At 60.0% G+C, this 56,413-nt stretch carries 58 protein-coding genes and 1 other annotated feature (1 of these 59 cut by a window edge); of the genes, 29 read left to right on the plus strand and 29 right to left on the minus strand.

The annotated features are described in order from the left end of the window. Positions 1–823: IS21 family transposase (istA, locus tag NB311A_RS05275; protein ID WP_009797425.1), on the minus strand; the 823-nt coding region annotated here is incomplete at its 3' end. A 138-nt stretch (positions 824–961) separates the two neighbouring features. Between istA and NB311A_RS05280 the strand changes: the two genes are divergently transcribed. Together NB311A_RS05280 and NB311A_RS05285 are read left to right on the plus strand one after the other, a co-directional pair. Then, positions 962–1,192, plus strand: coding sequence for a hypothetical protein (locus NB311A_RS05280; RefSeq protein ID WP_009797426.1), 231 nt, complete (start codon positions 962–964; stop codon positions 1,190–1,192). Next, positions 1,189–1,419 (plus strand): hypothetical protein, encoded by a 231-nt coding sequence (locus tag NB311A_RS05285; RefSeq protein ID WP_009797427.1) that lies wholly within the window; start codon positions 1,189–1,191, stop codon positions 1,417–1,419. Before NB311A_RS05280 ends, NB311A_RS05285 begins: the two co-directional genes overlap by 4 nt. 540 nt (positions 1,420–1,959) lie before the next feature. Here the strand turns inward: NB311A_RS05285 and NB311A_RS20035 are convergent. After that, on the minus strand, positions 1,960–2,259 hold the full coding sequence (locus NB311A_RS20035; RefSeq protein WP_081431719.1) for a hypothetical protein: 300 nt from the start codon (positions 2,257–2,259) through the stop codon (positions 1,960–1,962). A gap of 145 nt (positions 2,260–2,404) precedes the next feature. Next, positions 2,405–3,636 (minus strand): IS3 family transposase gene (locus tag NB311A_RS05295; RefSeq protein WP_086008680.1). Its coding sequence is split into 2 segments (ribosomal slippage): positions 2,405–3,345 and positions 3,345–3,636, totalling 1,233 coding nucleotides; the frame shifts between segments, so codons are not numbered across the junction. After that, positions 3,236–3,352 (minus strand) — a sequence feature (AL1L pseudoknot). It overlaps the preceding gene by 117 nt. 369 nt (positions 3,637–4,005) lie before the next feature. Here NB311A_RS05295 and NB311A_RS22875 point away from each other — a divergent pair. Both NB311A_RS22875 and NB311A_RS05310 read left to right on the plus strand, forming a co-directional pair. After that, on the plus strand, positions 4,006–4,242 hold the full coding sequence (locus tag NB311A_RS22875) for a Bro-N domain-containing protein (protein ID WP_009797431.1): 237 nt from the start codon (positions 4,006–4,008) through the stop codon (positions 4,240–4,242). Continuing rightward, positions 4,239–4,802 carry a hypothetical protein gene (locus NB311A_RS05310; RefSeq protein ID WP_009797432.1) on the plus strand — a complete coding sequence of 188 codons (564 nt, stop codon included), beginning with the start codon at positions 4,239–4,241 and terminating at the stop codon, positions 4,800–4,802. Before NB311A_RS22875 ends, NB311A_RS05310 begins: the two co-directional genes overlap by 4 nt. A gap of 32 nt (positions 4,803–4,834) precedes the next feature. Here the strand turns inward: NB311A_RS05310 and NB311A_RS21775 are convergent, their stop codons facing one another. The 4 genes from NB311A_RS21775 to NB311A_RS05330 are packed head-to-tail and all read right to left on the minus strand — an operon-like array spanning position 4,835 to position 6,015. Beyond that, positions 4,835–4,993: a hypothetical protein gene (locus tag NB311A_RS21775; RefSeq protein WP_165475222.1), complete on the minus strand. Its 159-nt coding sequence runs from the start codon at positions 4,991–4,993 to the stop codon at positions 4,835–4,837. Between the two features lie 17 nt (positions 4,994–5,010). Beyond that, complete coding sequence (locus NB311A_RS05320) at positions 5,011–5,310, minus strand: hypothetical protein (RefSeq protein WP_009797434.1); 300 nt, start codon at positions 5,308–5,310, stop codon at positions 5,011–5,013. A gap of 22 nt (positions 5,311–5,332) precedes the next feature. Continuing rightward, a complete protein-coding gene (locus tag NB311A_RS05325; protein WP_009797435.1) occupies positions 5,333–5,707 on the minus strand; it encodes a hypothetical protein in 375 nt (124 codons plus the stop codon). After that, positions 5,695–6,015 carry a hypothetical protein gene (locus tag NB311A_RS05330; RefSeq protein WP_009797436.1) on the minus strand — a complete coding sequence of 107 codons (321 nt, stop codon included), beginning with the start codon at positions 6,013–6,015 and terminating at the stop codon, positions 5,695–5,697. The genes NB311A_RS05325 and NB311A_RS05330 overlap by 13 nt, the downstream gene beginning before the upstream one ends. Before the next feature lie 210 nt (positions 6,016–6,225). Here NB311A_RS05330 and NB311A_RS05335 point away from each other — a divergent pair, with 210 nt between their 5' ends. Together NB311A_RS05335 and dmeF are read left to right on the plus strand one after the other, a co-directional pair. Next, positions 6,226–6,501, plus strand: a complete 276-nt coding sequence (locus NB311A_RS05335; RefSeq protein ID WP_009797437.1) for a metal/formaldehyde-sensitive transcriptional repressor — start codon at positions 6,226–6,228, stop codon at positions 6,499–6,501. 13 nt (positions 6,502–6,514) lie between these two features. Then, entirely contained in the window at positions 6,515–7,435 is a 921-nt protein-coding gene (dmeF, locus tag NB311A_RS05340) for a CDF family Co(II)/Ni(II) efflux transporter DmeF (protein ID WP_009797438.1), read from the plus strand. Positions 7,436–7,667: 232 nt separating this feature from the next. Here the strand turns inward: dmeF and NB311A_RS05345 are convergent, their stop codons facing one another. Beyond that, complete coding sequence (locus NB311A_RS05345) at positions 7,668–8,666, minus strand: DUF4062 domain-containing protein (protein WP_009797439.1); 999 nt, start codon at positions 8,664–8,666, stop codon at positions 7,668–7,670. A 166-nt stretch (positions 8,667–8,832) separates the two neighbouring features. On the opposite strand from NB311A_RS05345, the gene NB311A_RS05350 reads away from it, so the two are divergent. The 9 genes from NB311A_RS05350 to thiL all read left to right on the plus strand — a co-directional run bounded on the left by NB311A_RS05350 (position 8,833) and on the right by thiL (position 15,592). Then, positions 8,833–9,066 (plus strand): hypothetical protein, encoded by a 234-nt coding sequence (locus NB311A_RS05350; protein ID WP_009797440.1) that lies wholly within the window; start codon positions 8,833–8,835, stop codon positions 9,064–9,066. A 152-nt stretch (positions 9,067–9,218) separates the two neighbouring features. Then, positions 9,219–9,410, plus strand: a complete 192-nt coding sequence (locus NB311A_RS05355) for a DUF3606 domain-containing protein (RefSeq protein ID WP_009797441.1) — start codon at positions 9,219–9,221, stop codon at positions 9,408–9,410. 180 nt (positions 9,411–9,590) lie between these two features. Beyond that, positions 9,591–10,895: a serine hydroxymethyltransferase gene (glyA, locus tag NB311A_RS05360; RefSeq protein ID WP_009797442.1), complete on the plus strand. Its 1,305-nt coding sequence runs from the start codon at positions 9,591–9,593 to the stop codon at positions 10,893–10,895. A 160-nt stretch (positions 10,896–11,055) separates the two neighbouring features. Continuing rightward, positions 11,056–11,538: a transcriptional regulator NrdR gene (gene nrdR / locus NB311A_RS05365; protein ID WP_009797443.1), complete on the plus strand. Its 483-nt coding sequence runs from the start codon at positions 11,056–11,058 to the stop codon at positions 11,536–11,538. Further along, the gene (gene ribD, locus NB311A_RS05370) at positions 11,535–12,686 is read left to right on the plus strand and encodes a bifunctional diaminohydroxyphosphoribosylaminopyrimidine deaminase/5-amino-6-(5-phosphoribosylamino)uracil reductase RibD (RefSeq protein ID WP_009797444.1); all 1,152 of its coding nucleotides are present in this window, start codon (positions 11,535–11,537) and stop codon (positions 12,684–12,686) included. Before nrdR ends, ribD begins: the two co-directional genes overlap by 4 nt. Positions 12,687–12,789: 103 nt before the next feature. Next, on the plus strand, positions 12,790–13,419 hold the full coding sequence (locus NB311A_RS05375; protein ID WP_040674037.1) for a riboflavin synthase: 630 nt from the start codon (positions 12,790–12,792) through the stop codon (positions 13,417–13,419). A 69-nt stretch (positions 13,420–13,488) separates the two neighbouring features. Next, positions 13,489–13,980: a 6,7-dimethyl-8-ribityllumazine synthase gene (gene ribH / locus NB311A_RS05380; protein ID WP_040674039.1), complete on the plus strand. Its 492-nt coding sequence runs from the start codon at positions 13,489–13,491 to the stop codon at positions 13,978–13,980. Between the two features lie 8 nt (positions 13,981–13,988). Then, positions 13,989–14,471 (plus strand): transcription antitermination factor NusB, encoded by a 483-nt coding sequence (nusB, locus tag NB311A_RS05385; RefSeq protein WP_009797447.1) that lies wholly within the window; start codon positions 13,989–13,991, stop codon positions 14,469–14,471. A 152-nt stretch (positions 14,472–14,623) separates the two neighbouring features. Further along, positions 14,624–15,592 carry a thiamine-phosphate kinase gene (gene thiL, locus NB311A_RS05390; RefSeq protein ID WP_009797448.1) on the plus strand — a complete coding sequence of 323 codons (969 nt, stop codon included), beginning with the start codon at positions 14,624–14,626 and terminating at the stop codon, positions 15,590–15,592. A 281-nt stretch (positions 15,593–15,873) separates the two neighbouring features. Here the strand turns inward: thiL and NB311A_RS05395 are convergent, their stop codons facing one another. Then, a complete protein-coding gene (locus NB311A_RS05395; protein WP_040674071.1) occupies positions 15,874–19,020 on the minus strand; it encodes an Rne/Rng family ribonuclease in 3,147 nt (1,048 codons plus the stop codon). A 698-nt stretch (positions 19,021–19,718) separates the two neighbouring features. On the opposite strand from NB311A_RS05395, the gene NB311A_RS05400 reads away from it, so the two are divergent. From NB311A_RS05400 to prfB, 3 genes are all read left to right on the plus strand, one after another. Then, a complete protein-coding gene (locus NB311A_RS05400) occupies positions 19,719–20,996 on the plus strand; it encodes an N-acetylmuramoyl-L-alanine amidase (RefSeq protein ID WP_009797450.1) in 1,278 nt (425 codons plus the stop codon). 198 nt (positions 20,997–21,194) lie between these two features. Beyond that, a complete protein-coding gene (locus NB311A_RS05405) occupies positions 21,195–23,684 on the plus strand; it encodes a penicillin-binding protein 1A (protein WP_009797451.1) in 2,490 nt (829 codons plus the stop codon). Positions 23,685–24,003: 319 nt separating this feature from the next. After that, positions 24,004–25,135 (plus strand): peptide chain release factor 2 gene (gene prfB / locus NB311A_RS05410; protein WP_116394714.1). Its coding sequence is split into 2 segments (ribosomal slippage): positions 24,004–24,072 and positions 24,074–25,135, totalling 1,131 coding nucleotides; the frame shifts between segments, so codons are not numbered across the junction. On the opposite strand, the gene NB311A_RS05415 is transcribed toward prfB, so the two are convergent. The 3 genes from NB311A_RS05415 to topA are packed head-to-tail and all read right to left on the minus strand — an operon-like array spanning position 25,136 to position 30,655. Next, complete coding sequence (locus NB311A_RS05415) at positions 25,136–25,576, minus strand: DUF983 domain-containing protein (RefSeq protein ID WP_009797453.1); 441 nt, start codon at positions 25,574–25,576, stop codon at positions 25,136–25,138. It abuts the gene before it with no gap. Further along, entirely contained in the window at positions 25,573–27,921 is a 2,349-nt protein-coding gene (rnr, locus tag NB311A_RS05420; protein ID WP_009797454.1) for a ribonuclease R, read from the minus strand. The genes NB311A_RS05415 and rnr overlap by 4 nt, the downstream gene beginning before the upstream one ends. A 1-nt stretch (position 27,922) precedes the next feature. Next, complete coding sequence (gene topA, locus NB311A_RS05425) at positions 27,923–30,655, minus strand: type I DNA topoisomerase (protein WP_009797455.1); 2,733 nt, start codon at positions 30,653–30,655, stop codon at positions 27,923–27,925. A 292-nt stretch (positions 30,656–30,947) separates the two neighbouring features. On the opposite strand from topA, the gene NB311A_RS20040 reads away from it, so the two are divergent. After that, a complete protein-coding gene (locus NB311A_RS20040) occupies positions 30,948–31,130 on the plus strand; it encodes a hypothetical protein (protein WP_371256459.1) in 183 nt (60 codons plus the stop codon). A 279-nt stretch (positions 31,131–31,409) separates the two neighbouring features. Here NB311A_RS20040 and NB311A_RS05435 read toward each other — a convergent pair whose 3' ends face one another. Beyond that, positions 31,410–32,699, minus strand: coding sequence for a polysaccharide deacetylase family protein (locus tag NB311A_RS05435; RefSeq protein WP_009797457.1), 1,290 nt, complete (start codon positions 32,697–32,699; stop codon positions 31,410–31,412). A gap of 280 nt (positions 32,700–32,979) precedes the next feature. Between NB311A_RS05435 and NB311A_RS05440 the strand changes: the two genes are divergently transcribed. Together NB311A_RS05440 and NB311A_RS05445 are read left to right on the plus strand one after the other, a co-directional pair. After that, positions 32,980–33,297, plus strand: coding sequence for a DNA-binding transcriptional regulator (locus NB311A_RS05440; protein ID WP_009797458.1), 318 nt, complete (start codon positions 32,980–32,982; stop codon positions 33,295–33,297). Between the two features lie 271 nt (positions 33,298–33,568). After that, entirely contained in the window at positions 33,569–34,369 is an 801-nt protein-coding gene (locus tag NB311A_RS05445; protein ID WP_009797460.1) for a YdcF family protein, read from the plus strand. Between the two features lie 12 nt (positions 34,370–34,381). Here NB311A_RS05445 and NB311A_RS05450 read toward each other — a convergent pair whose 3' ends face one another. Further along, complete coding sequence (locus NB311A_RS05450) at positions 34,382–34,651, minus strand: DUF3253 domain-containing protein (protein WP_009797461.1); 270 nt, start codon at positions 34,649–34,651, stop codon at positions 34,382–34,384. Between the two features lie 114 nt (positions 34,652–34,765). On the opposite strand from NB311A_RS05450, the gene NB311A_RS05455 reads away from it, so the two are divergent. From NB311A_RS05455 to NB311A_RS05475, 5 genes are all read left to right on the plus strand, one after another. Continuing rightward, the gene (locus NB311A_RS05455; RefSeq protein ID WP_245256931.1) at positions 34,766–35,473 is read left to right on the plus strand and encodes a hypothetical protein; all 708 of its coding nucleotides are present in this window, start codon (positions 34,766–34,768) and stop codon (positions 35,471–35,473) included. Positions 35,474–35,543: 70 nt separating this feature from the next. Beyond that, positions 35,544–36,200, plus strand: coding sequence for a glutathione S-transferase family protein (locus tag NB311A_RS05460; protein ID WP_009797463.1), 657 nt, complete (start codon positions 35,544–35,546; stop codon positions 36,198–36,200). Between the two features lie 259 nt (positions 36,201–36,459). Then, the gene (locus NB311A_RS22420; protein ID WP_009797464.1) at positions 36,460–36,663 is read left to right on the plus strand and encodes a hypothetical protein; all 204 of its coding nucleotides are present in this window, start codon (positions 36,460–36,462) and stop codon (positions 36,661–36,663) included. A 157-nt stretch (positions 36,664–36,820) separates the two neighbouring features. Then, positions 36,821–37,720, plus strand: a complete 900-nt coding sequence (locus tag NB311A_RS05470) for a hypothetical protein (protein ID WP_009797465.1) — start codon at positions 36,821–36,823, stop codon at positions 37,718–37,720. A 21-nt stretch (positions 37,721–37,741) separates the two neighbouring features. Next, a complete protein-coding gene (locus NB311A_RS05475) occupies positions 37,742–38,179 on the plus strand; it encodes a DUF1489 family protein (RefSeq protein ID WP_009797466.1) in 438 nt (145 codons plus the stop codon). 144 nt (positions 38,180–38,323) lie between these two features. Here NB311A_RS05475 and panC read toward each other — a convergent pair whose 3' ends face one another. From panC to NB311A_RS05495, 4 genes are all read right to left on the minus strand, one after another. Then, positions 38,324–39,175, minus strand: a complete 852-nt coding sequence (panC, locus tag NB311A_RS05480; protein ID WP_040674043.1) for a pantoate--beta-alanine ligase — start codon at positions 39,173–39,175, stop codon at positions 38,324–38,326. A gap of 132 nt (positions 39,176–39,307) precedes the next feature. Beyond that, positions 39,308–39,862, minus strand: a complete 555-nt coding sequence (locus NB311A_RS05485) for a dihydrofolate reductase (RefSeq protein ID WP_009797469.1) — start codon at positions 39,860–39,862, stop codon at positions 39,308–39,310. Between the two features lie 23 nt (positions 39,863–39,885). Beyond that, complete coding sequence (locus NB311A_RS05490) at positions 39,886–40,824, minus strand: polysaccharide deacetylase family protein (protein WP_009797470.1); 939 nt, start codon at positions 40,822–40,824, stop codon at positions 39,886–39,888. Positions 40,825–40,983: 159 nt separating this feature from the next. Next, entirely contained in the window at positions 40,984–42,444 is a 1,461-nt protein-coding gene (locus NB311A_RS05495) for a L,D-transpeptidase (protein WP_040674046.1), read from the minus strand. Positions 42,445–42,667: 223 nt separating this feature from the next. On the opposite strand from NB311A_RS05495, the gene NB311A_RS05500 reads away from it, so the two are divergent. After that, positions 42,668–43,189, plus strand: a complete 522-nt coding sequence (locus tag NB311A_RS05500) for a CreA family protein (protein WP_009797472.1) — start codon at positions 42,668–42,670, stop codon at positions 43,187–43,189. A 111-nt stretch (positions 43,190–43,300) separates the two neighbouring features. Here NB311A_RS05500 and NB311A_RS22425 read toward each other — a convergent pair whose 3' ends face one another. The 6 genes from NB311A_RS22425 to yghU form a co-directional block, all read right to left on the minus strand. Beyond that, entirely contained in the window at positions 43,301–43,546 is a 246-nt protein-coding gene (locus NB311A_RS22425) for a DUF6719 family protein (RefSeq protein ID WP_009797473.1), read from the minus strand. Positions 43,547–43,824: 278 nt separating this feature from the next. Then, positions 43,825–44,124: a hypothetical protein gene (locus NB311A_RS05510; RefSeq protein ID WP_009797474.1), complete on the minus strand. Its 300-nt coding sequence runs from the start codon at positions 44,122–44,124 to the stop codon at positions 43,825–43,827. 254 nt (positions 44,125–44,378) lie between these two features. Continuing rightward, on the minus strand, positions 44,379–45,056 hold the full coding sequence (locus tag NB311A_RS05515) for a DUF2161 domain-containing phosphodiesterase (RefSeq protein ID WP_009797475.1): 678 nt from the start codon (positions 45,054–45,056) through the stop codon (positions 44,379–44,381). Between the two features lie 36 nt (positions 45,057–45,092). Next, on the minus strand, positions 45,093–45,635 hold the full coding sequence (fabA, locus tag NB311A_RS05520; protein ID WP_009797476.1) for a bifunctional 3-hydroxydecanoyl-ACP dehydratase/trans-2-decenoyl-ACP isomerase: 543 nt from the start codon (positions 45,633–45,635) through the stop codon (positions 45,093–45,095). Between the two features lie 292 nt (positions 45,636–45,927). Further along, positions 45,928–46,608, minus strand: coding sequence for a 3-oxoacyl-ACP reductase FabG (gene fabG, locus NB311A_RS05525; protein WP_009797477.1), 681 nt, complete (start codon positions 46,606–46,608; stop codon positions 45,928–45,930). A gap of 46 nt (positions 46,609–46,654) precedes the next feature. After that, on the minus strand, positions 46,655–47,527 hold the full coding sequence (gene yghU, locus NB311A_RS05530; protein ID WP_009797478.1) for a glutathione-dependent disulfide-bond oxidoreductase: 873 nt from the start codon (positions 47,525–47,527) through the stop codon (positions 46,655–46,657). Between the two features lie 269 nt (positions 47,528–47,796). Here yghU and NB311A_RS05535 point away from each other — a divergent pair, with 269 nt between their 5' ends. Both NB311A_RS05535 and NB311A_RS21780 read left to right on the plus strand, forming a co-directional pair. After that, positions 47,797–48,507, plus strand: coding sequence for an ROK family protein (locus NB311A_RS05535; protein WP_040674047.1), 711 nt, complete (start codon positions 47,797–47,799; stop codon positions 48,505–48,507). A gap of 49 nt (positions 48,508–48,556) precedes the next feature. Beyond that, positions 48,557–48,712, plus strand: coding sequence for a hypothetical protein (locus tag NB311A_RS21780; RefSeq protein WP_009797480.1), 156 nt, complete (start codon positions 48,557–48,559; stop codon positions 48,710–48,712). A gap of 82 nt (positions 48,713–48,794) precedes the next feature. Here NB311A_RS21780 and NB311A_RS05540 read toward each other — a convergent pair whose 3' ends face one another. The 5 genes from NB311A_RS05540 to uvrA all read right to left on the minus strand — a co-directional run. After that, positions 48,795–49,043: a DUF2442 domain-containing protein gene (locus NB311A_RS05540; protein ID WP_040674048.1), complete on the minus strand. Its 249-nt coding sequence runs from the start codon at positions 49,041–49,043 to the stop codon at positions 48,795–48,797. Continuing rightward, positions 49,024–49,338 carry a DUF4160 domain-containing protein gene (locus tag NB311A_RS22880; protein ID WP_371256460.1) on the minus strand — a complete coding sequence of 105 codons (315 nt, stop codon included), beginning with the start codon at positions 49,336–49,338 and terminating at the stop codon, positions 49,024–49,026. The genes NB311A_RS05540 and NB311A_RS22880 overlap by 20 nt, the downstream gene beginning before the upstream one ends. Further along, positions 49,304–53,050 (minus strand): vitamin B12-dependent ribonucleotide reductase, encoded by a 3,747-nt coding sequence (locus tag NB311A_RS05550; protein ID WP_009797484.1) that lies wholly within the window; start codon positions 53,048–53,050, stop codon positions 49,304–49,306. The genes NB311A_RS22880 and NB311A_RS05550 overlap by 35 nt, the downstream gene beginning before the upstream one ends. A gap of 855 nt (positions 53,051–53,905) precedes the next feature. Next, on the minus strand, positions 53,906–54,436 hold the full coding sequence (locus NB311A_RS05555; protein WP_083780384.1) for a BA14K family protein: 531 nt from the start codon (positions 54,434–54,436) through the stop codon (positions 53,906–53,908). A 219-nt stretch (positions 54,437–54,655) separates the two neighbouring features. Continuing rightward, positions 54,656–56,413, minus strand: partial view of an excinuclease ABC subunit UvrA gene (uvrA, locus tag NB311A_RS05560; protein WP_040674073.1) — the 3' portion only. 1,341 nt of this gene lie beyond the right edge of the window; 1,758 of the gene's 3,099 nt are visible here — the last part of the coding sequence; its start codon lies off the right edge, out of view; its stop codon occupies positions 54,656–54,658.

Raw genomic sequence — 56,413 nt, forward strand, 5'->3', positions numbered from 1 at the left:
ACTTATCCAGAAGCCACGCGTTCAACTCGTCCAGGGTTTTGAACCGCAGCCGTGGCGTGAAGAACCGTTCCCGGACCAGCCCGACCTGGTTCTCGACCTGACCCTTCTCCCAGCCCGACGCCGGCGTGCAGGCGACCGGATCGATCAGATAGTGGCTGCACATCTGCAGGAAGCGGCGATTGTAGCGGCGATCCTTGCCGACGAAGATCGTCTCTACCGCCGTCTTCATGTTGTCGTAGATGCCGCGGCTGCAGGTACCCTTGAACAGTGCGAACGCCCGGTCGTGGGCGTCGAATACCATCTCCTGCGTCTCCCGCGGATAGGCCCGCACGAACAGCATGCGGCTGTGGCACAGCCGGACATGAGCGACCTTCACGATCGCCGTCACGCCGTTGAGGAGAACGATCTCATGGCTCCAGTCGAACTGGTAGGCTTCGCCCGCCGCAAAGCTCAACGGAACATAGGCCGCCGCGGTCGATTGCCCGCGCTCCTTGCTCCAACGCCTGGCGTAACGCCGTACGGCATCGTAGCCGCCGTCATAGCCGCGTCCGCGCAACTCTTCGAAGATCCGGATCAGCGTCAGCTGTTCGCGAGCCGATTTGGCCGCGTTCGCCGCCAGCAGTTCATCAAGCTCCGCCGCCCAACGCCCGAGTTTGGGGCGCGGCTGGATCGAACGCTCATACTCGAACAAGGTCTTGCCCGACCTCAGCACCTTCCGGACCGTGTTCCGCGACACCTTCAGGTCACGGGCGATCTCCTTGATCGTCTTGCCCTTGATGAAGTGTTCGCGCCGTATCCGCGCAATCGTCTCCACGATCAGCATCCCCGACCACCTGCTTCATGACAAAGCAGGCAGCGCAACAGCCAACCTGTAGGGGGTCAATTTTGGACGCCGATCCCCCGGCTTACGGGGTCAATTTTGCATGCCGAATGACAGTCGTATCTTGCGGCCCAGGTCTCGGTGCTGACGGGCAGGGGCTGGTGGTTTCCGCTGTTCTTCCTGATCCCGGCGGGACTGCATTTCGGGGCCGTGTGCATCTACAGCATGTTGTGGTGCAAGGGCTGCGCCTATCCGCAACCGTGGACCATTGCCGCGCTCCCGTCGCCGCTGGATCAATGGGAGGGTGCTATCGTCGGTTCGCTGTTCGTTGGGAAGGCGGGCGCGTGGATCATCGGAGGGCTGAGGAAGTGAGCGAAGCGAAGCGGTTCGACGATCTCCCGCCTCGAACGAAGGATTTTCTCTCCAATCTCCGCGACGAGGAGATCGATACCTTGAGCGACGGAATCCGGCTGGTCAATGCGATCAGGACGGTCGGCACGTTCATGAAGTGGGTTATCGTCGGGCTGATCGGCATCCTGGCCGGCTTCGTCATGGTCGGGGAGTCGATCGCCAAGATCGCCGCCTGGCTGCGGGGTTGATCGTCGTGCTGGATCATCGCAGCGAATCCGGCTTGCGCTGAATTGGGACTGCCGACCTTCGATCGGGAATTGGGGGCCGTTGACCGGCAGTCCCTTGCCGGAAGTGACGCAACCGGCACCTTGATCATATCCGCAAATATCATCGGAGACACCATGCGACCAAACGTCATTCTGGCGGCGCTGTGCGCTGCCCTGGTGCTGGCCGGCTGCGGTCCGTCCGGCCCGAGCGAGGCTGACATGGCCGGATGTGCCGTGCGCAGCGGAGGTCCGGCGATCTCAGCTCGAGAGGTTGCTGACTGCGCTCTCGACCGGGTTGAAATCAGGCAAAGGCGAGAGCGCTGAGATTACCCAAAAAGGCCCGCTGCTTGGAGGCACAGCGGGCCTTTCGGGAACGGGATCGGATCTGCCGGGCAATCAACCGTTCCGGCCATATAATGCAGTCAAGGGGATGTGGTTTCAAAGAAAGCCCGCGGGGATATGGCGGGACAGGTCTGGCCCGCGCTCACAGAAAAAGGCCCGGTCAATCCGGGCCTTTGACGTTTACCAGTACCCATAAGGGCCGAAGTACGGTCTGTAGTATGGTCGGTAGTACGGGCGATAATATCGCGGTCCATAGTACACCGGGCGCGGGCCATAATACCCATAAGGCCCGCCATAATAACCGGGACCGTAGTAGGGCGACCCCGCGGCCGCTGCAAACGCTAAAGCACCGGCAGCCAAACCTAAGCCGATGCCTGGACCGCCCCACCCTCTATGACCACGCCAGTGGGCCTCGGTAGGTGCGATTGAGGCAGCCATAATGGCGCCGACCGCCACGGCCGCAAGAATGAGTCTACGCATTGAAACATCCTCCAGTTCTACTGACGGGCTATTAACCCCCGCCCCCAAGGGGGACTTGAGTCTCGTCCGGTTCCGGGGGTCAATTCATGCAATTGCCGGGTGGTTCTGAACCGCCCCGGGTTTGCCGGAGGCCGTTTGGTTTAAGTTATGCCGCCATGGCCGATTGTTCCAGCATGGCGTAGTAGCGTTGCTCGGCTTCGGCGGGCGGGATGTTTCCGATGGGCTCCAAGAGCCGTCGGTTGTTGAACCAATCGACCCATTCCAGCGTTGCGAACTCGACGGCCTCGAAGCTACGCCACGGTCCGCGTCGGTGGATCACCTCAGCTTTGTAGAGGCCGTTGATGGTTTCGGCGAGAGCATTATCGTAGGAATCGCCGACACTGCCGACAGACGGCTCGATGCCAGCTTCAGCCAGGCGCTCGGTGTACTTGATGGATACGTACTGACTTCCTCTGTCGCTGTGGTGTACGAGCCCGCCGCGATGGACCGGCCGTCGATCGTGCAGGGCTTGCTCCAGCGCATCGAGCACGAAGCCGGCGTGCGCCGAACGTGATGCCCGCCAGCCGACGATCCTGCGGGCATAGGCGTCGATGACGAAGGCGACATAGATGAAGCCGGTCCAGGTGGCAACATAGGTGAAGTCGGAGAGCCAAAGCGCATTCGGCCTCGACGCCTTGAACTGGCGGTTGACGTGATCCAGCGGGCATGGCGCCGCCTTGTCGCCGATCGTGGTCCTGACCGACTTGCCGCGGATAACACCGTGCAAGCCCATGGTCCGCATCAATCGTGACACCGTACAACGGGCGATATCGAAGCCTTCGCGCTTGAGTTGCCGCCAGATCTTGCGCACGCCATAGACGCGGAAGTTCTCATCGAAGACGCGCCGGACCTCGATCTTCAGGATGACATCCTGCCTGGCGCGCGCCGACAGCTTGGCGGGATCACGCCGTTTGGCGACATGGGCATGATAGGTCGAGGGGGCGATCGACAGAACCTTGCAGATCGGCTCGACCCCATGCGCCGCGCGATGATCGTCGATGAAGGCGATCATGGCTTGGACCGGCGGTCGAGCTCCGCCGTCGCAAAATAAGCGCTTGCCTTGCGCAGAATCTCATTGGCTTGCCGAAGCTCGCGGTTCTCACGCTCAAGCGCCTTCAGCTTCTCCGCCACGTCCGTTGGGACGCCTGCTCGCTTGCCGCTGTCGATCTCCGCCTTCTTCACCCATTCCAGCAGGGTATGGCCGGAACAGCCAATCTTGGGGGCTATCGCCTCAATCGCAGCCCAGCGGGACGGATACTCGCTGCCGTGATCCAAAACCATTCGAACCGCTCGGGCCCGAACCTCCGGTGAAAACTTGTTCGTCGTCTTGCTTGTCATGGCTCCATCCTCTCAGGAGTTGGAGCCTCCGGCAAACCCGGGGCGGTTCATTCCGAAAAAAGCGCCGCGAGATCGAGTTCACGATGAAGCGGCTGCGCAGTGCCGATTGAGCGCTGCGTTACCCGAGGCCCCAACCAGTAGTTAAGGCCTGGTTAAGTTGCACTTGAAATTGTGATTTGGAGTTCCCATTTCGGAACGATATTCGGCTTTATGGGCCGGATATGCAGCGGCCCGGAGGTGGTGAGACACCGTCCGGGCCAAAACCCACCTTGCAGCGGGGTTGTGATCACATGCAGTTTAAATGGGAGTTTGCCCCCACCTGTCAAGTGGTCACTTGGTCCTGCTGCATACGTCGAAAGTACGTAGCGAATGCAGTACGCGCTTAAGGTCTTTGAATATGAGCAACAAGAGAAGTTTCGGGTCATCGACCGTGACGGTGAACCCTGGTTCGTTCTGAACGAGGTTTGTAAGCAGCTAGGTATTGCGAATGTCTCCGATGCCGCACGCCGACTAGATGGCGACGAAAAGGACGACATCGATATTGTCGATGTCGCTGGACGAAAGCAAAAGTTCATCGTATCAACGAGTCAGGCCTTTATTCCGTGATCCTCACGTCGCGGAAGCCGGAGGCCAAGCGCTTCAAGAAGTGGATTACCTCAGAAGTCCTGCCGTCGATCCGCAAAACGGGTGGTTATGGCGGTAAGGTCCCGGCCTTTATTCGGCGTTACAACGACAATTGGAACCGGGTTACAGACGGGTATTTTTCCGTAATCGGAGAACTCGCGATCAGGCTGTGGGGACGTCTAGAAATGGCCGGCCACACCATGGCAGACCGGGCACCGGACGGGAAACAGCTCCGACCGGACAATAGTGTGGGTCGGTTGTTCGCTGATTGGCTCAAAAAGAACCATCCAACGCTGGTTGGCAATATCTCGTATTACATCCACAAGACACCGGAGTGGGAAGGGGAGGCGCGCCAATATCCGCGATCCATGTTGCCGCTATATCTCGATTTTGTGGACAAGGTTTGGATTCCGGCACATGCGGAACGCTACTTTAGCGAACGCGATCCTGCCGCGCTGCCGTACCTGCCGGCGCTACTGCCGCCTACACCATCGATGCCGACTATTCCAAGACCATCGCGGCGGTTCAAGAAAGCAAGCTGATCAAAACTCAAACCCCGCTCCGGCGGGGTTTTCTATTTACGGCGGGCCGGCAGCGTCGTCTCCACGATTGCCAGGATCATTTCTAAGTCGCGCTTCATGACGGCCGCATCGTCGCTCTCTAAGGCGACGCGGGCTAGCGTCCGGATATCGACCAAGGCTTCCTCTGGACCGAGGGGCGGTTGGTCACTCATCAAATCCCCCTGTGCCATCAACTCTCTGGCGGTTTAGGCTCGTCTGGTGTTTGTCCCAAAAGCTTTGCGATCTCGGTGATGCTCTCGGCAGGGTTATCATCTTTGCCGAGTAGCCCGAGAAGCCGCTTGTCGCGTTCTTCATCCAAGATGGCGTTCGTCGCAATGACTGCTTCGAGGTCGGCGGCAAGCTTTTGATAGGTCGCCGCAAGCATCTCGAAGACTTCGCGCTTCTTGTCGTTGAGAGCGGTCTGGCTGATCGTGACGCAATGCTCGGAATCGGCGCGAAGCTTGTCCAGATAAAGCTTCAGATCCTTCATGGCTCCCGTTTTCCTGTCGCGGTTAAGAGTGTACGGAACTTACCCCGCTTCGTGCGCGCTTGAAAGTTCCCTTGCGCGGCAGCTTCACCGATTTCTCGCCAACTTCCGCTTTCGCCTCTTTGGCTCTTCCTGCCGTCCGGGTTGGCGATCGGCGGCGGGGCTTCTCTCCGAATAATACGGCCTTTGCGAAGCACACCCGCGCCATGAAGACGAACGGCCCGCCGTGCTCCGCTGCCTCCTGCAGCACCCTCGCGGCAAGCTGCCAGGGCTCGGTGTTTCCGACCTTTCGCGGCAGGCTGACCGCGTATTCCGCGGCCTCGCCGATGGTGCGGATGATCCGGCCGTCCGGCATCGTGATCGGATCCTGGAAGCGGCGGAACCAGCTTACTTTAGCCACGAGGCGTTTGCCTTCACGAGGTCTTCGGTTTGATGCCAGCGGGCGATCTGCTCTCGCGTCAGCGACGCATAGAACTTCTCCCACGCGGCCCTGAACCTGTTCTTGGCGGTCTCCAGGCTGTCAGCCGTGCCGTTGCACCATGGCGGGATCGGCAAAGGCGGGTTGACGTGCCACTCCCACATTTCGCCGCGCCCGGATCGTTCGCTGGCTAGTCTGATCCGTCCGACGCTACGAGCGTCATGAATGACGCAATAGTCGTCTTTCAGCTTGTCGCCAGCGATAACTGTGGGGTGGAGCAGGAGGTCCATAGCCCGAATCTAGGAGGGCCAGCGCGGAATCCTAGTGCCCTCAGGCATCTGAGGTACCGCTCAGGCCACCCGGAATGCAAACTCCAGACCGGGGGGGGAGATTGACGGAAACCCTCCCTCGCTTCGAACCCTCGATAGGGCTTACAACCCTTTAGCAAACGGCTCTGAGGGACTTTCCAGCGCACCGTTTATGGTATAGGGGAGTACCCTATGGCGCACATCAAGTCCAGCAAGGATAAGCTCCTCGGTCGCGTCCGCCGCATTTCTGGACAGCTCGCCGCGATCGAAAAAGCAATCGATGGCGAGGCTGGCTGCTCGGCAATCCTGCACCAGGTCGCGGGTGTGCGAGGCGCGGTGAACGGACTCATGGACGGACTGATCGAGGACCATATCCGAGAGCACGTCGCCCGCCCTGACCTGTCGGATGAAGCGCGCTCCTCCGGAGCCGAGGAGCTGATAGAGGCATTGCGGTTTTACGCGAAGTAGGGACCCGAGGATATTGAGCGCCCATTCGAAGATCGACGCCTTGAGCCACGAGCATGTGTTCTTGGGTGTCCAGCATGACGAGAATGCGCGCCGCACCCTTTGGGTGGTGGCGCTGACCGCCGTGATGATGGTCGGCGAGATCATTGCCGGCAGCATTTTCAACTCGATGGCGCTACTTGCGGATGGCTTCCACATGGCTACCCATGCAGGAGCGCTCGGCGTAGCTGCTGTCGCCTATGCCTTCGCGCGCCGCCACGCTCATAACCGCCGCTTCTCCTTCGGCACGGGGAAGGTCGGAGACCTTGCCGGCTTCGCCTCGGCACTTGTGCTTGCGCTAATTGCGCTCGGCATCGGAGTGGAGTCGGTTGGCCGGCTTTTTGATCCTCGACCGGTCGCGTTCGGCGAGGCGACGCTAGTTGCTGTCGTCGGCCTTGCAGTCAACGTCGCTAGCGCTTTCTTACTTTCGGGTGGACAAGGGCACCACGGGCACGGTCACCACCATCACGACCATGAACGTCAGGCGCGCCACCACGATAACAACCTGCGCTCCGCTTTCGTCCACGTTATGGCCGATGCGCTGACCTCGGTTCTAGCAATCGTTGCCCTGTTAGCCGGTCGCTATCTCGAATGGGTCTGGCTCGACTCAGCCATGGGAATCGTTGGTGCGATCGTGATCGCGGTCTGGTCATGGGGACTTCTGCGCGACACCGCAGCCGTACTCCTCGACACTTCCGACCCGCACATCGAGGCTGAAGTTCGCGAAGAGGTCGAACGCGAGGGCGACGCTCGAATCACCGACCTACATGTCTGGCGGGTCGGGCCAGGCGCTCACGCGGCGATTGTTAGCGTGACGGGAGTTGTCGACGGCGAAACGGTTCGACGTCGTCTGCGGCCCGTGCACGAGCTTGTTCACCTTACGATCGAGACGCGTTAGACCGTCGAGAGATCCTGCCAGCCGCTCATGCGCTCACTCTTTCCTGTACCGTGGGAAGGTGCGGGAGACGCCCAAAATTCCCTTTCCGTATCAATGGATCAAAACCTCCATTGTGCGGGCGATACGTGTTGATTTTACTGCGGTATTCCACTTCTTTCGAGCGCACCATCAGATAAATGCGGATCGAAAACATTGGCCCTGCGCCTTGCGGTCAAAACGGCATGTGCAATCATTACGTTGCGGCGGAGCCTGAGTGACCGATCCTGGGCAGGCGTCCCGACTCGGGAAACCGTCGTCCTTCCTCGGTCAGGGACCAGGCGATGCTTTTGGAAAAACCCGCCATGATCGACCGGGGCTTGATCAACCCGAGAGCTTCCAATTTATCCCGGATGACGATCGCGCTGTTGTCGCTAAGTTCACAATAATCGGACGTGTGAAGTTTCTGTCGATACCAGTATCCGACAAGTTCGCGAACGTATGCTTCCGATGGGCTCTTGAGGAGATAGTCATAGAGCCCGGCGAAAAGATCACCCAATAAAACTAGCTGCGATATCTTGTCCGGCGCGCCTTCTTCCGTTCGATAGATCAGCAGTTCCACGGTAACTGAATCGGCCAAACCTGGAATCGGATGAGATGATGACTTGTCGCTATCGAGATCGGCAAGCTTCTGACGCAGATCCGCATTCTCGATTCGCAGCTTTTCCAATTCCTGGAGAAGCTTCGGATTGATGGCCTGGTCCCCACGTATCCAGCCCACGCCGGGTTTCAGATTCACGGCAGTCGCGACGGCCATTACAACCTTCATGCAAAGGTCGTTTTCGTCGCTCCAGAATTCGACGATGCGACCGGTCTTCAAACGGGCTTTGAAGGCATCCAGCTTTGCTTTTAGCGGTGCTTCCGGTTCGACCGTGCCGATCGTTATGTCGTCCGGCTTTTGCGAAAGGAACGCAAGTATCGGGATGCCTTTTGATTGCGCATATTCAAACGCATCTTCCGTGAAAGTCAGTTCATCGCCGGACAGCGAGCCGTAACGGCGGCCAACGAGCATGATATAATAGTCGCTGCGATCAATGATCCGCTTGATATAGTCCAGTTGCTGTCGATCGGTTATTGGAAACGATTCCATGCCCGCGGGCATATATCCCGCTTTTGCAAGCGTATTGCTGACGGCCTGACGCTCCTTCAGATCGGCGTCCGCCGAAGCAATGAAAATCTGAAAAACCCGGTCCACCAGAACGTTTCCTCATCGCGGATTTGACCCTGCGCTGCCGACACCCAGGATTTGTCAATCATGTGTCATGTGGCTGGGATAAGTGGAAGGCGTTTCGGGTATCTCGCGGGCCAGCCCGATACGGGTGTTAATCTTTTGTTTACCATGCGGCTCATAGGCTTCGTTCATGATGATCTCGCGCAGCAACACTCGTAACGATATCATGTCGCTCGAAACCGCTGCGGCGGTTGCTCGCGGCGGCTTCGCCTGCATCTTTTCATCTTCCGACGAGTACGAGCGAGCACTCATTAAGGAGCGTCGCGCCCGAGGCCGATATATCTTCTCACGAGGCGGCTGGTCGACGACGATTTTGATTGCTCTGCTGATCACGATCGTCGGCATGGTTGTCTATTGGACGTAGGAAGAGCAGGGCCCGTGGACCCAGAGGGAGATCGCTGGTCAGGTCATTCGCGTCCACGGTCGACCGCCGTTTTTCTGCGAACAAAACACCCGATCTTAACCGTTATCGGCTCGGCAGGTGGCGGGACGATGCTCGAGTGCTAGAATTGGAGGATGATCCGGCTTGTCACAGTCGCCTCCGTGATGTCCACCTACCAGAAACCGGCGGTCGTGGTGGATCCTAATAACAACGCTCAAACCGACCTTTGGGCGAGCCGGCTGAACGTATCCCGCGAGAGGCTGCTGGAAGCTGTCCTGGAAGTAGGACCCTCGCTGGCGGCCGTGCGGCGGCACCTCGAAAAGTAATAAGGTTTTCGCGGCGACTACGCGCCGTGTATGCACCATATATTGCCTGAAGCGTCGGGCCGAGGCGCAACACCTTGGCCGCTTTGATTCGATGTGCTATCTGGCGGGAGTTCGCTTCGACCACCTGCTATTGCTGTTGCGTCCGTGCATCACGGGCTGCTCTGCCGAGGGTATTTTTGCATGGATTCGTCCGCCAGAACCGCGTCCGCGCCCGATCCTTTCTTTGCGGCCACCCTGGCCGAGGCCGATCCGGAGATCACCGCCGCGATCAACGGCGAGTTGGGCCGTCAGCGTCACGAGATTGAACTGATTGCGTCGGAAAACATCGTCAGCCGTGCGGTTCTGGAGGCGCAGGGTTCGGTGATGACCAACAAATATGCCGAGGGTTATCCGGGCGCGCGTTATTATGGCGGATGTGAATGGGTCGATGTCGCCGAAACGCTGGCGATCGAGCGGGCCAAAAAGCTGTTCGGCGCCCGGTTTGCCAACGTCCAGCCGAATTCGGGCAGCCAGATGAACCAGGCGGTCTTTCTGGCGCTGCTTCAGCCAGGCGACACCTTCATGGGGCTCGACCTCGCTGCTGGAGGCCACCTGACGCATGGCGCGCCGGTCAATATGTCCGGCAAGTGGTTCAAGGCGGCACACTACACCGTACGGCGTGACGATCATTTGATCGATATGGATGAGGTGGCCCGCCGCGCCGAGGAGGTCAAGCCGAAGCTGATTATCGCCGGGGGCTCGGCCTATTCGCGGCCGTGGGATTTCAAGCGCTTTCGCGAGATCGCCGACAGCGTCGGCGCGTATCTGATGGTGGACATGGCGCACTTCGCGGGCCTGGTTGCGGGAGGCGTTCATGCCTCGCCGGTACCACACGCGCATGTGACGACGACCACGACCCACAAGTCGCTGCGCGGACCGCGCGGCGGTCTGATCCTGTGCAATGATGAAGCGCTGGCCAAGAAGTTCAATTCGGCCATCTTTCCCGGATTGCAGGGCGGTCCGCTGATGCACGTCATCGCCGCCAAGGCTGTAGCGTTCGGCGAGGCGTTGCGGCCGGACTTCAAGCTTTACGCGAAGAACGTCGTCGAAAATGCCAAGGCGCTGGCTGAAAGTCTTCGTGGCCACGGTTTCGAGATCGTCTCTGGCGGCACAGACAACCACCTGATGCTGGTGGACCTGCGGCCCAAGGGACTGAAGGGCAACGTTTCGGAAAAGGCGCTCGTTCGCGCTGGACTGACCTGCAATAAGAATGGCATTCCCTTCGATCCCGAAAAGCCGTTCGTGACCTCAGGCCTGCGCCTCGGCACGCCCGCCACCACCACGCGCGGCTTTGGGGTGAGCGAGTTCAAGCAGGTCGGCGGCCTGATAGCGGAAGTGCTTACGGCCATTGCACAATCCGAGGACGGCAAGGCCCCACTGGTCGAGGCGGCGGTGAAGGAGAAGGTCAAGGCGCTGACGGATCGCTTTCCGATCTATCAGGATTAGATGAAGTCGCGTCTGAAGTTCGGTGACGCTTCGAAGCGTCATACGTGGGATTAACTCACGCGCTCATCTCCTTGAAAACAATAAATTAACGGGATGTAGAGAGCCCAGTAATCCCGGGTTCCGAACGACCATCCCGGCGATGGTCAAGGTGAGTTGAGAGATGCGCTGCCCGAGCTGCAACAGTTTGGATACGCAGGTCAAGGATTCCCGGCCGACCGAGGATTCAGCCGTCATCCGGCGCAGGCGGGTCTGCATGGCTTGCAATTTCCGATTCACGACGTTTGAGCGGGTGCAACTGCGCGAACTCACGGTCATCAAGCGCAACGGTCGGCGGGTGCCGTTCGACCGCGACAAGCTGGTACGCTCGTTGCAGATCAGCTTGCGCAAGCGGCCGGTTGAACCCGAGCAGATCGAAACCATGGTCTCGGCCATCGTCCGCGAACTCGAAAGTGGCGGTGAGGCCGAAATTTCGTCCGAAACCATCGGCGAGATCGTCATGGACCACCTGCGAAGCCTTGATGATGTGGCCTATGTGCGCTTTGCCTCGGTCTACCGCAATTTCCGCGAGGCCAAAGACTTCGAGGCGGTACTGGGCGAACTCTCCAGCGAGGACGATGCGCGGCGGGTACCGCTGCGCAAATGATCTTCCGCATTCTGGAAGAGCAGAACGACGCCTGCCTCCGGACGGAGAAAGCAGCCGACCTGCATTTCATGCAACTGGCGCTTGCGCTGGGCCGTCGCAGCCTGGGCGCGAGCGCGCCTAACCCGGCTGTGGGCGCCGTCATCGTGAAAAACGGTGTGATCGTCGGTCGCGGCTGGACTCAGCCTGGAGGACGCCCGCACGCCGAGGCCGAGGCGCTGCGGCGGGCGGGAGAGGCGGCGCGCGGTGCGACACTATATGTCACGCTGGAACCGTGCTCTCACGTTGGGAAAACCCCGCCATGCGCCGATGCCGTGATCGCAGCCGGCATTACCCGCGTTGTGTCCGCGATCGAGGATCCCACCCCCGAAGTCGCAGGGAAAGGTCATGCCCGGTTGCGGGCTGCCGGCATATCCGTGGAGGTCGGACTTTGCGCGGATGAGGCGGCTCACCATCACGCCGGGCATTTACGGCGGGTCCGGGACGGACGCCCGCACATCATTCTCAAACTCGCGATGTCCAGCGACGGAATGATCGCTGCCGCTGGCGGCATTCCGGTCGCCATTACGGGCGAGGCGGCGAAGGCGCGGGTGCATCTGCTGCGCGCGCAATGCAGCGCGATTCTGGTCGGTATAGGCACCGTACTGGCTGACGACCCCATGCTGACCTGCCGGCTTCCCGGGATGGAAACGCGTTCGCCGCCGCGTGTGGTCCTGGATCATGCGCTACGCATCCCGGAAAGCAGCCGCCTTGTTCAATCCGCGCATGAGACTCCGCTTTGGATCATGACCTCGGAATTCGCCGAAGCATCAAGGGCGATGAAACTCGGCGCGGCCGGCGTGCAGGTGATGCGCGTCCCGGTCGCGGCTGAAGCGCCCGGGCTCGATCTCCTGGAGGTTCTCCGCGCGCTCTCTGAACGGGGAGTCACCCGGCTGATCGTCGAAGGCGGAGCGCGCATTGCAGCGTCGTTCGTCGCGGCGGCGCTGGTTGACGAAGCGTGGCTGCTGAGCGGTCCGGATCCGATCGGCGACGACGGCGTAGCCGCGCTCGGGGCCTTGCCGCTGACCGCCATTACCGGGTCGCCGCGGTTCAGAATGCGTGCGTGCGAGACGCTGGATCAGGACGCTCTCGCGATTTACGAACGTGTCTAAAACGTGTCTAAATGGAGTTACGTTTGAAGCCGTCGTGCCCGTCCTTTGGCCGGGCGTCTACCTCTTTCGGCCGCTGCGGACGTACTGGATTTGGAAGGCTCTGATGTTCACCGGCATAGTGACCGACATCGGCGAGATCGAAAGCGTGACGCGCACGGCGCAGAACCAGCTCCACCGTCTCCGCATCCTCTGCCACTATGACCAAACCACCATCGCGGATGGCGCGTCGATCGCCTGCAACGGCGCGTGTCTGACGGTCGTTGCCTCCGGTGTCGCTGGCGGCTCGACCTGGTTCGATGTCGATGTCGGGGCGGAGACGCTCAACGTGACGACGGCAAAGCACTGGGCCGTGGGAACACGGCTTAATCTTGAACGCGCGTTGAAGATCGGGGACGAGCTTGGCGGCCACATTGTCGCAGGTCACGTCGATGGAATCGCGACCATACTGACGCGCGACGATCAGTACGGCATGGCGCGTTTTGAATTCTCCACTGCTCCGAAGTTGGCGCGTTTCATCGCCGTCAAGGGCTCGGTGACATTGGACGGCGTATCGCTGACGGTGAACAGCGTTCGGCACGAGGCGTTTTCGGTGCTTACAATTCCGCGCACGCTCGGCCTTACCACGCTGGGCGACTGGCGCCAGAACAGCGAGGTCAATATCGAGGTCGACCTGATGGCGCGGTATGCCGCGCGCCTGAACGAGATGAAAAGCGATTCATTGACGGAAGCATGATACGCGGGCTACTGGCCTCCTTGGCGGAACGAATACCGGGTAAGCCCGGCACGGCGAACCGGAGCAGTTATGGCAGAGGCAAGACACGCCCCGCTTAAGGATCAGACAAGCGTCTCCGGCGCACGTGTTTTGATTGTGGAGGCGCGATTCTACGACGATATCCAGGATGCGTTGCTCGAAGGAGCAGTCGCCGAATTGCGATCCGCGGGCGTCCGTCATGATGTCGTCACCGTTCCGGGCGCTCTGGAGATTCCCGCGGCCATCACCTTCGCGCTTGATGCGGCCGAGCGGAGCGGCGAGCCTTACGATGCCGTGGTTGCGCTCGGTTGCGTGGTGCGGGGCGACACCATTCATTTCGAGATCGTCTCGATGGAATCCGCCCGCGCGCTGATGGATCTGTCGGTGCAGCGTCAGGTCGCTCTCGGCAATGGCATCATCACCGTCAACACCGATGCGCAGGCGTGGGCGAGGGCGCGTGCGGGCGAATTGAACAAGGGCGGCCATGCGGCGCGAGCGGCATTGACGATGCTGCGGCTGAAACGCCGGCTGGCGAAGGCGTAAACAGAGCGATGGCGGACATCAAGGCAAGCTTTGACAGGAAAGCAAACAGACGCGGCGCGGCGCGGCTCGCCGCGGTGCAGGCGCTGTATCAGATGGAGATAAGCGGCGCGGGCGTCAACGATGTCTTTGCAGAGTTCGATAGCCACTGGCTCGGTAACGAAGTCGAGGGCGACAGATATCTTCCTGCCGAAGCCGCCTTCTTCCGAGACGTGGTGGCAGGCGTGGTTCGCGATCAGGTCAGGATCGATCCCTTGATCGACGATGCGCTGTCGAAAGGTTGGCCGTTGAAGCGGATCGCCGCGATCCTGCGCGCGGTGCTGCGCGCCGGCTCGTACGAACTGGAGCATCGCAAGGACATCCCGGCGCGGGTCGTCGTGTCCGAATATGTCGATGTCGCGCACGCCTTCGTTGAAAATGAGGAAGCCGGTATGGTCAATGCGGTGCTTGACCAGATCGCGCGCCGTTTCCGCGCCGCCGAGTTTACTCGCTAGAGCTTTTCCGCTTCTGATGGAATCAGAAGCGGGCTCTATGATTTTGATTTGACGCGTTTTCTTCACGCGAACCGGCGTCCACTTCGCTTGAAAACGCTATAGCAACGCGTATTCCGCTGCGGCGGCGCGGATAAGCCTCGACGAGTCGAAATATGTCCGGTGAAGACGATCTGATCGCTCGCTACTTCAAGCCGATCGCGACCGATCCGGGCGCGCTGGGGCTCGCTGACGACGCGGCTGTCCTGAGGGGCGGTAGCAATGATCTCGTGGTCACAACCGATGCGATCGTCGAAGGGGTCCATTTTCTGAGCGGCGATCCGCCGGAAACGGTCGCCAGGAAGGCGTTGCGTGTCAATCTTTCCGATCTCGCCGCCAAAGGGGCGACGCCCGCCGGATTTGTTCTGTCCCTGGCATTGCGTGAGCAGGATGAGACATGGCTCTCGGCATTCGCGAGCGGCCTTGCCGAGGACGCCATCACCTTTGATTGTCCGTTGCTCGGCGGCGATACCGTCGCTACTCCGGGACCCCTGACGATGTCTATCACGGCCTTCGGTCGCGCGCCGCCTGATCGAATGGTTTTGCGCAGCCGCGCGCAGCCCGGTGACCGCATCGTTGTCTCCGGCACGATCGGCGACGCCACGCTCGGGCTCGCCATTCTCTCGGGCAAAGCGACGGTTAACGACGCCGCTATGCGTGAATCGCTGATCGACCGGTACCGGATCCCGCAGCCGCGCGTCGGGCTCGCAGAGGCCGTCCGAAACCATGCGCGCGCGGCGATGGATGTTTCCGATGGCCTGGCTGGCGATCTCGTAAAACTCTGTAAGGCGTCAGGAGTTTCGGCAATCATCGATGCCGCCGCCGTTCCGCTTTCTGAAGCTGCACACGGACTCATGGAGCAAGGGCAGGCGAGTTTCATATCCGTTGTGAGCGGCGGCGACGATTACGAGATTTTATGCACGATCGCGAAAGATAGCTGGGATCACTTCGCGCGGGAGGCACGAAACGTCGGCGTCGCCGTAACACCAATCGGAGAAGTCATCGCGGGCGACGCGGCTCCGAAATGGCTTGATACAAAGGGCGAGGATGTCGCGCTGTCGCGGCTTTCCTACAGCCATTTCTGAAATAGTGGCGGCGCAGTCCTACCGCATGCCAAAATCCGCAGCTCTATGGAGCGCGATGAAGACAAAATGGTGCGGTTTTCGCCCGCATCATGCTTCTCAAAGCATTGAAATCATAACATTCATGATCTTGGATCAGCTCGCTCCAAAATCATCGTGATCTGGCGTTTTCGAGCGGAAATCTGATTCGCATGAAGAAAACGCGTCACGTCAAAAAGACGGAGGCTTTCACCGTTCCGTGGTGAAAGTCTCCATCCGGGCGTCTTTTGCACTGGAAGGCTGGTTCAGGTGCCGCTGCCGAACCGACGTGACCACCACCCCGCGCGGCGCGGCCGGGCTTCGTCCGATACTTGCGGAGGAGGCTGTTGAGACTCTGGCGTTGCTGCTTCCGGTTGGCTTTGAATGACGGGAACGGCGGGCGGTGACTCTTGCGAGGCGAAGCTCACCTTTTCACGTACTGTCGAGCGACGGCAAACGGCTTTCTCGGATTCCGAAACGTTTTCGTTTCCGGCCTCAGCCGTGCTGCTCGTCGCGTCCGGGGCAAGCTGCTGCGGCTCAATTTCAGCCTCTGAGGAACCGGTCTGTGTTTCCGGCGCGATCGACACCGAATCCAGGTCCGCGACAGCCTCGACGACTTCCGGTGGTGACGTCGGGTTCAGTTCGTCAGAAATCGAGTCGGCAGGACTCGCACCGTTGCTGCCGCGACGGCGGCGGCCACCGCGCCGCCCCCGACGCCGCGGGCGCCGCTCGTCTCCATCGGACGGCTGATCGGCTCGCGCCTCACTCTCCTGCGCCGGGGCGTCCTCTCCATCATTTTCGAAGTCGTCGGTCATAAAGCGTGCCGCAGCGAAATCGGCGGCAATCTGGACGCTGTCCGGACCGTCGACCGTTTGCGGGGGCTGGTTGTCGTTCGCTTCGCTAGAGCGTTCCCGCCGGGATCGGCGTCGCTTACGCTTGCGGCCTTCACCCTCGGTTTCCCCGCCCGCCCGTTCGTCGGCGCGAGTCTCGGCGTCATCGGCCTCGACCTCGGCTTCCACATCGAGCGGCTGCTCGTCTTCCTGGGCCTCTTCCGCCTGTGGTGGGTATGTGGCGAGTTGCGCGGCCAGCAGCGCTTTTGCAGCCTCCAGGGTGTGTATCTGCTCGCCGCGATCAATGACAAAGGATTGCTGACCTTCGAGTGAGGGGTCGGCGACCACGGAAAGACCAACCTTGAAGCTGTGTTCGAGGGCCCGCAGATGCCCCCGCTTCTGATTGAGCACATACAACGCAACGTTAATGCGCGTTCGCACGATAAGATTGTGCGTTGCACCTTTTATCAGGACTTCCTCGAGACTGCGCAACAACTGCAACGCCACCGATGGTACCGAGCGCACATGGCCGGTGCCGCCGCAGTGCGGGCAGGGCTCCGTCGAACTTTCCAGCATACTGGCGCGAATGCGCTGGCGTGACATTTCGAGAAGACCGAAGTGCGAAATGCGTCCGACCTGGATGCGCGCGCGATCGTGGCGCAGACACTCGCTCAGCTTACGCTCCACCGCGCGGTTGCTTCGCTTCTCGTCCATGTCGATGAAATCGATAACGATCAGACCGGCAAGGTCACGCAGCCGCAACTGCCGAGCCACTTCCTCCGCAGCTTCCAGATTGGTCTTGAGCGCGGTATCCTTGATATGATGTTCGCGGGTCGAGCGACCTGAGTTAACATCGATCGATACCAATGCTTCGGTTTGGTTGATGACGATATATCCGCCGGAGCGAAGCTGCACCGTCGGCAGGAACATCGCGTCCAGTTGGCTCTCGACGCCCATCCGCGAAAACAATGGCTGGCAGTCGCGATATTGCTTCACTGTGCGGACGTTGGATGGCATCAGCATCTTCATGAAATCGCGCGCTTCATGGTAGCCGGCTTCACCGGCCACCTGGATCTCGTCGATTTCCTTGCTGTAGAGATCGCGGAGGGAGCGCTTGATCAGCGAGCCTTCCTCGTAAACAAGTGTGGGAGCTTGGGACCGCAGGGTCATGTCGCGTACGGTTTCCCACATGCGGATCAAATACTCGAAATCGCGCTTGATCTCCGATTTGGTGCGCGCAGCGCCAGCGGTGCGCAGGATGACGCCCATTCCCTCGGGGACATCGAGATCCTGCACCACCTCCTTCAGCCGCGAGCGGTCCTGCGCCGAGGTGATCTTGCGGCTGATGCCGCCGCCGCGGGCCGTATTGGGCATCAGCACGGCGTACCGGCCGGCCAGTGATAGATAGGTCGTCAGCGCTGCGCCCTTGTTGCCGCGCTCCTCCTTGACCACCTGCACCAGCATGACCTGACGGCGCTTGATGACTTCCTGGATTTTGTACTGACGGCGCGGCCGGTAGGCCCGCTCCGGCACTTCCTCGAGCGCGTCGTCGCCGCCGACGGATTCAACCTGCTCCTCTTCTTCGTCATCATCAATACTATCATCTTCGACGCGAACGCCGTCCCCATGGAGTTCAACCTCATGAGGGTGGCCGCCGGCGTGGTCGGCGTTCTCATGATCGTGCTCTTCGCCGTGCGTTGCAGGCGCCTCATCAGTGGAGATGGTATGCTCGTTTCGAGCGCCGTCATCAGCAAGCGGCTCGATGCCTGTCGCGTGATCCGGTGCTATCGAGGGCAGATCTTCATCCGGTGAAGACGCAATCAGGTCGTTGCCGGTGTGCTCTGGAATTTCGTCGCGATGTTCGCGGATCACATCGTCGGAATCAGATGTGCGAGCGAAGTCGTGCGCCTCCTGTAAATTGTCATCATCGGTTTCGTGGTGGTCGGAGTTGTATGGGGAGCCTGATCCGACGTCGTGCGCAGCGGCGTGCGTGTGATCGCGCGGGTCAGGATGTAAGGGATCGTGGTCTCCGTCATCCGCGTTAGGATGATCGTGATCCTGCGCCTCCTGCGCCTCGTGGTATGGGCTCAGGTGGTCGTCGTCCGTTGCCGAGTCGTCAGGCGGCGGGTCAGACTGCGTCGTATCTATCCCCGCGACCTCCCGATCCCCATCCTCGACGACAGCGCTTTGGACGCGTTCGCCGTGATCTCGCCGGCGGGAGTTGCGATGCCGCGAACGGCGGCGATTGGGGCGATCTTCAGATTCTTCCTCTGCCTCGCGATGAGCGCGCTCGTCGGCTTCGATCAGCGCCTGACGGTCGGCGACCGGAATTTGATAATAGTCCGGATGGATTTCGCTAAACGCCAGGAACCCGTGCCGGTTTCCTCCGTACTCGATAAAAGCGGCTTGCAGCGAAGGCTCGACCCGGGTGACCTTGGCCAGATAAATGTTGCCGCGCAGTTGTTTGCGTTGGGCGGATTCGAAATCAAATTCCTCGACGCGGTTGCCGCGGACCACCACCACGCGGGTTTCTTCCGGGTGGGTGGCGTCGATCAACATCTTGTTGGGTTTGTTGTTGGGCATTTTGAAGCTCTTGGAGGCGGAGGGCGCATGGCACGGCGCGCGCATTTCGCACGGCCGGGTAACGCAACGGTCCACCTGATTGGGGGGTGAGGGGAAGGCTGCGCGATCTGGAACGCCTTACCGACCTTGATCCCGACGAGACGCGATGCGCGAAGTTTTCACTTCGCCTCGGCGCAGTCTTTGCGGAAAATGCAGTCAGCTTTTCAGTATGGCGCATCAGGCGTCGGCCCGTCTGAACAGGTTGGCGGCAAAAACACCGCCACGTATCTATCTTGCTGCCGGACCGACGCGGCGCCAAAGCACCGGTCGGTTGTCGTACCGCGTGGCCGCAGGGCCGGGACAATCGGTTACGACCTCTCCAGCCGCCCCCGGGTGCGAAATGGTAACCTGGGAACGGATGCTTCCCAAACCTGAAAAACACTCTTCAATTGGGCCGCGCGTTGCGCTGGCTGTGGAGGGATCAGGAAACGCCGGAACTTCGCACAATCCGAAGCCCTACGCTGCACCGGGAAGCTGAACGCGACACAGCCTTGAGTTTAACCGTCAGCATTAACTTACATACGTGGATTGTCTGCCGCTTGCAAGGGAGAGCATCGCCGCCCAGGCAACGTCTTCCGAGCAATAGCCGTTAACAAATTAAGTCCGGATTAACCGTACGGTTCTATTGCGGTTGAGGGCAGCTCGGAGGCAAGGGTTCGTTGGCGGGCCGCGCAAATCAAGGAATCGTCTGGCTAAGCGCCATAGCGCTATTGTTTCCTGGCGCGGCTTCACTTGCCGTCGGGAACGATTCCGTTCGCCCGGAGGTCGCGGGCGATTTTCCGGTCGCCTCCGACGTGCGGCTCGCGGGCGACCTGAAACAGACCCGCTTCATTCTCGATCTCGATAAGAAAATCGATATTCACGCCTTTCTGCTGACCGATCCTTATCGGGCCGTGATCGATATTCCCCAAGTCAGTTTTCGCCTTGCAAACAAGGCCGGGGAGGCCGGACGCGGCCTGATCAAGGCGTTCCGCTATGGCTTGGTGATGCCGGGCGGATCGCGGATCGTCTTCGATCTCGCGGGACCTGCAAAAATCGAGAAAGCTTACGTGCTTGACGCCGCGAACGGACAGCCCTCGCGCCTGGTTGTCGAACTGGAGGCCGTCGACCGTGCCGCATTCAACCGCCTATTGACGAGGTCGAGCAACCCCGAGCCGGCGAAAGATGCCGATTCTTCAGGTCCCGTTGCCGACAAGCCCGCCAGCTTGACCGGGCTCGCAGACGGGCGTCTCGTGGTCGTTCTCGATCCTGGCCATGGCGGAATTGATAATGGAACCCAAGCTTCAACGGGAGAGGCTGAAAAGGATCTGGTGCTTGCTTTTGCGGTGGCTTTGCGCGACCGCATAGAGCAGGGCGGCAAGTTCCGTGTGGTCATGACGCGGACCGACGACACCTTCATCCCGCTGGCTGAGCGCGTGCGGGTCGCCCGGAACAAGGGCGCTGCATTATTCGTATCGATTCATGCTGACGCTTTGCCACGCCACGAGGGCGATGCGCGGGGCGCAACGATATATACGCTGTCGGACAGGGCGTCGGACCGCGAGGCGGAACGGTTGGCCGAAGCCGAGAACAAGGCGGACGCCATCGGCGGTGTCGATCTGACCGAGGAGCCGACCGAGGTGGCCGATATCCTGATCGACCTCGCACAACGGGAAACACGCACGTTTTCAAATCGCTTCGCTCAGCTGTTGATGAGTGAGATGAAAATCTCCACCCGGATGCACAAGCACCCGCTGAAGTCAGCCGGATTCAGGGTGCTGAAAGCTCCCGATGTACCGTCGGTGCTGGTTGAGCTCGGTTATGTTTCGAATAAAGCAGATCTCCGCCAGATGACGTCGGAAGAGTGGCGTTCCAAGACGGTCCGTTCGGTCGCGAAGGCCGTCGAGACATTCCTTGCGAAAAGGACGGTGTCAGTCGCCCCGACGGACCCGAAATGAAAAGTGGCGCATTGTCGGTGGGAAGCCCTAGTTTGGACACAGCGTCCGCCCTATAGAAAGCTGTCGTAAGTTTGCAGAATCGGCCAGAGCCGGCATACCTAATCTGCGGCTGCTTCGACGAACGAAACGCGTCCGGGCGGCGACATGGCTTGCGGTCGCCGATATCGTCAGGCCCGGGTAACGAACGGACATTCGATAATGCGCTTGCTGCTGCGATTCACCGGCTTTCTGTTTGCAGCGGGAACCATCCTGTTTCTGGTCGGGGTCGCGGCAGTAGCAGGATTGATCTGGCATTTTTCGAAGGATCTGCCGGACTATTCCCAGCTTCAGAATTATGAGCCGCCGGTGATGACGCGCGTCCATGCGTCCGATGGTTCGTTGCTCGGCGAGTACGCCAAGGAGCGCCGGCTCTACCTGCCGATACAGGCAGTGCCGAAGCTGGTCATCAACGCGTTCCTGGCTGCGGAGGACAAGAATTTCTATGAACACGGCGGCATCGATTACCAGGGGATGCTGCGTGCAGCGCTGCTTTATGCTCAGAATTACGGGACCAACAAGAGACCGCAGGGCGCCTCCACGATCACCCAGCAGGTCGCCAAGAACTTCCTTCTGACCAACGAGGTTTCCTTTACCCGCAAGATCAAGGAAGCGTTGCTGGCGATGCGCATCGAGCGCGCCTATTCCAAGGACAAGATCCTCGAGCTGTATCTGAACGAGATATATCTCGGTCTTGGCGCCTACGGCATCGCGGCTGCATCGCTCGTGTATTTCGACAAGTCGGTCAACGAATTGACCGTTGCCGAAGCCGCATATCTGGCGGCTCTGCCCAAGGCGCCCTCAACGCTGCATCCCGTCAAGAACCGTGAGCGCGCGATCGAACGACGCGACTATGTGATCGACCGGCTGCTGGAGAATGGCTGGATCAATCAGGCCGACGCGGAAAGGGCCCGCAAGCAGCCGCTGATGGTCGCGAGCCGAGCCAATGGGGCGCATACCTTCGCCGGTGAATATTTCGCTGAGGAGGTGCGGCGCGATTTGTTCGAGCGCTATGGCGAAAAGAAGCTCTACGAGGGAGGTCTGTCGGTCCGGACGACGCTTGACCCTGAGTTGCAGGTGATAGCGCGCAAGACCATGGCGAATGGCCTCGTTACGTATGACGAGGCTCAGGGCTGGCGTGGCCCGGTGAGCAAGCTCGACATCTCCGGCGATTGGGGGGTGAAACTCGCCGAACTCAAGTCGCTGTCCGATATCTCCCCGTGGCGAATGGCGGTCGTGCTCGAGTCCGACGACAAGTCCGCGCGGATCGGCTTCCAGCCCAGGCGCGAGCTTGGCGGCGCCGTCAGCAAGGAGCGGCAGACGGCCTTGATTACGCTTGACGGGGTGAAGTGGGCAAAGGCCGCGTCCGGGTCCACGCGAGGCCGTACGCCGACCAAGGTGTCACAAGTGCTTTCGCCCGGTGATGTGATCTATGCCGATCCGCTGATTGCAAAGGATGGCAAGATCGTCGAAGGGGAATACCGGTTGCGCCAATTGCCCGAAGTATCCGGCGCGATGGTGGCGATGGATCCGCGGACCGGCCGGGTGCTGGCAATGGTCGGCGGCTTCTCCTTCGATCAAAGCCAGTTCAATCGCGCCACGCAGGCCTACCGGCAACCTGGCTCTTCGTTCAAGCCGCTCGTCTATTCCTCGGCGCTCGACAACGGTTATACGCCTTCTACAGTTGTGGTCGACGCGCCCATTGAGATCGATCAGGGGCGTGGCTCAGGCGTTTGGCGTCCGGAAAACTACTCGAAAGAAAAATACTACGGGCCGCAAACGCTTCGCAATGCGCTGCGGCTCTCGCTCAACACCGTTACGGTTCGTTTGGCGCAAGATATCGGCATGCCGCTGATAGGCGAATACGCCAAGCGCTTCGGGGTTTACGACGAGCTGCCGAACTATCTGTCCTATGCCCTGGGAGCAGGCGAGACCACGGTGTTGCGCATGGTGACCGCTTATTCGATGTTCGACAATGGCGGCAGGCGCGTGAAGCCGACCTTGATCGACCGCATTCAAGATCGCTACGGTCACACCATCTACAAGCACGACGCGCGGGAGTGCCGCGGCTGCGATGCGCCACAAGGCTGGAAGAACCAGCCCGAACCCCAGTTGATCGATCATCGCGAGCAGGTGCTGGATTCAATGACGGCGTATCAGATCACCTCAATGATGGAAGGCGTGGTGCAGGCCGGCACTGCTACGGTCATGCGCGATGTGGGCAAGCCGATCGCCGGCAAAACCGGCACGACCAACGATCAGAAGGATGCCTGGTTCATTGGATTCTCGCCTGATCTCGTCGTCGGCATCTATGTCGGATACGACAAGCCGCGCAATCTCGGCCGTAGGGCGACTGGCGGACATCTGGCGGCTCCGATCGCGCGTGATTTCATGAAGGTTGCGCTTGCCGACAAGCCGGCTACTCCGTTTCGGATTCCTGCTGGCATCAAGCTGGTTCGCGTCGATGCCAAGACCGGTATGCGCGCAGGGCCCGGCAGCGGCAAGACCATCCTTGAAGCTTTCAAGCCCGGCACCGCGCCGCCCGACAATTATTCCGTGATCGGTGTGGCTGATGCAGACGGACGCGAGCCACAGCCGCTGCCCGACGCGGACCGCAGCTTGTTTCGGCCCGGCACCGGGGGGCTTTACTAGTCCTTCGCCGCTTCGCGGGAGCGGAGAAGACTCTATCTTTCTGACCTGAAGTGCTTTCTTTACACGAACCGGATCCATCCTCGGGTCAGGCCCGTGAGCATGCTTCGCTTGAAAACGCTATGGTCCGGTTCAACTTGGACCGGCTCCAGCCTTATGGTTTTGATGAGTACGATTGGTTTTGATGAGCACCATCCCGTTTCTACTTTGCTCGCGTAGCCTTTCCGGTATGTTCATCTTCTACACGATTGCGCTTTGCGACCTTCGCAGCTAAATCAAAATCACCAACCGTCGTTGATAATGTGGGGCCGCAGAAAAAGCCATGCGCGCTGAAATCGAAAGACTTGTCGAAGAGATCAAGCAGTCAGTCGGGCTGCTGAGGAGGCATCTTTGACATCGAAACATCGACGGCGCGTCTGGCGGAGCTGAACAAGCTCGCCGAAGATCCAGACCTCTGGAACGATCCCCAGAAGGCTCAGAAACTGATGCAGGAGCGAACGTCCCTGGAGGATTCGCTGACCGGTATCGGCAAGGTCGAGCGGGAGCTGGAGGACCAGATCGGCATGATCGAACTCGGCGAGGCCGAGAATGATCAGGCCGTCATTACCGAATCCGAAAACGCACTGAAGACCCTTAGAAAAGAGGTTGCCCGCCGCGAGCTGGAGGCTTTGCTTTCGGGAGAGGCGGATCGCTTCGATACTTATCTCGAGGTTCATGCCGGCGCGGGCGGAACCGAAAGCCAGGACTGGGCGCAGATGCTTCTGCGCATGTATGCACGTTGGGCGGAAAAGCGTGGTTTCAAGGTCGAGTATCTCGAAGAAACTCCCGGCGAAGAGGCTGGTATCAAATCAGCGACGGTTCAGATCAGCGGCCACAACGCCTACGGCTGGCTCAAGACCGAGGCAGGCGTGCATCGTCTCGTGAGAATCTCACCGTTTGATTCCAATGCACGACGCCATACGTCGTTTTCCAGCGTAGCGATTTTCCCGGTTGTGGACGACAGCATCAAGATCGACATCAAGGAATCGGATGTCCGCACCGATACCATGCGTTCCGGTGGAGCGGGTGGTCAGCATGTCAACAAAACCGAATCGGCGGTGCGGCTGACACACATCCCGACCGGGGTCGCGGTGGTTTGTCAGGCCGGGCGTTCGCAGCACAAGAATCGCGCGCAAGCCTGGGACATGCTGCGGGCAAGGCTCTACGAGATCGAACTCAAGAAGCGGGAAGAACAGGCAGCCGCTGATCAGGCTGCCAAGACCGAGATCGGCTGGGGCCACCAGATCAGATCGTACGTCTTGCAGCCCTACCAGATGGTGAAGGACCTCCGAACCGGAGTGCAAACGTCGGACACTTCGGGCGTACTCGATGGCGACCTCGACGAATTCATGGCGGCGACACTGGCCCAGAGAGCCTTTGGCACCACGCCCGGCGCCGTCGAAGACGTCGAGTGATCAGACATGGTCGTCGACGAAATTCTCGTCAAAACCATGCATACGAAGGGCCCATTGGAGACCGACCACCCCGCCTTTGATAGGCTGAATGAGCCATAGCGCCATGAGCAAGGTCACCGGCAGATAGATCGCCCATTGAACGACCAGCGGCGGCGCAAACTCTTTCTCGATCATCAGCGCCAGCGGCACTACGATGTGGCCGACGACGACGATGACGAGATAGGCAGGCAGGTCGTCGGCGCGGTGCGGGGTAAAGTCGAGTCCGCACTCCGAGCACTTGTCGGCGGTTTTCAGAAAGGAACGAAAAAGCTTGCCTTCGCCGCATCTTGGGCAGCGGCAGAAAAAGCCGCGTCTCACCGCGGCCCAGGCGTTGCGCTTTTCGCCTTCCCGGGTCCAGGTTTTAGCGGCTGTGCTCGCGGTATCGGGAGGAAGCGCCGTCATGATTTGCCCTTCTTCGGTTTGCCGGCCTTGCTCCTGCCCGGCTTGCGCGACGTCTCGCGCGGTTTGCGGCCCGGATGGACCTTCAAATCAACTTCAGGATGGCGTGCGTTCTGACTCCGCTTTGTCTTTGCTTTCCGTCCACCGCGTGCGCGGAGGGAGCGCGACCCTGCCTGAACTCCGGACAACAGTTCGAAACGCAAAGCGCCAGACAAGGGTATAGCTTCTACCAGACGAACCTCGACCACGTCACCCAGCTTGTGCGTGGAACCGCTGCGTGTGCCCACGAGAGCATGGCGGGCCTCGTCATATTTGAAGTATTCCGTGCCCAACGAGCGGATCGGGATCAGACCATCGGCGCCGGTGTCGGTCAGTTTTACAAAAAGGCCGGCGCGGGTCACTCCCGAAATCCTGCCCTCGAAGATATTTCCGATGCGATCGGCAAGGAAATGCGCGATCAGGCGATCGGCGGTCTCGCGTTCCGCCTTCATGGCGCGACGCTCGGTGACGGAAATACGCGCCGCAATTTCAGCCAGCGTCTCGGCGTTGTCGGAATCCGGCAATGCGCCGTCGCCAAGGCCGAGCGCCCGTATGAGGGCGCGGTGCACGATCAGATCTGCGTATCGCCTGATCGGGGACGTGAAATGCGCGTAGCGCCGCAGGTTGAGGCCGAAGTGGCCATAGTTCTCCGCCGAATATTCAGCCTGTGCCTGTGAACGAAGAACGACTTCGTTCACCAGCGATTCCGAGTCATGGCCTTTCACCTGACCGAGCACCCGATTGAAAAGCTCAGGCCTCAGTGTGCCGCTTTTGGCGAAGGAAACATCGAGCGTTCTCAGGAATTCGCGAAGGTTGTGAACCTTTTCAACCGTCGGTTCGTCGTGAACACGATAGATCAGCGGCAGCTCTTTCTTCTCCAGCATCTCGGCTGCGGCGACGTTTGCGAGGATCATGAATTCCTCGATCAGCCGATGCGCCTCGAGCCGGTCCGGCACGATCACACGATCGACCGTTCCGTCCTTCTTCAGCAAAATCTTGCGCTCGGGTAGTTCAAGGTCGAGCGGATCGCGCTCATCGCGCGCCCGCTTCACAAGTGCATAGGCAGCGTAGAGCGGTTTCAAAATTGGTTCGAGTAGGGGGCCGGTGATGTCATCGGGGTTGCCGTCGATGGCGGCTTGTACCTGCGCGTAGTTCAGCTTCGCCGCCGAGCGCATCAGGATGCGATGAAAAGTATGCGAACGTTTGCGTCCGTCGGAGCCGATCACCATGCGTACCGCAAGCGCGCCTCGCACTTTGCCCGGAATCAGGGAGCAGAGGTCATTAGAAATGCGCTCCGGCAGCATCGGGACCACGCGGTCAGGGAAATAAACCGAATTCCCGCGCGTCAGCGCCTCATGATCCAGCGCCGATTCAGCCCGCACATAATAAGCGACGTCGGCAATGGCGACGGTGACGATCGCGCCGCCTTTGTTGTTTGGATCGTCGTCCGGCGCAGCGTGAACCGCGTCGTCGTGATCCTTCGCATCGGGCGGATCGATGGTGACGAGTGGCAGCGAGCGCCAGTCTTCACGGCCTCGCAGAGTTGCGAGCTTCGCAGCGTCTGCCTCGCGTAGCGCGGCCGACGAGAACGCTTGAGGGATGTCATGAGCGTGGATCGCGATCAGGCTGACGGCCTTTTCGGTTGCGAGCGAACCAAGCCGCTCCTTCACCTTGGCGGAATCAAGTCCGAAACCGCGGGTTCGCACCAGTTCGACACTGACGAGATCGCCGTCCTCCGCGTCCGCGCTGTCGGCTTTCGCGATGTTCAATTCACGCCCCGCCTGCTTCTTGTCGACCGGAACGAGGCGGCCGCCGCCTTGGGGCAAGGCGCGATAGATGCCGAGCACACGCGCGCGGGTGTGATCGATCACTCTGATGACGCGAGCGCTATAGCGTTCGGATTGGTCGGGCTCGATCGCTTCGATGCGCAGCAGCGCACGGTCGCCGACGCCGGCCACGGTGCCGGGCTTTGCGCGGCGCGGAACGTGAATGCGGATTTTCGGAGGGGTGCCTGCTTCCTCGTCCCACTCGGTGGGCGTCGCCAACAGTTCGCCGTCGCTGTCGCGTCCGGTGATGTCCGCCATCAGCGTCGGCGGCAGCGTTTCCGCCTGACGCAGCTTGCGGCCTCGTTTGACGATGGTGCCGTCGTCCGCGAGATCGCGCAGGATTTTCTTCAACGCGACGCGATCGGCGTTCTTCAAGCCGAATTCGTGGGCGATCTCGCGCGTCCCGGCCCGGCCGGGATGCGCGCGGATAAAAGCGACGATGGTCTCACGGTCCGGAAAATTCCTGGCGCTGGGTTTGCTCACGTCAGCCGTTCTTGCCAGCGCTCTTTTTTGCGGGCGGCTTCACGTTGAGCGGCGGCTTGGCCGCAGCGATCGAACCACGCGCTTTGCTCACAGCGTCAGACTTCAGCTTTGTAGAGGCCTGTTTCGAAGCTGCCTTCTTGGCCGGCTTTTTTGCTGCCGCGCCGGTTTTGCCGGCCTTTTCAGTTTGCGCGGGCTTGGCTTTCTTCGCCGCACGTTTCGGCTTGCCGCCGCCCTTGGCTGCGCGCTCGTCGATCAGCGCAATGGCCTCCGGCAGCGTAATGGTGTCCTGCGTCTTGTCGCTGGGAATTGTGGCGTTGATGCCGCCTGCCGCGACATAAGCGCCATAACGTCCGCTTTTCACGGCCACGGGGCCTAGTGTCGGATGATCGCCGAGGGGCTTGCCGGGATCAGCGCCAAAGCGCCGGCTCGGTCCCTTGGCAACTTTCTCCGCGATCAGGGTCACGGCGCGGTTGAGGCCGATGTCGAACACCTCGTCGCCGGCTTCAAGACTCGCATAGGTTTTCTCATGCCGGACGAACGGGCCGAAGCGGCCGATGCCTGCCGTGATCGGTGCGCCGGTCTCCGGATGCTTGCCAATCTCACGCGGAAGCGAAAGCAGCTTCACGGCTAGGTCCAACTCCATGTCGGCGGGCGACGTATTTTTCGGGATTCCCGCGCGCTTCGGCTTTTCGCCCTCTGCGTAGTCGGTAGCCTCGCCGAGCTGGATGTAAGGTCCGAAGCGGCCCGACTTGACCGCGACATCGAGGCCGCTCTCCGGATCCTTTCCGAGAACACGGTCTCCGCCGGCGTCGCCGTCGGCGGCGAGGGGACGGGTATAGCGGCAATCCGGATAGTTGGAGCAACCGACGAAGGCGCCGAACTTTCCGGCCTTGAGGTTCAGTCGTCCGGTTCCGCAGGTGGGGCACTGGCGCGGATCGCCGCCATCTTCGCGCGGCGCATAGATGTGCGGCCCAAGCATGTTATCGAGCACATCAAGCACTTCGGAAACGCGGACATCCTTGATTTCATTGACCACGCCGATGAAGTCGTCCCAGAAATCCTTCAGGACCTGCTGCCACGATATTTCGTTGTTCGAAATGCGATCGAGCTGTTCCTCGAGATTGGCGGTGAAGTCGTACTCGACATAGCGCGCGAAGAAGTTCTCCAGGAATGCGATGACGACGCGGCCCTTGTCTTCGCCATAGAGCCGCTTTTTCTCGAGTTTGACGTAGCCGCGATCCTTGAGCACCTGCAGGATCGAAGCGTAGGTCGAAGGCCGGCCGATACCGAGCTCCTCCATGCGCTTGACCAGTGAGGCTTCCGAGAAGCGCGGCGGCGGTTCCGTGAAGTGCTGGGTAACGCTGAGGTCTTCGCGCTTCAACGCTTCGCCTTCGCTCATGGCGGGAAGGCGACGGCCGTCCTCGTCTTCCTCATCGTCGCGGCCTTCCTGATAAAGCGCCAGGAAGCCATCGAACTTGATGACCTGACCGCTGGCGCGCAACTCCAGCGTGCGCGCCCCGGCCCGGGCCGCAATATCTACCGTGGTCCGCTCCAGCTCTGCTGATTCCATTTGGCTGGCGATGGTTCGGATCCAGATCAGCTCATAAAGCCTGGCCTGATCGGCATCGAGACGCCGCTTCATATCCGACGGCCGGCGTGACAGGTCGGTCGGCCGGATCGCCTCGTGGGCCTCCTGAGCGTTCTTGGCCTTAGTCTGATACTGGCGAGGTGCGTCCGGCACGTAGGCGTTGCCATAATCCTCGCCAATGACCTTGCGCGCTTGCGTGATCGCCGAGCCATCGATCTGCACGCCATCCGTTCGCATGTACGTGATGAGGCCCGTGGTCTCGCCGCCAACGTCTATGCCCTCATAGAGGCGTTGCGCGATCCGCATCGTATGCGCCGGTGCGAAGCCGAGCTTGCGGCTGGCCTCCTGCTGCAACGTCGAAGTGGTGAAGGGCGCCTGGGGATTACGTCGCGCCGGTTTGGCTTCGACCGTCGATACGGTGAAGTTCGCTGCCTCGATCGCCTTCCTGAACTCGTCGGCCTCGGCGCCGCTTCCGATGTCAAGCCGTTGGATTTTCTTGCCGTCCGCCCCGACCAATCGTGCTTCGAAGGTTTCGCCACGGGGTGTGGCGAGTGTCGCCACCAGCGACCAGTATTCGCGCGGAACGAATTTCTCGATCTCGAGTTCACGGTCGCAAACCAGGCGCAGAGCAACCGATTGAACGCGGCCGGCCGATCGGGCGCCGGGCAGCTTGCGCCACAGTACCGGAGAAAGTGTAAATCCGACCAGATAGTCGAGCGCACGGCGCGCCATGTAGGCATCCACCAGCGCGCCGTCGATCTGGCGCGGACTCTTCATGGCTTCGGTCACGGCTTGCTTGGTGATGGCGTTGAAGACGACGCGCTCGATCTTCTGGTCCTTCAGCGCGCGCTTCTGTTTGAGTACTTCGAGCACATGCCAGGAGATCGCTTCGCCTTCGCGATCAGGGTCGGTGGCGAGAATGAGCTTGTCGGCCCCCTTGAGCGATTTGGCGATGTCATTGAGTCGGCCGGCGGCCTTCGGGTCAACTTCCCAAATCATCTGGAAATTAGCATCAGGATCAACGGATCCATTTTTGGCCGGAAGGTCCCGAACGTGGCCGAAAGACGCTAGCACCTCATAGGAAGCTCCCAGATACTTGTTGATCGTCTTCGCCTTTGCGGGCGACTCAACAATGACGATATTCATGTTATTCCAATATCTTATTGATAAATTTCAAACCGATTCGCGAGAGACGCTCCGGCTGTTTCGGGGCGAACATGGGTGCAGCATGGCGCGAAGTCAAATAGACTTATGTGAAACCCCTCAGCCCGTTTACATCTAGAAATTGTATTCGACATAGAATATAAATCTATGGTTGTTTTATCGTGCAAGGTTAGGGGCGCTCGATGTAGTTCCGCCCTGGCATGATGAGAAGGGTTCTCGGGGGATGATGGGACGACCAAACCGGAGCGAGAAATCTAGCGATCACGAGTCGCGCTTGGGCGAACCCGCCGGCGACGGTGGTCCGAACGAAGCCGCGCGCTATCTGGCTGGTGCGGTTGCCAATCTGGCGCTGATTGCGCGGCGTCATGGGCTGGACACCCTCTGCTTTCTGCTCGATATGGCGCAGATGGAGGCTGAAGATATTGTCCGACTCAGTGCCGCGCGAGATCAAGGCTGACAAGACGGCACGATCCGGGTGCCACACGTCAGGCCCGAGCCCAGAAAGAGCTTCATGGCGCTTCCGGAGCATGATCCCGAAAAGTGGAAACCGGCTTTCGGAAAAGATCATGCTCAAACAAGAAGATGAGCGACAAGTCTGATTCAACGCAGTTGAAACAGACTCTAGCGAAGCTGGTCCTCGGTCCTGGCTCGAGGATGGAATCCGGATCGCGTGAAGAAAACGCGCCAAATCAGAAGGCCAAAGTCTTTCCCCGTTTCTGTGAGGCGGTGAAGGACTTTAATGAAAAGCAGGTCGTAACGCCGGTTGGCTTCCCGGAATGGCGCGTTTCGCAGCGCTTGCATCGATCGAGATCGATTGCAGGTTGTCATCAATAGAATGACGCGTCCCATCCGCTGGCTGGATTTGCTGCGGTAGAGGAAGAGCCGCGCGGAGCGGCACTGCGGGCTTCTCCTGGATCGCAAAAAAATTCCGTGCGGGGAGTGGAAACCTGCCGGTGACGTTGTCGATAGCGGCCGTCGATTGAGGCGGCCAAGCGGCTTTTCCCTGCAACAGTGGTACGGCTTCGCGAACGAAGCGCTGAGACCGGTCGAAAACCTCCGGCAAAAGAAGGAGCTGTCCTTGATTCAAGCGCGAGCTGGAGATTGCCGGAGCAGGGAGGGCGCCGGCATCGGCAAAGCTGAAAGCCGGCACCTCCGGCGCATGCGGGATCGCGACAGTGGCCGGCGCAGAATGCATCCGCCAATTTTGCGGTTCCGTGGCCGTCTTCGGCCGGTTCGGCATGGTCGGCACGACGTGAACGATGCGGTAGCCCCGCTCCTTCAAAGTTCGGAGGATCCTAGGAAGCGCAGCTACTGTCCGCGCCTGGATATCGTGTAATAGCAAAATACCTTTGCCCTTGGCTTCGATGCGGCTGATTGCGAGTTGATAGACGCGCTCGGCTGAGACGTGCCGCCAGTCGTCAGCCGGGAAATCGGCACTCCAGAGTTGAATGCCATTCGAAGCCAAATAATCCTCGACGCCCTTCGCCCGCAAGAGACCGGGAATCCGCATGAATGGGGCCACAGCCGCAGGATCGCCCAATGCCACTGCCGCCGAAGCAATCCCGTCGTCAATTTCCTGTCGAGCGCGTTCGATCGGCATCCGATTCATGCTGAGCAGATGATTCTGCGAATGCGTGCCGATGGAATGTCCGGCCGCAAGCACTCGGCGGAGATATTGCGGATAGTCGCGCGCCATCCGTCCGACCGTGAAGAAGGTCGCCTTTACGCACTCATGAGCGAGGATATCGAGAACCTGGAGGCTGTGGGGCGGCAACGGGCCGTCATCGAAGGTCAGCACCACTTCGTGGTCGCGAAGCGGCAAAGTTTCCTGATACTGCATGGTGCCGATACGTGGATGTTCCCGAGGGTCCACGACCAGCGTCCGAGAAGTTCCGAGGGCATTGGGATTGCCAGGGCAATCGCCGGCCAGAGCTGGGAAAGCCGGAAACTCAAGCGTGGCGGCGAGCAGACCGAGCCAAAGAATCCACCGGAGCCTCCGCCGGAGTCCTTTTGATATCCCTGCCATTCGAGAACACCTTCGCACCATCCATTCCGGCCGAAACTACGGGCCGCCGATGAATGCAGCCTTAACTCATTAGCGGACGGTGTTCAGGATTATTGTCGGCGTTCACATGCTCGTCCGTCCTTTTCGGCCCGGTACGACGTGCCCGACGCGGTAATCGTTTACGCGCATGTTTACGCGTGTATCGCTGTGTTGAGTATAGTCTATTGGTGAACACAGGTCCCCCTCCTGTTCATCGGACCTTAACGCACATCGCGGAGGATCTATGTCAGTCGGAGGGGTAATGCAGCGTTTGCGTTTGAAAGCTGACGGCCGGATCGTGGAAATCCGCGATGGGAAAGAGTTTCCGCTTTCACCTTCCACTCATATGGGCGCCGCTTCGAATGTTGCGCCGGCCTTGGTGCCTGAAGTCAGAAGCCTGCGTCGGCGGGCGCGGCTAACCCAGGTCGAGTTCGCCGCGCGGCTGGGCGTTCCCGTTGAAACCATTCGCAACTGGGAGCAGGGCAAGCGGATACCGCGCGGACCCGCGCGCGCGCTTCTCGCAGTCGTTGCACATGCGCCCGAAACCGTGTTCGCCGCTCTCGATGGTCATATCGACTGAACGTGCGTGCGCGGTGCTGGAAGGCAATGACGCACACATTCCGGCAATCGGATTGGACCCTGAAATTTCGCGAGCGGACCTTATGCGCGTCTCGTGAAGCAGGTGCTTAAATTCGAGCTGTCGTCGAACATCGAGATTTCGAGTCCCGCTTCTGGTTCAATCAGAATCGGAAAAAGGCTCTAACTCTCCGGACGTGCGATGACCGCCGCCGTTGATTTCGGCCGGAAGATCACGCATGGATTCGAACTTCCTCTGCTCGCCGGCCGATGACATGTTCTTCGTGTTGTCCAAAATCCTGGGCTTCGTCGCATTTCCGTCCAACGCGATCGCACTCGCATGCGGCCTTGGTCTTTGCCTGACTGCGATAAGATGGCGTCGCACGGGCCTCGGCTTGCTGACGGCGGGAATCGCCGCGCTCCTGATCTTCGGCTATTCGCCGCTCAGCAACGTGTTGCTGTTGACGTTATCTGAACGGTTTCCGCCGTGGCATTTTGACGGCCGCGCCCCCGACGGCATCATCATCCTCGGCGGGTCGATCCAGCCGCCGCTCTCCGTCGCTCGACAAACAGTGGAGATCGATGGGGCGGCGGAGCGGGTCATCGGTGGGCTTGAACTGGCGCAGCGTTTTCCCGAGGCACGTGTTGTCTACAGCGGGGGAAGCGGTCAACTGACCGAAGGCTCCGCCCGGGAGGCGCCGATTGCTGGTTCTCTGTTCGAACGTTTTGGGATTACGCCGGAAAGAATTGTTCTCGAAAACGAGTCGCGGACCACTTATGAAAACGCACGCTTCAGTCGGGAACTGGTCGCTCCGAAACCCGGCGAGCGCTGGTTGCTGGTGACATCGGCCTATCACATGCCGCGGTCGATCGGCGTGTTTCGCAAGGCGGGCTTCGAGGTCGAACCCTATCCGGTCGACTGGCGCACGCGGGGCTGGATCGACGCGTGGAGGCCCTTCAACAGGCTGACAACGGGTCTTGCCTGCGCCGATATCGCCGTCCACGAATGGGTCGGCCTGCTGGCGCACTGGATGGCGGGCCGCAGCGACGCACTCTTTCCAGGACCGCGGCGATAAATAATGAGGCGTTCAGTCCAATCGCGGTAAGCCCACCCTGTATACCCCGCGAAAGTCCAGGGGATCGGCCGGCTTGCCTCTGCGATAAATCACGAGACGTCCGGATTGAGCCAGCGCCACCGCCGCGCGCCGGATCGGCATCATCAGATTGCGCCAGTCAGATTCCGCGGCAATTGCCTGCGCAAGCTCCGGCGCGCTCAGCGTTCTGGTAACGTCGCGCGTCAAGACCTTCAGAATGTCATCTTCAAGGCGGAGCGTCGAATGCGAATCTTGCGTGGTCATGGATCAATGCCATGTCGCAATGACGGATGCTCTGCAAGAGCGATCCTCCGGTAGTATGGGGACTCACTCGAAATCATTGCACACGGAACCAAGATCGCTCGTTATGATGGCGGCATGGGTAGTGCGACTGGCGGAACGATGAAATCGCAGGTGTTCATACGCTCCGCCGCTGCGTCTATTGCCGCTCACATGGCTTTGGCAGCCAGCCTCTTCTTGGCCGAGGCGCCCCCGTTCGACGACGTTCCGCCGCGGCTGATGGCGGTCGATATCGTTTCGTCGAAGGAGATTCATTCTCCCGCAAAGGAGGATCTTCCGAAACCGTCGCAAACTAACCCGCCTGATAGCTTTGATAGTCCGGACAATAAACCGCAAGCAGATACCAAGGCTGCCGAGATTCCGCCGCCATCGTCCGATGCGCCCGAACCAGATATCAGCTCGAAATATGGGGTTCTGCTTGGCTTTCCGGCGAGTCAAACCGACGACGACAGCGGCGCCGCGGAAGCCATCAGGGCGGATATTTCGGCGATGGACACCGCGCAGTTCCGGCGTCATTTCAAAACCTGTTCGAAAATGCCCGCGTCGGTCTCGCCAAGCGACAATATTCGCATCGTGCTGCGCGTGCCGTTCACCATCGATGGGACAATCGCCGCGCCGCCTGCCTTGATCGAGGCCAGCGCGTCGGCGAAAGGGCTTGCCTTGATGAAGGGCGCGATCAAGGCGCTGATGGCGTGTCAGCCTTACGCAATGTTTCCGCCAGACAAATACGACCAGTGGAAGGTCCTTGATCTCAGCTTCACGCCGCGCGATTTCTCGGGCAGCTAAACGCAAGGACTGTGGCGCCTATGGCGTGGTTCGGCGGCGTGCGTGGTTTGCCGATGCAGGAGCAGAATTCATGACGCTGGCGCTCGTGATCGGGAATAAGAATTATTCGTCATGGTCGATGCGGCCCTGGCTGGCGCTCAAGGCCAGCGGTATCGCCTTTGAAGAGCGATTCATTCCCCTCTACACAAACCAAGCCGACAAACAGCGCATCCTCGATATAACCCCCGCCGGCAAAGTTCCGGCACTGATCGATGGCGAGGTGACCATTTGGGATTCGCTTGCGATTATTGAGTATGTCGCCGAACGGTTTCCGGAGGCAGGTTTGTGGCCGGAAACCCCCGCCAGCCGCGCGCACGCACGGTCGATCTCGGCGGAAATGCATTCCGGCTTTTCGGCGTTACGCCGCGAATGCGGAATGAACTTGCATCGGCCGATACGCGCAAAGCCACTTTCCGACAATGCCCGCGCCGACATCGCCCGTATCCAGGAGCTTTGGACAAATTGCCGTCAGAGAGCCGCGAAGGCCGGGCCGTTCCTGTTTGGAACTTTCGGTGCGGCCGATGCCATGTATGCACCGATAATCCATCGTTTCCGGACCTATGCGATCGATGTGTTCCCCCCGGTGCGGGAATACATGGATGCGATGATGGCGCTGCCTGCCTTTCGCCAGTGGACCGAGGAGGGGCTCGCAGAAACCCTGGTGATCGAGAAATTCGAGATCGATTGAGTTCGCGTCCACGCAAGGCCCAACCGCCGGCCGGCCCGTCAGTTTACCGTCACCGGACGGCAGACCGCGCCCACAACCCTGACTCGCGAACTCCTTCGGGTAACAACCTCAATGCATTTACGTTACTGGAAAATCTGCGAAATTGGCCATTTCGCCGTGTCGTTTTGACTCGCCAAGCGCCTCGGCTGCGTGCTATAGCAGCCCAAAAATCCTGACCGGCTGCACGCGCTGTAGCGCGGAAGGGTCAGTATTGGCATCGATGGAGAAGGCGTTGAAGCATAAATTTCTCGTTGGAGAAACAGTCATTTTCACGGCGAGCAACGTGGCCCGGCCGGCTGCGAGCGGCACTTACGAAGTGATCCGGCAGCTTCCCACTGATGGCGACGACTTTCAGTACAGGATCAAAAACTCAGCCGAGGCTTTCGAACGCGTCGCAAAGGAAAGTCAGCTCGCCGCTTGCTGAAAACAACGGCACCATTGAGCTAGTTTGCCCAGAAACCTCCGCAATGGATCGATTCGGGCCGATTTTGCCGTATTCCCGGATCATGGAGTAGCGGGGCCGCATTGTCGTTCGCCGATTGTTTATGCCGGCCCCACGGTTCGGCATAAGGGCATCGAGCATGAACTGGACATCACTCGATCAATTCTGGCGTTCGCCGGCATTCCCCACGGGGCTGACGCTCGCCGCGGCGGTTTTCTTCGCGTTCATTTTGTTTCTGACGCTCATTCGTGCCGAAAAGTCGGTTGCAAACGGCGTTTTGGCGATCGTCACGTTGCTGGCTATCGGAGTTGCGGCGGCTGTTTCGCTTCGCGGCTTCGACTCGGACGGAGGGCGGTTGGATTCGAAGAACCGGCACGCACCGGCGAACGTTGCGATGCCCGCGTTGTCCTGTATCGATGGGCTGGCTGGCGAATTGGTTGAAAGCGCATGCGAGAAGGCGCTGTTCGGTATGCCCGATGCGGCGGCGGCCGCTGTTTCCTATGTCGCTTCGGAAATCAGCAGACTAAAATCGTTCGGCGACGTCGCTACCGCCAATAGCGCCATGTCGCCGGAATTGGAGGCGCTGCGGCGGGCGATCGAGCGTGACCGTTATGGTCTGGTAGCCCATGTGCTGGTTGCGCGCGATCATTGCCAGCCATCAAACTGTCCTGCTTTTCAGTCGCTGACTGATCACAGCCGGATCGCAGCGAACATGGAGGAAGAGCTCTACGAGAAGCTGGTGACGCGTTACGCATCATCCTGGAACGGGGCAGCGGCAATGACGCAGACCGCCGAACCCGATACGCCGCCGACGCCGGCGCTCGCATCGGAGCCCACCGGCAAGCCGACGACCATCGACTATCCGACCGCCGCATCCATTCCGCCGGTTAATATCATGACGCCCGAGCCGGCGACAGGTACAGCGGCGGCCGCGCAAACGGTTCCGAAGCCGCGGCCGGCCGCGAAAAAGCCGCCTGCACCGAAACCACACACGGCGCCGCCCGTTCGTCTTACGCCCGCGCCATCAGCGCAGAACTGACGTATCGCCCCAATCGCTGACATGCATCTGAACCTCGTCAAACTTGCTGTGGGCTGCGAATCCATAAATGAGCTCAAGAGCTGGATCGCCGAGCGCATGAAGCAGGCGATCCGGAAAGGACTGCCGCCCCATCATATCCATGTCACGCGGATGACACCGAAACGCGGCGAAGAATTGCTCGCGGGCGGTTCGCTTTATTGGGTCATCAAGGGCGAAATCGCGGCGCGGGAAAAGCTGATCGGCATCGAGCCGTTTCGCGACGGGGAGGGCGTCGGTCGATGCCGTTTGGTCATGGAGCCGGAGGTGGTCGCGGTCAGGCCGCGCCCAATGCGCCCGTTTCAGGGGTGGCGCTATCTATCGGATGCGGATGCTCCTCCCGACCTCGGCAACAACTCCGCGAGCGTCGCGGCGATGCCTGAGGCGCTGCGCCGCGAGCTGCGCGATCTGGGGTTGCTGTAGGCCGGAACAAGCGGGCGGGTGGACGAGAGCCTTTTCGAGCGAAGCATGTCCTCGGCTTGACCCGGGGATGGATACCGGTTCGCGGACAGAAAACGCATTAAATCAAAATCATAGAGCCCGCTTCTGATTTAGAAGTGGAAGATTCTAAACGCCGATATTATCGATCAAACGGGTGGTCCCAATTTTCGCCGCGACCAGGAGCCTGACTGGACCATCCTTTATCGAGTGGATTGGTGACAGCGTCTCGGCGTGGCGAGCTTCGAAATAATCCAGCGAGAAGCCCGCGTCCTCAATCGTTTCCGCCGCATCGGCCATGACGGCCTCGAGATCCTTGCCATTCCGCAACTGCTCAGCCGCTTTCTTCATGGTGCGATAGAGCGTCGGCGCAACGGCGCGCTGCTCGATCGACAGGTAGATGTTACGTGACGACATCGCGAGCCCGTCTCGTTCGCGCACGATCGGAATTCCGATAATTTTCACGCCGAGATCGAGATCGGCCGCCATTCTCGTCACAACCTTGAGTTGTTGGTAATCCTTCTGACCAAACAGGGCAATATCGGGCCGGCATTGGATGAACAGCTTGCCGACTACAGTCGTGACGCCACCGAAAAAATGCGGCCGGAAACGATCTTCAAGACCCGCCGTGGCCGGTCCTTCAGTCAATATCCGCGTTGCGAAGTCCTGCGGATACATTGTTCTGACGTCCGGATGCCATACCAGGTCGACCTTTGCATCGGCGAGTTTGGCCAGGTCGGCCTTCCAGGTTCGCGGGTACGATCCGAAATCTTCATGCGGCGCGAACTGGGTCGGGTTGACGAAGATCGAAACAACAATCCTGGATGCGCGCCGCTTTGCCTGACGCAACAGCGCCAAATGTCCTTCGTGAAGCGCACCCATGGTCGGCACCAGGGCAATGGTGGCTCGCCGCGCCCGCAGGCGCTTCAAGGCGAGGCGCAGCGAGGAAGGCGTGCGGACGACGGCGGGGGCGGTTGGCATTTGCTGTTCGGCGAATGGATCTCAGGGCGCGCGCTTTGCTGCCGCGAAAAGCGGACCTTATCAGGCTCGATCCGGCATCGCCATCAAACGCAGCCGGATTTCGAGCGATTGAGATGGCGACGGCGTGCGATGCTAGCCCTGTGGGCGGCGCCATGCTGTAACGCAAACGTCGTTTTCCGCATCGAGCATCCGGACCTCGCGAGGCTGAAGTCCATGTGCCTCCAACACGGCTTGCGGAGAACTATCAGGAACGCCAGGAAAGCAGCCTTCGCCTCCTGGCAATCTCACGTGCGGAGCTTCCGACAGCCAGAACGTATCATAACGATCGAGAAACATTTCGAAAACTAAAGGTCCACCGATGATCGCGGCCGTTCCGGCGCGCACTCCGGCATGGGCGCAGGCCTCATCGAATGACGCGCCGGCGGGATTCCATAAGATCGCCTTTTCGTTTTCGGGATCACGTTCGAGGCCGGCGACGCGATGGGTGAGTATGATCCTTTTGCGAAGCGGAGAGTTGGGCTGATCCTCAAACGAATTGCGCCCGTGAACGACGACAGCCGCGCTATCTAGTCCTGACGTGAAGAATTCGAGGTCGCCCTTGAATTTCAGCGCCTTGGGTATCACTCGGTTGGCGTCGGCAAGCATTCCGTCAGCCGACACGATAACGTAACCTTCGACACGAAGCATTTTGCGTTCCGGATCGCCGCGGACTATTCGGAAATCGTCTGGACGACGCTGTTGACCGGTCGGGAACTCACGGTCGGCAGCTTGGTGTCCTTCTTCAGTTCATCGTCATATTGCGCAAGTGTTTCGACCGGCGCCTTGGCCTTCATCTGCACGACCTTGTATCCACCGGCTTTCAGCCTGCGTAGAATCTCCGGTAGCGCCTCGGCGGTATGTTTCTGAAAATCGTGCATCAGAATGATACCCTTGCCGACCTTGTCGAGCTTCTTGAAGATGTTGTCGACCACCTGTTGGGCCTTGTGCGACCTGAAGTCGAATGAGTCGACGTCGCAGGAAAAGATCGCGATATTTCGTTCGCCGAGGTAGGTCACCATCTCCGGCGGATGCTGCAGTGCCGGAAAACGGAAAAACGGAGCAGGCGCAGTTTCGAGCGCCCATTTGACGGCGCTGAATCCTTTCTCGATCTCATCCTTGCGCTGCGCCTCGGACAGCTTCTTGTTGTTGAGATTGGCATGCGACCAAGTGTGTGCGCCGACCGTGTGCCCGGAAGCCAGGACCTGTCGCAAGATCTCGGGATGATATGTCGCGTGCTTGCCGATCGAGAAAAAGATGCCGGTGGTACATTGATCGGCAAGCGCCTTCAGCACGGCAGGCGTATTTCCGGGCCATGGACCATCGTCGAACGTCAACACCACTTCCTTGTCTCGCAGAAAGTCGAGTTGCTTGAAATGCTCGAAGCCGAAACCCGGACCGCCGGTCGTATCGATTTGGACCACGCGCGCAACACCGAGTGCATCGGGGCTTCCGTTACAGGCGACCTGCGCGCGCTTTACCCGCGCGGGAACCGGAGCGGTGGCCGTGGCAACATTCTGAGTTCCCCTGGGCGCGGGCGTCTGCGACCAGGCGACCGTGATCGCACACAACGAAACCGCACCTGCTAGGATCAGCCCAGTCGCCATGCGCATCTCGATCACCCCCAGAGGTCTCGCGGTTGAGTCGCCGCATCGTCATTCTAGCGCAGCCACGGACATCCTTTCACGGAAACGGCGTTTATCCCCAGTTGGGCTGCTTCCGCCGGAAAGCAATATCGCCGGGCCGAACCCGGAAGCAGCTGCACCTCCATTTCATCGCAGCCGGACGATGAAATCGGTGCCTTCCCCGGTTTCACCGCCTGCAATACCTTGATCGGAGACAACGATGGAGTCTCCTGTTGAAAGGGCAGCGGCGATTTTCGTCATGACGTTCTCTGGTAAGGAGATACGGTTCAACGCGTCGGCAGCGCTATCCGGAACGGGAGCCGGTCGGGCCGCTATGTCGAGCGCGTTCGTTTGCCCGCCAGATCGGCTTTTGCGACCGTGAACTCGATCGGCGCGATGCGACAGCGCCGGCAGCGACACCACCGACCATCGGAAATCGGCCTTGCCGCCCTTGACGGCCTCCGCAGTGAAAACGTGTGTTCCCAGGGGCCGATCGCTCGCGGCAATCGTGATGGGAGCATCAAGGATCGGCAGAAAATTCTGCCGAACATAGATCTTGTTGTCCTTACCGCTGACAAAGACCGCGATACGAGCGCTGCGCTTCAGGGCGGGGATCGCCATAGGTCCGGCTTCTTCAGCCCTCGCCGGAGGAGACTGCGCTTGATCGTCCGGCATTGTCTGGGTTCCGGCCGGGGACGAGGCCGTTGTATCTCCACCAGCCTTGACCGCCGCCGTTACCGTAACCTCGGCGTCCCGCGCTTTGCCCGCATCGGCCTTGACCGGCTCGGCGGCGGTCTGGGGCGTTACCGTGATGGACTCACCGGTGACAGGCAATTTGGGTGCAATCGATGAAACCTGGACTGGCGGCATCGCGCCGCTGGCGTCGGAGGCTCTCACCTCGGCCGGCGCGGGCTCGGGCCGGCTGGTTGTCAGCAGCGGGTGCGAAAAATGAGCGGGCGTCACCTCGCCGGGCGTAATGATGACTCGAGCGCCGATCCTGGTCCAGTTCCACATCTTCACTGCAAAGTCCAAGGGCATTCGGATACATCCATGCGACGCGGGATAGCCTGGAAGCACACCCGCGTGCATCGCGATGCCGGACCATGTGATGCGTTGCATGTAAGGCATTGGCGCGTCGCTGTAGATGTTCGAGCGATGCCATTTTCGCTTTTGAATGACGCTGAAAACACCCATTGGCGTGGAGTGGCCACGCATTCCGGTCGAGACCGGTGTTTCGGCGAAAAGCCCGTTGGCGTCATAGACCTTGAGCGTTTGCCGCCGGATTGAAACGGCAATGATGATCGGGCCATTTGGCTTCCGCGTGACTTTGGCCGTCGATTCTGGCTTTGAGAGCCGGCGATGTTTGGCTCCATGCGACTGCGGCCTCGTAACGGGCGGCTGGGGAGGTTCTTCGATATAAAAGTCCGGATAGTCATTCTGCCAGAACCCCTGGCTGTGCGCGGGTGATCCGAATCCGATCAGGATAACGATCACGAGTCCAATCCCGAGGCGTGCCGGGCAAGGACAGGTGCCCGCGCGAACCGAGGAAAAGCCGGCGGACAACAAATAACGCCATACCGCGCGCGGGAGGGGCCAATATTCACTCACGCCTTCATCCTTTAGCGTTTCAGATCATTTCCAACCGCTATGCGTCGGTTCCCCGACTAGCTTACTCTTCATAATGCAAAATCCTTCACACGAATCTAATTCTCGGCTCGCTGGATGATCAGTATCTTTTCTCGGGAACTTGAAGAACCTACATAGGCCGGAACGCAGCAAACGGAGCTAACTGATGACATTTCGAGCTCAGATTGAGGATGAGACGCGCCAAATGGCTCGGACCCTTTTGGCCCTCATCATCCTTACGATGGCGGTGCTCACCGGAACTTACGCCCATGCAGCGGACGAGCCCGACCTGATCTTTCGTCGCTCGACGGTTTTCAAGCTGCTGACACCGAATGACAAGCTTGCGACCTATGGCGTCGATGATCCTGAGATCGAGGGCGTTGCGTGCCATTTCACGGTACCCGAGAAGGGCGGCATCAAGGGGTGGCTGGGAGTGGCAGAGGAAGTCTCGGATATTTCGCTATCCTGCCGCCAGATGGGACCGATTCGTTTCAAGGACAAGATGAAACAGGGCGAAGACATGTTCCGGCAGCGGCGCTCGCTGCTTTTCAAGAAAATGCAAATCGTACGGGGCTGCGACGCGAAACGAAATGTGCTGGTCTATATGGTTTATTCCGATCGAGTGATCGAGGGCTCACCACAGAATTCGACGTCTTCGGTGCCTATCATGCCATGGGGTCCCTCGGATACAAGCGTGCAAAAATGCGGAGATTTCATTTCCGATTAGAACATGATCCCGAAAAACGCAGACCGGTTTTCGGATAAGATCATGCTCAATCAGAAAGGATCGGAGGCCTGCTCGGAGGCAGGTGTTCCGAACCACGACTGTGGTATGCATTCACCGCTTTGAGCGTATCCGCGATATGCACTTGCGTGTCGGAACGACGCCCGCCGGGGTCAGTTTCGTGCCGGAGATTTCCTTGATCTGCCCTGCTGGACAGGATCCATCGTCGACAAGAATGCGTTCGCCAAGTCGCGGACCGACGATGTCGCTCTCTCGCATAACTTGCGAAGCGTATGCGGCGGACGCCGAAAGAATCAAGGCACCAACTATCAAGAAAAGCAGATCGCGATTTTCCGGCATCCGGCATCCTTCATAGCAACGACAGTCCGCATTTTTCGTAACGCGATTTTCAACGCTGTGAAGACGCCAGCAAGGGCCGTCGCAAGAGTACTCACATCAATCCGGAGTTAGAGCATGACCCCGAAAAGTGGAAGCCGGTTTTCGGAAAGATCATGCCCAAACAATAAAGATAAGCGACGGGTCTGATTCAACGCAGTTGAAAAACAGACTCTAGCGCATCTTCAGGCGATTCCCTCAGAAGAATAGCACTCTTGCGGCTGCCGCAATTCCGACTTGCGTTAGAGTCGCTTGTCGTTGGCAAATCTGCGGACCACGCGGCGCTCGACTACGACCGAGCGCAATGCGCCTTGCTCACCCGCAATCAGGCGCGTCATAGGTGACCGCGTCACAGCGCGAGCGGCCTTCTTGACCTCGGCGTGAACAATATCGAACGGCATTCCCATCAGCGATGCCGCAATCTCCGCCTGCGAGTTGAGATCGTCGGTAATCCCGGTGGCCGCGAAAATGGCCTCCTCCAACGTCGGTGGGTCGCGGCGAACCCGCCGGATGCCATATTTTGTATTCCAACCTTCGCTCATCGTTCGCCTCAATGGTTGCGCAAACTTGGCCCATGAAAACGTGACGTGAAGCACCTCAACACCACCCAGGAAGCAGAAAGTACGACAGACTCTTCCTGCTTCAGGAGACTCGGTTCTGTGTCTCATACGGGATCCGGAGCGGCAAAACAGCTATGCATTTTGACGCGCCTTGCACATTGCCAAGTCGAGCACAAAGCGGCATGCAGCCGCGCCTTTGCTCAAATCCCTGCATGGTGTCGTAGTGACCTGTGGGATCAGTCAGCGATCGGCATCGTTTGGGACGATGGCTGAGGCCATCGCTTCAGCGCGTCCCTACCGGCGTCGGTCAAGGTATAAGTTCCGCGCTCAACGCGGTCGAACCATCCATAGACATTGTGAAGAAGGATCTTTCCGGCGTCCGGATTTTCCATTCTGAGATCCCTCACGCGGCATGGACCTGTAGCCATGGCGGCTGCACAACTCAGCGCCTGCTGGCGATACGCTGTCATGATCGGTATCCGCGTGCTGCCGCCGGCAACGGGATCGCCCTTGCGGCGTTGGTGCTCCATGACCAGGCGAGAGCGCTTCTTTGGGTTGCGGCGCGGACTGACAGCGGAGGGGACCACCAGCACTTCAACGCTCCCGTGGTGTGTCACCCCGAGCATTCCAAATCCGAGCCTCCGGCACAGGTTGCGATAGCGCGCGTCGCTCTCGCGTCCCTTGCCGCGCATCGACAGTCTGGCGGCAAGCCAGACCTCATCGCATGCGCCGGCGCGCTCGACGCCTTGCAGGACAAGCTCCAGATTGAAGCTTAGCTTCAGCTCGCCGATCACGACGACAGGCGGCTCGCCGCCGCTGAGCGCAACCAGATCGCAGCCGCCGACTTCGCCCTTAACCGTGAGACCAAGGCTTTCGAGATGACGTTTGATCGGAAGATAGAGCGATGTTTCCACGTTGCGCGCTCGGGCCGACTCAATAGCCGGAGCTTATCAGCTCGTCGGCTCAATCGGCGATTCAGAAAGGTTTTTGAACAGGCCGAGCCGAAGATCTTTGGCGTAATAGATCATATCGCCGTCGGCGCTTACCGTGCCGTCGGCAATCGCCATCACCAGCTTCGAACGCATCACCCGTTTGATGTCGACCGTGTAGGATATCTTGCGGGCATGCGGCAATACCTGACCTGTAAACTTCAAATCGCCAAGACCGAGCGCGCGAGCCCGTACATTTCGGTCGCGGCCAAGCCAGACCAGATAAAATCCGACCATCTGCCAAAGTCCATCGAGACCAAGACAACCTGGCATCACCGGATCATTCTGGAAATGACAGTGGAAGAACCAGAGGTCCGGTTTGATGTCGAGTTCAGTGCGCACCAGCCCGCGCCCGTATTTCCCGCCGTCTTCCGTGATCTCCGTGATGCGATCAAACATCAGCATCGGCGGCAATGGAAGTTTGGGTTCGCCGGGGCCGAACATTTCGCCGCGGCCGCAAGCCAGCAAGTCCTCGTAGTCATAGCTGCTGCGAAGGCTAGGCATTCGATGCTGATCTCCGCCGAGAAGTCCGAAGAAGGGAAACCGCAAAACCAAGATTGGGGATCGTTGTTACTACCCGAGATGGTATTTGTAGCATCATCACACGCTGCGATAGAAGTGCAAGAGTCTGTGAAGCTGGGTTCTGAAAGCCCTTTCGAGCGAAGTGGATATCAGTTCGCGTGAAGAAACACGTCGGATCAAATCATAGAGCCACACTTCTGATTCCGTCAGAAGTGGAAAAGCTCTAGGTCCGCATATTGTTATATATAATTATATATAGCGATGGAAGCGCGCTTCAAACGCGGCCACGCACGGGAAGCAGCGCTCCGGTGACGCCGCTAGCCGCATCGCTTGTCAGAAACAGGATGACATTCGCGAGTTCATCCGCTGTCACCCACGTTGCGAAATCCGCTTTGGGCATGTCCTTGCGGTTGGCTGGTGTGTCAATTGTCGAGGGCAGGACGGCATTGACGGTCACCTTGCCTTTCAACTCGGAAGCAAGCGCTTCGGTCAGTCGGTGCACGGCCGCTTTCGAGGCGGCATAGGCTCCCATGCCGGCACCGGCCTGTATCGCTCCGGTCGCGCCGATATTGACGATGCGTCCGGCGCCGGATGCGACCAGATGCGGGATCGCGGCCCGCGAGGTGTTCAGCGCGGTCGTCACGTTGATCGCGTAAAGGCGCTGCCAGGTTTTCGGGTCGCCGTCGGCGACGGTTTCGAACGCGAACGCGCCCGCAACATTAACGAGAGCGTCGAGGCGGCCGAAATGCGCAGCCGCCGCATCGACAGCGTGCAGAGCTTGCGCGGGGTCGGTCAGATCAACGCCGCCAAGTTCGATCCGCTTGGCGGTTGCACCGCTGCTCGCAGCAGCCCGATTGATGCAGGCTACCCCGGCGCCGCGCGCGATGGCGGATTCCACAACCACCTTGCCCAGCGCGCCGGAGGCTCCGGTGATGGCGATGACCTTTCCTTGCATTGAATGATCCTCCAGCCGGAATGGCTGCAAATGAGGAGGGCAGGCGTCAACCCTGCTTCACCAGCTTGTCCTGCGTCCGGGTCGCGAAATCGGAGGCGTCGTGGCGCTCGTGAAGCTGGCTTGCGGGATCACCGGAGGTGCGGTTGACGATGCGGCCGCGCTTCACTGCGGGCCGCGCGGCGATCTGCGCCGTCCAGCGTTGCACGTTCTTGTAACTTTGGACGTCGAGGAAGGTCGCGCTGTCGCCGTAAAGCCTCCCCTCGGCCAGGCCGCCATACCATGGCCACACCGCCATATCCGCGATCGTGTATTCCTTACCCGCAAGATACTCATTGTCCTTGAGCCGGCGGTCCAGCACGTCCATTTGCCGCTTCGTTTCCATCGCGAAGCGATTGATGGCGTATTCGATCTTCTCCGGCGCATAATGGTAGAAATGCCCGAAGCCGCCGCCGAGATAGGGCGCGCTGCCCATCTGCCAGAACAGCCAGGACAGGCATTCCGCGCGCGCCGCCGTTGCCTTCGGAATAAACTCGCGGAACTTCTCGGCAAGATGCAGGAGGATCGCGCCTGACTCGAAGACGCGGAACGGCACAGGTCTTGAGCGGTCAATCAGCGCCGGAATCTTCGAATTCGGATTGACCTCGACGAAACCCGAACCGAATTGCTCGCCGTCGATCTGGATCAGCCACGCGTCATATTCCGCTCCGGTGTGGCCGCGCGCCAGCAATTCCTCGAACATGATGGTGACCTTCTGGCCGTTTGGCGTTCCCCGCGAATAAAGTTGAAACGGGTGTTTGCCGACAGGCAGCACCTTTTCGTGAGTCGCACCCGCGGTCGGACGGTTGACCGAAGCGAATCTGCCGCCATCCTCCTTGTCGAAGGTCCAGACTTTGGGCGGCGTATAGGGGGCGTCGGTCATCAAGAGGCACTCCGGAAGCGCGAGTATGATAGTGAGACAGGTGGGATACCGCAGCTATAGCGTTTTCAAGCGAAGTGGATACCCGTTCGCGGAAAAAAACGCGTCAAAACAACAATCTAGGGCTTCGCTTCTAATTCAATCAGAAGCGGAAAGGCTCTAGTAGTTAGGCTTGAATTTGAATGGCCGCAAGCGGGGAGCAATCGAGAAGCGCTACCGTTTGTGACCGGCGCTTTTGAAGCGCCGGACATCAGATGTTTTGAGAACGGACCATGAAGGCAGAACGCTCCCGCCAAATGAAGCGGACCATACTCACGATCGACATCGGCGGGTCCCACGTCAAGATGATGACGAGCAACGGCCGTATAAAATGCGAATTCGAATCCGAGCCCGATCTCACGGCTAAGGAGATGGTGCGCAAGGTCAAGGCGCTGACGAAGGATTGGTCCTACGACGTCATTTCGATCGGCTATCCCGGCCCGGTCTGCGGCAATCGCCCACTGCGCGAGCCCTTCAATCTCGGCGCGGGATGGAAGGGTTTCGATTTCCCGAAGGCGTTCGGCAAGCCGACCCGTGTCGTCAACGATGCGTTGATGCAGGCGCTCGGCGGGTATCGCGGCGGACGAATGCTGTTTCTGGGGCTCGGCACCGGGCTTGGCTCGGCGATGATCGTGGATGGCGAACTGGAGCCGATGGAATTGGCCCACCTGCCGTATCTCAAAGGAAAGACTTACGAGGATTACGCCGGGAAGGCGGGACGCAAGCGCCTTGGCAACAAGAGGTGGCGCAAGCATGTCGCCGATATCGTCGGGCAGCTTACGGCCGCGCTGGAGCCGGACGAGGTGCTGATCGGAGGGGGCAACGTCAAGCATCTCGACAAGCTGCCGCCTAAATCGCGTCGCGGCGATAACGCGGATGCGTTCGAGGGCGGGTTTCGGTTATGGGATCAGACCGGTGTGGACGCGCGGGCAAGGGTGCGTTAAGCGCTTCCTGCGCGTGGGGCTTGGGCCGGCGGCGACGGAGGTTTGAACAATGAACGATTTCAGGGAATGGCGCAACTCGACGCGAGAATACAATGGATCGCCGAATATGAGCAAACGCCGCAAGACCATCTATGTGACAGGCGGCGCGCTACTGCTTGTTGCTTTCTTCGCCGGATTGGTGGTTATCAAACAGCTCGGCATTTGATGGGCTTGCCGTTGATGAGCCTGCTGGGCTTGTGCGATAGTCTGATCGGCGATGCCGCCTTGGTGGGCGCCATCATTGCACATCACGCCGCATGATCCGGGCGATGCGTGACGTCGCCGCGTCCAGCCAGAATGCCCGCAATCGAAATGTCCTCGTCGAGGTCGTTCCAGTGCAGCCCGACGCGGCTGATCTCAACCTTGTCGCGTTGCGCGGGTGTCGCCTTCAACAGCCGTGGAAACCATGCCAGCGGTACGCCGACCGTACGGCCATCGGTCAGTTCGACCCACATCGTATGTTCGTCGAAACGAACGCTAGATGCCGAAATGCTCATGCGAGGCTCTCACGATCAAATCGCGGTTTTCCGCAACTATGTGCAGAATATTCGAAAGTTCGCGCGAGTTGAACCCGTAACTTTCCGCTATCGAGATGTCGGGTGCGAGCCATATTTTGGCGTCGCAGCCACGTCCCCTGACATGCACATGGATCGGCTCCGGCGGCTGTCCCTCGTTTGAAAAGAAATAATAGCGAAGACCATCCTCCCGAAAAGACCACCGGCATGGAAAGTCACCGTGATTGCGTTCCACTTCAACTTCACGAACACCCCGTGGTGCTTCCGCACGTATCACACTTCATGCAGGTGCCGTTGCGCACCAGCGTGAAGTTGCCGCACTCCGAGCACATCTCGCCCTCATAGCCCCTTGCTTTCGCTTCCGCGCGGCGCTCGGCCTTGGTCGGTGCGGTTGCATGCGCGGCGGCCTTGCCTCTCTGTTGCTGTTCCAGCCGTTCGGTCGGCGAGAGATCGTGCTCGGTTTCCTGCTTCCGCGCGGTCGCGCCTTCGAGCGTGTCGCCGGTGCGCGAGGAGGAGAGGGCGGTCACGTTGGTTGCCCCCGCACTTCGACCGTCTGCGGCGAGGGGAGAGGGAGAAGAGCCCCCGCGCATCACGACGAGATTCTCGGTGCGCGAGCGGGTCAGGCCCTTGGAGACATAGCGGGTGGCGTGCTGGCCTTCCGGCGTCTTGCCTTCGACCACGCCCTTGCCGAGCGCGTCAAAGCCGGTTTCCGACGGATCGACATGGGCGAGGTCGTAGCGGCCCATGTAGCTGACCGCGAGTTCGCGGAACACGTAGTCGAGAATCGAGGTCGCGTATTTGATCGAATCGTTGCCCTGCACCGGTCCTGCCGGCTCGAAGCGGGTGAAGGTGAAGGCGTCGACATATTCCTCCAGCGGCACGCCGTATTGCAGACCGAGCGACACCGCGATGGCGAAGTTGTTGATGAAGGAGCGTAGCGCCGCGCCTTCCTTGTGCATGTCGATGAAAATTTCGCCCAGGCGGCCGTCGTCGTATTCGCCGGTGCGCAAGTAGACCTTGTGTCCGCCGACCACGGCCTTCTGGGTGTAGCCCTTGCGGCGGTCCGGCATCTTCTCGCGCTCGCGCAGCACGACGATGCGTTCCACCAGCTTCTCGACGACCTTTTCCGCCACCTGCGTGGCGCGCGCGGCCATCGGCTTGTCCATCAGCGCCTCGATCGCGTCGTCATCACCGTCATCGTCGGCGATGAGTTGCGAGTTGAGCGGCTGGGACAGTTTCGATCCGTCGCGGTAGAGCGCATTAGCTTTCAACGCGAGCTTCCACGACAGCAGATAGGCCGACTTGCAGTCTTCCACGGTGGCGTCGTTCGGCATGTTGATGGTTTTCGAGATCGCGCCCGAGATGAACGGCTGCGAGGCCGCCATCATGCGGATGTGGCTTTCGACCGAGAGATAGCGCTTGCCGATCTTGCCGCAGGGGTTGGCGCAGTCGAACACCGGATAATGCTCGGCCTTGAGGTGCGGCGCGCCTTCCACCGTCATCGCGCCGCAGATGTGCACATTGGCGGCCTCACACTCGCGCCTGCTGAAGCCGATCGCGGCGAGCAGGTCGAAGGCCGGCGAGGCGAGGGCGTCGGCGTCGACGCCGAGCGTGTCGCGGATGAAGTCTTCGCCGAACGTCCATTTGTTGAAAGCGAACTTGATGTCGAACGCTGTCGGGAGCGCCTTCTCCACCTTCGCGATGGCCTCGTCGGTGAAACCCTTGGCTTTCAGGGTGGAGACGTTGATGCCCGGCGCGTTGGACAGCGAGCCGTGACCGACCGCATAGGCCTCGATCTCGGCGATTTCGCTCTCGCGATAGCCGAGCGCGCGCAGCGCTTCCGGCACCGCGCGGTTGATGATCTTCCAGTAGCCGCCGCCGGCGAGCTTCTTGAATTTCACCAGCGCGAAGTCGGGCTCGATGCCGGTGGTGTCGCAGTCCATGACCAGGCCGATGGTGCCGGTCGGCGCCACCACGGTAACCTGTGCGTTACGGTAGCCGTGCTGCTCGCCGAGCGCGAGCGCATCGTCCCACGCCCTGGTCGCATGGGCGATGAGGTTCGCTTGCGGGCAGGAGGCATGGTCGAGCGGCACCGGATTGACCGCGAGCGCCTCATAGCCATTGGACTGACCGTGCGCGGCGCGGCGGTGATTGCGGATCACGCGCAACATGTGGCCGGCATTCTTCTTGTGGCCGGGGAAGGCGCCGAGTTCGCCGGCCATCTCGGCGGAAGTCTTGTAGGCGATGCCGGTCATGATCGCGGTCAGCGCGCCGCACAGCGCGCGGCCTTCCTTTGAATCATAGGACAGGCCCATGGTCATCAGGAGGCCGCCGATGTTGGCGAAGCCGAGCCCCAGCGTACGGAATTCGTAAGACAGCTCCGCGATCGCCTTGGACGGGAACTGCGCCATCAGCACCGAGATTTCCAGCACCACGGTCCAGAGACGAACAGTGTGCTCATAGGCGTCGACATCAAACCGCCTCGAAGCGGTGTCGTAGAACGTGATCAGGTTGGCGGAGGCAAGGTTGCAGGCGGTATCGTCGAGGAACATGTATTCCGAGCACGGATTCGACGCGCGGATGTCGCCGGACGCCTTGCAGGTGTGCCAGTCGTTCATCGTGGTGTTGAAGTGCAGGCCGGGATCGGCCGAGGCCCAGGCGGCGTAACCGATCTTTTCCCAAAGCTCGCGCGCCTTGAGGGTTTTCGTCACCTTCCTGTTGGTGCGTCCGATCAGATTCCAGTCGCCATCGGTCTCGACCGCGCGCAGAAAGTCGTCCTTCAGCGATACCGAATTGTTGGAGTTCTGGCCGGAGACGGTGAGATAGGCTTCCGAGTCCCAGTCGGTGTCGTAGACCGGGAAGTCGATCTCCTTGTAGCCTTGCCGGGCGAACTGAATGACGCGCTTGATGTAATTGTCAGGAACCTGGGCGCGGCGGGCGAGCTTGATCTCACGGCGCAACGCCGGGTTCTTCTCCGGCACGAAGCAGTCGTCACCCGAGCCCTCGCAGTTGACGCAGGCGCGCATCACCGCCTTGAGGTGCTTCTGGTTGATCCTTGAACCGGTGACGAGAGCGGCGACCTTCTGCTCCTCCTTCACCTTCCAGTCGATATACTGCTCGATATCCGGATGATCGGCATCGACCACCACCATCTTGGCGGCGCGGCGCGTGGTGCCGCCGCTCTTGATGGCGCCGGCGGCGCGGTCACCGATCTTGAGGAAACTCATCAGTCCGCTGGAGCGGCCGCCGCCCGAGAGACGTTCGCCTTCGCCGCGCAGCCGCGAGAAGTTGGAGCCGGTGCCGGAGCCGTATTTGAACAGGCGGGCCTCGCGCACCCACAGATCCATGATGCCGCCTTCGTTGACGAGATCATCCTCGATACCCTGGATGAAACAGGCATGCGGCTGCGGATGTTCATAGGCCGACTTCGACTTGGTCATCTTGCCGGTCTTGAAGTCGACGTAGTAATGGCCCTGGCCGGGGCCGTCGATGCCGTAGGCCCAATGCAGGCCGGTGTTGAACCACTGCGGCGAGTTCGGCGCCACCATCTGCCGCGCCAGCATGTAGCGCAGTTCGTCGTTGAAAGCCCGCGCGTCGTCTTCGGAGGTGAAGTAGCCGCCTTTCCAGCCCCAATAGGTCCAGCAGCCGGCAAGCCGATCGAACACCTGCTTGGCCGAGATTTCTCCAACGATGCGTTCGTTCTCGGGGAGGGCGGCGAGCGCGTCGGTGTCGGGGACCGAACGCCACAGCCACGAAGGGACCGTTTCCTCCTCGACCCTCTTAAGGCGCGCCGCGACGCCGGCTTTCCGGAAATACTTCTGCGCCAGCACATCGGAAGCAACCTGCGACCAGGATTCCGGCACTTCCACATTCTCGAGGCGAAACACCACCGAGCCATCCGGATTCCGGATCTCGCTCGTGGTCAGCCGGAAATCGATCCCGGCATAGGGTGATTGACCGTCCCTGGTGTAGCGCCGTTCGAATCGCATTGTTTCGTCCCCCGTAACAGTTCGTCACCGCTTCCAGCGGCATCGGCGGTTTCCATTCGCGAACTTCGCGTCCGCGGTTTGGCCGATTAGAACCGGCCCTATCTGGAGTCCGATTTCCCGCCCCGGACCTTACGGCCCGAAGCTATTCCGGACTCAACGCCTCGCATCCCCATTTGCGCCGGCTTGGATCCGGCTTTTGGCGTTCCTGATGCCCCCAGGCTCAGAGCAGACATTATCCACCCTCCGCTGCCTCCCCGGCGGACGGAGCGTCCGATCTTGATCCCCTTCAGGAGCGGCCGGCGGAAACCCAAAACCACTTGCGCCGGACAGGATCGAAGCTAGGGCGACTCCCTTGCGCACGTCAAGGATTAGTGCGGAGCCGTGAATCAAATACTAAATATGGTGAAAAAGGAAGAAGCCAAGGATCGAACCGCGCCTTGAGTCACTTCAAGTATCAGCGAGTCTTCAAGGATTCCCAATTGGGAAATTCTTGAAATAGCCCTGCTCGGATGAATTTCGCCCGCTGTTCACAAGGCAATTCTTTATTGCAGACGAGGGATTGCTAAAGGCGCGACTCACGACGCGTGACAGACCCGTCGGCCGATAGCGTGGTGTGCCGGGACACGGCGAGGGGATCTATTTCGTGACTTCCGCTTCGTGGCGGAGCATCCGAACGCCTCAACAGGGAGGACAAAACAAAGGAGCAGTGCTTTCGCACCGCTCCTGAATATCCAAGTCCTAGAGCCCTTCCGCTTCTGATAGAATCAGAAGCCGGCTCTATGATTTTGTTTTGTCGCGTTTTCTTCACGCGAACCGGTGTCCGCTTCGCTCGAAAACGCTCTAGGTGTTGGGCCGTTATGGGCAACGATGGCGTTTGCCGTCGCGGCCTAAATAGGTTCCGGACCGCACGTCGTATGATTTGAACCGCCGTCGGCAATACGAGACATCCCTGCCGCTGCTTTGGACGGCGGTCGGGCCATCGTCGTAATATCCGTAATCGGAGTACATGGGGGAGAATGAATAAAAGGGCGATCCCCAACCGCCGCCCCAACCCCAACCGCCACCCCAACCTCCCCAAGGGCCGCCCCATAAGCCGCCGCCAATAAAGCCGGGATAAAACCCACCGCCCCAGCCCCAACCACGGCGCCAGCCAAACCCGCCGCCGCGCCAGCCTCGACCCATGCCCATATAATGTCCGCCACGCCAGCCTCGGCCCATGTGATGTCCGCCGCGCCAGCCGCCGCCACCGCCTCCGATGCTAACGCCACCGCCCGCGAATCCCTGGGCCTTTGTTCCCAATCCCTGAGCAAAGCTTGGCGACGTAATGGCCAGTGGTGCCGCAACGGCTATGACGGCCGCTGCCAGTACTGGTTTGAAACTGAACATATCGCAACTCCATGTCGGATCTTTGTAATTGAGGCTCGCTCACGAACGAAACGTGGCGATAGGCGGAGAGTTCCACAACCGGCTTTATGGAATGTTCCATCTCCGGCGCACGAATTCAGCCCCAACGAACACTTCTTATGAAATAACATTCAGGATTAGATATATAAGAACAAATCTTCATACTTAAGTTTATCGTTCACAAGATCGCGCCGCGGTGCGTCATTCGGCCGCTGCATCTGCTCTATTTCGCTTCGGCTTTCCTGCCTTCTCCAGCACCGGCTTCAAAAAATCCCCGGTATGGCTGCGCGGCGCTTTCACAATGTCTTCCGGCGGTCCCCACGCCACAATCTCCCCGCCACCGTCTCCACCATCGGGGCCAAGATCGATCACCCAGTCCGCGGTCTTGATGACTTCAAGGTTGTGTTCGATCACCACCACTGTATTACCCTGCGCGACCAGTTCATGAAGAACTTCAAGAAGTTTCTTTACATCATGGAAATGCAGGCCGGTTGTTGGTTCGTCCAGAATGTAGAGTGTGCGGCCGGTCGCGCGTTTCGACAGTTCCTTGGCGAGTTTAACGCGCTGCGCCTCGCCGCCGGACAATGTGGTGGCCTGTTGCCCTACATGAATGTAGTCAAGGCCAACGCGATGCAGCGTCTTGAAGGTTTCGCGCACGCGCGGTACCGCCTTGAAAAATTCGGCGGCTTCCTCGACCGTCATGTCGAGCACGTCCGAAATCGACTTGCCTTTGAACAGCACCTCCAGCGTCTCGCGATTGTAGCGCTTGCCCTTGCAGGTGTCGCAGGTGACGTAAACATCAGGCAGGAAGTGCATCTCGATCTTGATGACCCCGTCGCCCTGGCAGGCCTCGCAACGCCCACCTTTGACATTGAACGAGAACCGGCCTGGCGCGTAACCGCGGGCCTTGGCTTCCGGCAGTCCGGCGAACCACTCACGGATCGGCGTAAAGGCGCCGGTGTAGGTTGCTGGATTGGAGCGCGGCGTGCGCCCGATCGGCGACTGGTCGATATCGATGATCTTGTCGATATGCTCCAGGCCCTCGATACGGTCATGCGGCGCGGGAGGATCGCTCGCATTATTCAGTTTCCGCGCGATCGCCTTGTAAAGCGTGTCGATCAGCAGCGTCGACTTGCCGCCGCCGGAAACACCAGTGATGCAGGTAAACAGGCCGAGCGGAACTTCCGCGGTGACGTTCTTGAGGTTGTTGCCATGCGCGTTGACCACCTTGATGGTGCGGCGATGGTTCGGCGGCCGCCGATCCCGCACCTCGACAGCCAGTTCGCCGGTCAGATACTTGCCGGTCAGCGACTTCGGGTGGCGCATGATGTCGGCTGGCGTGCCCTGCGCGACGATATGGCCACCGTGAACGCCGGCGCCGGGCCCGATATCGAGCACATGGTCGGCGAGGCGGATAGCGTCCTCGTCGTGTTCGACAACGATGACCGTATTGCCGAGATTGCGCAGCCGCTTCAGAGTTTCGAGCAGGCGGGCATTGTCGCGCTGGTGCAAGCCGATGGAAGGCTCGTCCAGCACATAGAGTACGCCGGTCAGGCCTGAACCGATCTGCGAAGCAAGCCGTATGCGCTGGCTCTCGCCACCGGACAGCGTGCCGGAAGCGCGCGACAGCGTGAGATAGCTGAGACCGACATCAAGCAGAAACGACAGCCGCTCGCGGATCTCCTTCAAGACGCGGCCGGCAATCTCGTTCTGCTGCGCCGAAAGCATTGCCGGAACCGCCTCGAACCATTCGCCGGCACGCCGGATCGACAGTTCACTGATCTCGCCGATGTGCCTGTTCCCGATCCTGACGCACAGCGCCTCCGGCTTGAGTCGATAGCCCTTGCAGGAATCGCATGGCACATCGGAGAAGTATTTTCCAAGCTCCTCGCGCGCCCATTCGCTTTCGGTCTCGCGATAACGGCGATCGATATTGGGGATAATGCCCTCGAACGGTTT

Origin of the sequence: Nitrobacter sp. Nb-311A (assembly GCF_000152905.1) — a bacterium.
In the GTDB taxonomy this organism is placed as follows: domain Bacteria; phylum Pseudomonadota; class Alphaproteobacteria; order Rhizobiales; family Xanthobacteraceae; genus Nitrobacter.

Bases quoted from the DNA above. Each gene is read 5' to 3' on its own strand.
- NB311A_RS20035 (WP_081431719.1), bottom strand. From the start codon at position 2,259: ATGCGTAGACTCATTCTTGCGGCCGTGGCGGTCGGCGCCATTATGGCT.
- NB311A_RS22875 (WP_009797431.1), top strand. From the start codon at position 4,006: ATGCAGTACGCGCTTAAGGTCTTTGAATATGAGCAACAAGAGAAGTTT.
- NB311A_RS21775 (WP_165475222.1), bottom strand. From the start codon at position 4,993: ATGAGTGACCAACCGCCCCTCGGTCCAGAGGAAGCCTTGGTCGATATC.
- NB311A_RS05320 (WP_009797434.1), bottom strand. From the start codon at position 5,310: ATGAAGGATCTGAAGCTTTATCTGGACAAGCTTCGCGCCGATTCCGAG.
- NB311A_RS05330 (WP_009797436.1), bottom strand. From the start codon at position 6,015: ATGGACCTCCTGCTCCACCCCACAGTTATCGCTGGCGACAAGCTGAAA.
- NB311A_RS05335 (WP_009797437.1), top strand. From the start codon at position 6,226: ATGGCGCACATCAAGTCCAGCAAGGATAAGCTCCTCGGTCGCGTCCGC.
- NB311A_RS05350 (WP_009797440.1), top strand. From the start codon at position 8,833: ATGATGATCTCGCGCAGCAACACTCGTAACGATATCATGTCGCTCGAA.
- NB311A_RS05355 (WP_009797441.1), top strand. From the start codon at position 9,219: ATGATCCGGCTTGTCACAGTCGCCTCCGTGATGTCCACCTACCAGAAA.
- glyA (WP_009797442.1), top strand. From the start codon at position 9,591: ATGGATTCGTCCGCCAGAACCGCGTCCGCGCCCGATCCTTTCTTTGCG.
- nrdR (WP_009797443.1), top strand. From the start codon at position 11,056: ATGCGCTGCCCGAGCTGCAACAGTTTGGATACGCAGGTCAAGGATTCC.
- ribD (WP_009797444.1), top strand. From the start codon at position 11,535: ATGATCTTCCGCATTCTGGAAGAGCAGAACGACGCCTGCCTCCGGACG.
- NB311A_RS05375 (WP_040674037.1), top strand. From the start codon at position 12,790: ATGTTCACCGGCATAGTGACCGACATCGGCGAGATCGAAAGCGTGACG.
- ribH (WP_040674039.1), top strand. From the start codon at position 13,489: ATGGCAGAGGCAAGACACGCCCCGCTTAAGGATCAGACAAGCGTCTCC.
- nusB (WP_009797447.1), top strand. From the start codon at position 13,989: ATGGCGGACATCAAGGCAAGCTTTGACAGGAAAGCAAACAGACGCGGC.
- thiL (WP_009797448.1), top strand. From the start codon at position 14,624: ATGTCCGGTGAAGACGATCTGATCGCTCGCTACTTCAAGCCGATCGCG.
- NB311A_RS05395 (WP_040674071.1), bottom strand. From the start codon at position 19,020: ATGCCCAACAACAAACCCAACAAGATGTTGATCGACGCCACCCACCCG.
- NB311A_RS05405 (WP_009797451.1), top strand. From the start codon at position 21,195: ATGCGCTTGCTGCTGCGATTCACCGGCTTTCTGTTTGCAGCGGGAACC.
- NB311A_RS05415 (WP_009797453.1), bottom strand. From the start codon at position 25,576: ATGACGGCGCTTCCTCCCGATACCGCGAGCACAGCCGCTAAAACCTGG.
- topA (WP_009797455.1), bottom strand. From the start codon at position 30,655: ATGAATATCGTCATTGTTGAGTCGCCCGCAAAGGCGAAGACGATCAAC.
- NB311A_RS05435 (WP_009797457.1), bottom strand. From the start codon at position 32,699: ATGGCAGGGATATCAAAAGGACTCCGGCGGAGGCTCCGGTGGATTCTT.
- NB311A_RS05440 (WP_009797458.1), top strand. From the start codon at position 32,980: ATGCAGCGTTTGCGTTTGAAAGCTGACGGCCGGATCGTGGAAATCCGC.
- NB311A_RS05445 (WP_009797460.1), top strand. From the start codon at position 33,569: ATGTTCTTCGTGTTGTCCAAAATCCTGGGCTTCGTCGCATTTCCGTCC.
- NB311A_RS05450 (WP_009797461.1), bottom strand. From the start codon at position 34,651: ATGACCACGCAAGATTCGCATTCGACGCTCCGCCTTGAAGATGACATT.
- NB311A_RS05455 (WP_245256931.1), top strand. From the start codon at position 34,766: ATGGGTAGTGCGACTGGCGGAACGATGAAATCGCAGGTGTTCATACGC.
- NB311A_RS05460 (WP_009797463.1), top strand. From the start codon at position 35,544: ATGACGCTGGCGCTCGTGATCGGGAATAAGAATTATTCGTCATGGTCG.
- NB311A_RS22420 (WP_009797464.1), top strand. From the start codon at position 36,460: ATGGAGAAGGCGTTGAAGCATAAATTTCTCGTTGGAGAAACAGTCATT.
- NB311A_RS05470 (WP_009797465.1), top strand. From the start codon at position 36,821: ATGAACTGGACATCACTCGATCAATTCTGGCGTTCGCCGGCATTCCCC.
- NB311A_RS05475 (WP_009797466.1), top strand. From the start codon at position 37,742: ATGCATCTGAACCTCGTCAAACTTGCTGTGGGCTGCGAATCCATAAAT.
- panC (WP_040674043.1), bottom strand. From the start codon at position 39,175: ATGCCAACCGCCCCCGCCGTCGTCCGCACGCCTTCCTCGCTGCGCCTC.
- NB311A_RS05485 (WP_009797469.1), bottom strand. From the start codon at position 39,862: ATGCTTCGTGTCGAAGGTTACGTTATCGTGTCGGCTGACGGAATGCTT.
- NB311A_RS05490 (WP_009797470.1), bottom strand. From the start codon at position 40,824: ATGCGCATGGCGACTGGGCTGATCCTAGCAGGTGCGGTTTCGTTGTGT.
- NB311A_RS05500 (WP_009797472.1), top strand. From the start codon at position 42,668: ATGGCTCGGACCCTTTTGGCCCTCATCATCCTTACGATGGCGGTGCTC.
- NB311A_RS22425 (WP_009797473.1), bottom strand. From the start codon at position 43,546: ATGCCGGAAAATCGCGATCTGCTTTTCTTGATAGTTGGTGCCTTGATT.
- NB311A_RS05510 (WP_009797474.1), bottom strand. From the start codon at position 44,124: ATGAGCGAAGGTTGGAATACAAAATATGGCATCCGGCGGGTTCGCCGC.
- fabA (WP_009797476.1), bottom strand. From the start codon at position 45,635: ATGCCTAGCCTTCGCAGCAGCTATGACTACGAGGACTTGCTGGCTTGC.
- fabG (WP_009797477.1), bottom strand. From the start codon at position 46,608: ATGCAAGGAAAGGTCATCGCCATCACCGGAGCCTCCGGCGCGCTGGGC.
- yghU (WP_009797478.1), bottom strand. From the start codon at position 47,527: ATGACCGACGCCCCCTATACGCCGCCCAAAGTCTGGACCTTCGACAAG.
- NB311A_RS05535 (WP_040674047.1), top strand. From the start codon at position 47,797: ATGAAGGCAGAACGCTCCCGCCAAATGAAGCGGACCATACTCACGATC.
- NB311A_RS21780 (WP_009797480.1), top strand. From the start codon at position 48,557: ATGAACGATTTCAGGGAATGGCGCAACTCGACGCGAGAATACAATGGA.
- NB311A_RS05540 (WP_040674048.1), bottom strand. From the start codon at position 49,043: ATGAGCATTTCGGCATCTAGCGTTCGTTTCGACGAACATACGATGTGG.
- NB311A_RS05550 (WP_009797484.1), bottom strand. From the start codon at position 53,050: ATGCGATTCGAACGGCGCTACACCAGGGACGGTCAATCACCCTATGCC.
- NB311A_RS05555 (WP_083780384.1), bottom strand. From the start codon at position 54,436: ATGTTCAGTTTCAAACCAGTACTGGCAGCGGCCGTCATAGCCGTTGCG.